The 57247-nt window shown below is 69.8% G+C and carries 52 protein-coding genes (2 of these 52 only partly in view); 17 read left to right on the forward strand and 35 right to left on the reverse strand.

Annotated features, from left to right (window positions below; genetic code table 11):
* The 13 genes from treS to AC07FN_RS03410 form a co-directional block, all read right to left on the reverse strand.
* Positions 1–1461, reverse strand: partial view of a maltose alpha-D-glucosyltransferase gene (gene treS, locus AC07FN_RS03350; RefSeq protein WP_478394131.1) — the 5' portion only. The gene continues 306 nt to the left of window position 1, outside the view; the window shows 1461 of its 1767 coding nt (coding positions 1–1461); its start codon is at positions 1459–1461; its stop codon lies beyond the left edge, outside the window.
* 111 nt (positions 1462–1572) lie between these two features.
* Complete coding sequence (locus tag AC07FN_RS03355; protein ID WP_478394132.1) at positions 1573–3537, reverse strand: maltotransferase domain-containing protein; 1965 nt, start codon at positions 3535–3537, stop codon at positions 1573–1575.
* Positions 3534–4220, reverse strand: a complete 687-nt coding sequence (locus AC07FN_RS03360) for a TMEM175 family protein (RefSeq protein WP_478394133.1) — start codon at positions 4218–4220, stop codon at positions 3534–3536. Before AC07FN_RS03360 ends, AC07FN_RS03355 begins: the two co-directional genes overlap by 4 nt.
* Positions 4221–4302: 82 nt before the next feature.
* Positions 4303–5004, reverse strand: a complete 702-nt coding sequence (locus AC07FN_RS03365) for an EthD domain-containing protein (protein ID WP_452616238.1) — start codon at positions 5002–5004, stop codon at positions 4303–4305.
* 48 nt (positions 5005–5052) lie between these two features.
* Positions 5053–5616 (reverse strand): DJ-1/PfpI family protein, encoded by a 564-nt coding sequence (locus AC07FN_RS03370; RefSeq protein ID WP_478394134.1) that lies wholly within the window; start codon positions 5614–5616, stop codon positions 5053–5055.
* An 8-nt stretch (positions 5617–5624) separates the two neighbouring features.
* Positions 5625–6062 carry a nuclear transport factor 2 family protein gene (locus AC07FN_RS03375; RefSeq protein ID WP_452616236.1) on the reverse strand — a complete coding sequence of 146 codons (438 nt, stop codon included), beginning with the start codon at positions 6060–6062 and terminating at the stop codon, positions 5625–5627.
* 53 nt (positions 6063–6115) lie between these two features.
* Entirely contained in the window at positions 6116–7795 is a 1680-nt protein-coding gene (locus AC07FN_RS03380; protein WP_478394135.1) for a thiamine pyrophosphate-binding protein, read from the reverse strand.
* 64 nt (positions 7796–7859) lie between these two features.
* Complete coding sequence (locus AC07FN_RS03385) at positions 7860–8693, reverse strand: type 1 glutamine amidotransferase domain-containing protein (protein ID WP_478394136.1); 834 nt, start codon at positions 8691–8693, stop codon at positions 7860–7862.
* A 17-nt stretch (positions 8694–8710) separates the two neighbouring features.
* Positions 8711–9019 (reverse strand): muconolactone Delta-isomerase, encoded by a 309-nt coding sequence (locus tag AC07FN_RS03390; protein ID WP_478394137.1) that lies wholly within the window; start codon positions 9017–9019, stop codon positions 8711–8713.
* Positions 9020–9047: 28 nt separating this feature from the next.
* Positions 9048–10499, reverse strand: a complete 1452-nt coding sequence (locus AC07FN_RS03395; protein WP_478394138.1) for an ankyrin repeat domain-containing protein — start codon at positions 10497–10499, stop codon at positions 9048–9050.
* Positions 10500–10528: 29 nt separating this feature from the next.
* Positions 10529–12667, reverse strand: coding sequence for an AGE family epimerase/isomerase (locus AC07FN_RS03400; RefSeq protein ID WP_478394139.1), 2139 nt, complete (start codon positions 12665–12667; stop codon positions 10529–10531).
* A 2-nt stretch (positions 12668–12669) separates the two neighbouring features.
* Positions 12670–14769: a glycogen debranching protein GlgX gene (gene glgX / locus AC07FN_RS03405; protein ID WP_478394140.1), complete on the reverse strand. Its 2100-nt coding sequence runs from the start codon at positions 14767–14769 to the stop codon at positions 12670–12672.
* Positions 14763–14951: a hypothetical protein gene (locus tag AC07FN_RS03410; RefSeq protein WP_478394141.1), complete on the reverse strand. Its 189-nt coding sequence runs from the start codon at positions 14949–14951 to the stop codon at positions 14763–14765. Before AC07FN_RS03410 ends, glgX begins: the two co-directional genes overlap by 7 nt.
* Positions 14952–15027: 76 nt before the next feature.
* On the opposite strand from AC07FN_RS03410, the gene AC07FN_RS03415 reads away from it, so the two are divergent.
* Positions 15028–15483: a response regulator transcription factor gene (locus tag AC07FN_RS03415; protein ID WP_478394142.1), complete on the forward strand. Its 456-nt coding sequence runs from the start codon at positions 15028–15030 to the stop codon at positions 15481–15483.
* Here the strand turns inward: AC07FN_RS03415 and AC07FN_RS03420 are convergent.
* Positions 15450–16367, reverse strand: a complete 918-nt coding sequence (locus AC07FN_RS03420) for a LysR family transcriptional regulator (RefSeq protein ID WP_452616227.1) — start codon at positions 16365–16367, stop codon at positions 15450–15452. The two genes, AC07FN_RS03415 and AC07FN_RS03420, sit on opposite strands and share 34 nt — an antisense overlap.
* Positions 16368–16498: 131 nt before the next feature.
* On the opposite strand from AC07FN_RS03420, the gene AC07FN_RS03425 reads away from it, so the two are divergent.
* The 3 genes from AC07FN_RS03425 (at position 16499) to AC07FN_RS03435 (ending at position 20670) form a co-directional block, all read left to right on the forward strand.
* Positions 16499–17995, forward strand: a complete 1497-nt coding sequence (locus AC07FN_RS03425) for an MFS transporter (protein ID WP_478394143.1) — start codon at positions 16499–16501, stop codon at positions 17993–17995.
* A 16-nt stretch (positions 17996–18011) separates the two neighbouring features.
* Complete coding sequence (locus AC07FN_RS03430; RefSeq protein ID WP_478394144.1) at positions 18012–18887, forward strand: aldo/keto reductase; 876 nt, start codon at positions 18012–18014, stop codon at positions 18885–18887.
* An 850-nt stretch (positions 18888–19737) separates the two neighbouring features.
* Positions 19738–20670 carry a C39 family peptidase gene (locus tag AC07FN_RS03435; protein WP_478394145.1) on the forward strand — a complete coding sequence of 311 codons (933 nt, stop codon included), beginning with the start codon at positions 19738–19740 and terminating at the stop codon, positions 20668–20670.
* Between the two features lie 146 nt (positions 20671–20816).
* Here AC07FN_RS03435 and AC07FN_RS03440 read toward each other — a convergent pair whose 3' ends face one another.
* Positions 20817–22106, reverse strand: a complete 1290-nt coding sequence (locus AC07FN_RS03440) for an ArsB/NhaD family transporter (RefSeq protein ID WP_478394146.1) — start codon at positions 22104–22106, stop codon at positions 20817–20819.
* Between the two features lie 91 nt (positions 22107–22197).
* Positions 22198–22407 carry a hypothetical protein gene (locus AC07FN_RS03445; RefSeq protein WP_478394147.1) on the reverse strand — a complete coding sequence of 70 codons (210 nt, stop codon included), beginning with the start codon at positions 22405–22407 and terminating at the stop codon, positions 22198–22200.
* A 305-nt stretch (positions 22408–22712) separates the two neighbouring features.
* Here AC07FN_RS03445 and AC07FN_RS03450 point away from each other — a divergent pair, with 305 nt between their 5' ends.
* Positions 22713–23675, forward strand: a complete 963-nt coding sequence (locus AC07FN_RS03450; RefSeq protein ID WP_478394148.1) for a HAMP domain-containing sensor histidine kinase — start codon at positions 22713–22715, stop codon at positions 23673–23675.
* A complete protein-coding gene (locus AC07FN_RS03455) occupies positions 23668–24324 on the forward strand; it encodes a response regulator (protein ID WP_478394149.1) in 657 nt (218 codons plus the stop codon). The genes AC07FN_RS03450 and AC07FN_RS03455 overlap by 8 nt, the downstream gene beginning before the upstream one ends.
* 124 nt (positions 24325–24448) lie before the next feature.
* On the opposite strand, the gene AC07FN_RS03460 is transcribed toward AC07FN_RS03455, so the two are convergent.
* Positions 24449–25228 (reverse strand): hypothetical protein, encoded by a 780-nt coding sequence (locus tag AC07FN_RS03460; protein WP_478394150.1) that lies wholly within the window; start codon positions 25226–25228, stop codon positions 24449–24451.
* On the opposite strand from AC07FN_RS03460, the gene AC07FN_RS03465 reads away from it, so the two are divergent.
* Positions 25227–25454 carry a tetratricopeptide repeat protein gene (locus AC07FN_RS03465; RefSeq protein WP_478394265.1) on the forward strand — a complete coding sequence of 76 codons (228 nt, stop codon included), beginning with the start codon at positions 25227–25229 and terminating at the stop codon, positions 25452–25454. The two genes, AC07FN_RS03460 and AC07FN_RS03465, sit on opposite strands and share 2 nt — an antisense overlap.
* A gap of 311 nt (positions 25455–25765) precedes the next feature.
* Here the strand turns inward: AC07FN_RS03465 and AC07FN_RS03470 are convergent, their stop codons facing one another.
* From AC07FN_RS03470 to AC07FN_RS03490, 5 genes are all read right to left on the reverse strand, one after another.
* Complete coding sequence (locus AC07FN_RS03470) at positions 25766–27106, reverse strand: amino acid permease (RefSeq protein WP_478394266.1); 1341 nt, start codon at positions 27104–27106, stop codon at positions 25766–25768.
* A gap of 791 nt (positions 27107–27897) precedes the next feature.
* Positions 27898–28902 carry an SWIM zinc finger family protein gene (locus AC07FN_RS03475; protein WP_478394151.1) on the reverse strand — a complete coding sequence of 335 codons (1005 nt, stop codon included), beginning with the start codon at positions 28900–28902 and terminating at the stop codon, positions 27898–27900.
* 317 nt (positions 28903–29219) lie between these two features.
* Positions 29220–31829: a DEAD/DEAH box helicase gene (locus tag AC07FN_RS03480; protein WP_478394267.1), complete on the reverse strand. Its 2610-nt coding sequence runs from the start codon at positions 31827–31829 to the stop codon at positions 29220–29222.
* Between the two features lie 286 nt (positions 31830–32115).
* Positions 32116–32928: an SGNH/GDSL hydrolase family protein gene (locus tag AC07FN_RS03485; RefSeq protein ID WP_478394152.1), complete on the reverse strand. Its 813-nt coding sequence runs from the start codon at positions 32926–32928 to the stop codon at positions 32116–32118.
* Positions 32915–33484, reverse strand: a complete 570-nt coding sequence (locus tag AC07FN_RS03490; RefSeq protein WP_478394153.1) for a PadR family transcriptional regulator — start codon at positions 33482–33484, stop codon at positions 32915–32917. Before AC07FN_RS03490 ends, AC07FN_RS03485 begins: the two co-directional genes overlap by 14 nt.
* A gap of 82 nt (positions 33485–33566) precedes the next feature.
* On the opposite strand from AC07FN_RS03490, the gene AC07FN_RS03495 reads away from it, so the two are divergent.
* Entirely contained in the window at positions 33567–33992 is a 426-nt protein-coding gene (locus AC07FN_RS03495; protein WP_478394154.1) for a nuclear transport factor 2 family protein, read from the forward strand.
* A gap of 200 nt (positions 33993–34192) precedes the next feature.
* Here the strand turns inward: AC07FN_RS03495 and AC07FN_RS03500 are convergent, their stop codons facing one another.
* A complete protein-coding gene (locus tag AC07FN_RS03500) occupies positions 34193–35161 on the reverse strand; it encodes a zinc-binding dehydrogenase (protein ID WP_478394155.1) in 969 nt (322 codons plus the stop codon).
* Between the two features lie 84 nt (positions 35162–35245).
* On the opposite strand from AC07FN_RS03500, the gene AC07FN_RS03505 reads away from it, so the two are divergent.
* Positions 35246–35872, forward strand: coding sequence for a TetR/AcrR family transcriptional regulator (locus AC07FN_RS03505; protein ID WP_478394156.1), 627 nt, complete (start codon positions 35246–35248; stop codon positions 35870–35872).
* Here AC07FN_RS03505 and AC07FN_RS03510 read toward each other — a convergent pair.
* The 6 genes from AC07FN_RS03510 to AC07FN_RS03535 form a co-directional block, all read right to left on the reverse strand.
* Complete coding sequence (locus AC07FN_RS03510; RefSeq protein ID WP_478394157.1) at positions 35846–36028, reverse strand: hypothetical protein; 183 nt, start codon at positions 36026–36028, stop codon at positions 35846–35848. The two genes, AC07FN_RS03505 and AC07FN_RS03510, sit on opposite strands and share 27 nt — an antisense overlap.
* A 141-nt stretch (positions 36029–36169) precedes the next feature.
* Positions 36170–36739, reverse strand: coding sequence for a hypothetical protein (locus AC07FN_RS03515; protein WP_478394158.1), 570 nt, complete (start codon positions 36737–36739; stop codon positions 36170–36172).
* 571 nt (positions 36740–37310) lie between these two features.
* Entirely contained in the window at positions 37311–38333 is a 1023-nt protein-coding gene (locus AC07FN_RS03520; protein ID WP_478394159.1) for an LLM class flavin-dependent oxidoreductase, read from the reverse strand.
* A gap of 329 nt (positions 38334–38662) precedes the next feature.
* Positions 38663–40090 (reverse strand): rifampin monooxygenase, encoded by a 1428-nt coding sequence (rox, locus tag AC07FN_RS03525; protein ID WP_478394160.1) that lies wholly within the window; start codon positions 40088–40090, stop codon positions 38663–38665.
* A 364-nt stretch (positions 40091–40454) separates the two neighbouring features.
* Positions 40455–40607, reverse strand: coding sequence for a hypothetical protein (locus AC07FN_RS03530; protein ID WP_478394161.1), 153 nt, complete (start codon positions 40605–40607; stop codon positions 40455–40457).
* Between the two features lie 73 nt (positions 40608–40680).
* On the reverse strand, positions 40681–41697 hold the full coding sequence (locus AC07FN_RS03535; RefSeq protein ID WP_478394162.1) for a LysR family transcriptional regulator: 1017 nt from the start codon (positions 41695–41697) through the stop codon (positions 40681–40683).
* A 63-nt stretch (positions 41698–41760) separates the two neighbouring features.
* On the opposite strand from AC07FN_RS03535, the gene AC07FN_RS03540 reads away from it, so the two are divergent.
* From AC07FN_RS03540 to AC07FN_RS03570, 7 genes are read left to right on the forward strand one after another with little or no spacing between them, the layout of a single operon-like run.
* The gene (locus AC07FN_RS03540) at positions 41761–43470 is read left to right on the forward strand and encodes an ABC transporter substrate-binding protein (RefSeq protein WP_478394163.1); all 1710 of its coding nucleotides are present in this window, start codon (positions 41761–41763) and stop codon (positions 43468–43470) included.
* A complete protein-coding gene (locus tag AC07FN_RS03545; protein ID WP_478394164.1) occupies positions 43467–44402 on the forward strand; it encodes an ABC transporter permease in 936 nt (311 codons plus the stop codon). Before AC07FN_RS03540 ends, AC07FN_RS03545 begins: the two co-directional genes overlap by 4 nt.
* Entirely contained in the window at positions 44399–45391 is a 993-nt protein-coding gene (locus AC07FN_RS03550) for an ABC transporter permease (protein WP_478394165.1), read from the forward strand. Before AC07FN_RS03545 ends, AC07FN_RS03550 begins: the two co-directional genes overlap by 4 nt.
* Complete coding sequence (locus tag AC07FN_RS03555) at positions 45388–46206, forward strand: ABC transporter ATP-binding protein (RefSeq protein WP_478394166.1); 819 nt, start codon at positions 45388–45390, stop codon at positions 46204–46206. The genes AC07FN_RS03550 and AC07FN_RS03555 overlap by 4 nt, the downstream gene beginning before the upstream one ends.
* A complete protein-coding gene (locus AC07FN_RS03560) occupies positions 46203–47177 on the forward strand; it encodes an ABC transporter ATP-binding protein (RefSeq protein ID WP_478394167.1) in 975 nt (324 codons plus the stop codon). The genes AC07FN_RS03555 and AC07FN_RS03560 overlap by 4 nt, the downstream gene beginning before the upstream one ends.
* A gap of 29 nt (positions 47178–47206) precedes the next feature.
* Positions 47207–48454, forward strand: a complete 1248-nt coding sequence (locus tag AC07FN_RS03565; RefSeq protein WP_478394168.1) for an alpha/beta fold hydrolase — start codon at positions 47207–47209, stop codon at positions 48452–48454.
* Positions 48455–48487: 33 nt separating this feature from the next.
* Positions 48488–49705 carry a M6 family metalloprotease domain-containing protein gene (locus tag AC07FN_RS03570; protein ID WP_478394169.1) on the forward strand — a complete coding sequence of 406 codons (1218 nt, stop codon included), beginning with the start codon at positions 48488–48490 and terminating at the stop codon, positions 49703–49705.
* A gap of 180 nt (positions 49706–49885) precedes the next feature.
* Here the strand turns inward: AC07FN_RS03570 and AC07FN_RS03575 are convergent, their stop codons facing one another.
* The 6 genes from AC07FN_RS03575 to AC07FN_RS03600 all read right to left on the reverse strand — a co-directional run bounded on the left by AC07FN_RS03575 (position 49886) and on the right by AC07FN_RS03600 (position 55265).
* Positions 49886–50263, reverse strand: a complete 378-nt coding sequence (locus AC07FN_RS03575; protein WP_478394170.1) for a PH domain-containing protein — start codon at positions 50261–50263, stop codon at positions 49886–49888.
* Positions 50264–50343: 80 nt separating this feature from the next.
* The gene (locus tag AC07FN_RS03580; protein ID WP_478394171.1) at positions 50344–51129 is read right to left on the reverse strand and encodes a DeoR/GlpR family DNA-binding transcription regulator; all 786 of its coding nucleotides are present in this window, start codon (positions 51127–51129) and stop codon (positions 50344–50346) included.
* Between the two features lie 191 nt (positions 51130–51320).
* Entirely contained in the window at positions 51321–52259 is a 939-nt protein-coding gene (locus AC07FN_RS03585; RefSeq protein WP_478394172.1) for a 1-phosphofructokinase family hexose kinase, read from the reverse strand.
* The gene (locus tag AC07FN_RS03590; protein ID WP_478394173.1) at positions 52256–53119 is read right to left on the reverse strand and encodes a class II fructose-bisphosphate aldolase; all 864 of its coding nucleotides are present in this window, start codon (positions 53117–53119) and stop codon (positions 52256–52258) included. The genes AC07FN_RS03585 and AC07FN_RS03590 overlap by 4 nt, the downstream gene beginning before the upstream one ends.
* A gap of 359 nt (positions 53120–53478) precedes the next feature.
* Positions 53479–54348, reverse strand: a complete 870-nt coding sequence (locus tag AC07FN_RS03595) for an ROK family protein (RefSeq protein ID WP_478394174.1) — start codon at positions 54346–54348, stop codon at positions 53479–53481.
* Between the two features lie 20 nt (positions 54349–54368).
* On the reverse strand, positions 54369–55265 hold the full coding sequence (locus AC07FN_RS03600; protein ID WP_478394175.1) for an SIS domain-containing protein: 897 nt from the start codon (positions 55263–55265) through the stop codon (positions 54369–54371).
* Positions 55266–55710: 445 nt separating this feature from the next.
* On the opposite strand from AC07FN_RS03600, the gene AC07FN_RS03605 reads away from it, so the two are divergent.
* Positions 55711–57247 carry the 5' portion of an ABC transporter substrate-binding protein gene (locus tag AC07FN_RS03605; RefSeq protein ID WP_478394176.1) on the forward strand. 74 nt of this gene lie beyond the right edge of the window, so only the first 1537 of its 1611 coding nucleotides appear in the window; its start codon is at positions 55711–55713; its stop codon lies off the right edge, out of view.

Raw genomic sequence — 57247 nt, forward strand, 5'->3', positions numbered from 1 at the left:
CTGCCTGCGGATGCGCAGCATCGTCCGCGTCCAGTTCAACAGCGATGACGGGTCGTTGAGGTGCTGCTCCACGTTCGTCGCCTGGTAGCCGTAGATCGGGTCGGCGATCAGCGGCAGGTTCAGCCGCCCGGGGTCGGAGCGCGAGAAGCCGGCGTTGCGGTCGGGGTTCCACTGCATCGGGGTGCGCACCGCGTCGCGGTCGCCGAGCCAGATGTTGTCGCCCATCCCGATCTCGTCGCCGTAGTACAGCACCGGTGAACCGGGCATCGACAGCAGCAGCGCGGTGAACAGCTCCAGCTGGTTGCGGTCGTTGCCGAGCAGCGGGGCGAGTCGCCGCCGGATGCCGATGTTGGCCTTCATCCGGGGATCCGCGGCGTACTCGGAGTACATGTAGTCGCGTTCCTCGTCGGTGACCATCTCCAGGGTCAACTCGTCGTGGTTCCGCAGGAACACGCCCCACTGCCCGCTGGCCGGGATCTGCGGCGTCTGCTGGAGGACCTCGGAGATCGGGAACCGGTTCTGCCTGCGAACGGCCATGAAGATGCGCGGCATCAGCGGGAAGTGGAACGCCATGTGGCACTCGTCGCCGCCGACCGCCGGATCGCCGAAGTACTCCAGCACGTCGGCCGGCCACTGGTTGGCCTCCGCGAGCAGGACGCGGCCCGGGTACTCCTCGTCCACGACCTGCCTGCACCGCTTGAGGAACTCGTGCGTCCGCGGCAGGTTCTCGCAGTCGGTGCCCTCCTCTTCGAAGAGGTAGGGCACCGCGTCCAGCCGGAAGCCGTCGATGCCCAGGTCCAGCCAGAACCGCAGCACGTCGAGCATGGCGTCCTGGACCGCCGGGTTCTCGTAGTTCAGGTCCGGCTGGTGGGAGAAGAACCGGTGCCAGTAGAACTGGCCGCGCACCGGGTCGTGGGTCCAGTTCGACGTCTCGGTGTCCACGAAGATGATCCGCGCGTCCGGATATCCCTCGTCGTCGTCGGCCCACACGTAGAAGTCGCCGAAGCGGCCGCCGGGGTCGCGGCGGGACTCCTGGAACCACGGGTGCACGTCGGAGGTGTGGTTGAGCACCAGGTCGGTGATGATCCTGATGCCGCGCCGGTGCGCCTCGTCCAGCAGGTGCGCGAAGTCGTCGATGGTGCCGAATTCCGGTAGCACGGCCCGGAAGTCGCTGATGTCGTAGCCGCCGTCGCGCAGCGGCGACGCGTAGAACGGCGGCAGCCACAAGCAGTCGACGCCCAGCCAGCTCAGGTAGTCCAGCCGCTCGGCGAGACCCCGGAGGTCGCCGACCCCGTCGTCGTTGGAGTCGAAGAACGACCGCACGAGCACCTCGTAGAAGACCGCGGTCTTGTACCACTCCGGGTCGTCGGGCAACGCCCCGGTGGGCGCCGCCTCGGAGCCGCTGCGCGGCAGTTCGGGTGCCCGGCCGAGCAGTCGGCCGGGCGGGGGTTCCAGCAGCATTGCTTGTCCACCTCGTCTTCGACGGCCTGCCGAGGGCGCGCGGCACCCATCGCGGTCCCCGGTGCGGGAACCGCGCGGCGGCAGGGAGGAGATCAGCGCTGAGCGGACGGCTCAGCGGACGGTGACGATGTGCGCGATGTCGCGCTCGGGTACGAATTCGACGTAGTTGGAACTGCCCCATTCCCAGGTCCGCCCGGTCACGAGGTCTTCGACGGCGAACCGCGCATCCCGGTCCAGGCCCAGCTCCGGCATGTCCAGCAGCAACGTGCCCGCCTGGCGGTCGTGGGGGTCGAGGGTGATCACGCAGATCACCAGGTCTCCGCTAGCCGGGTCGGTCTTGGAGAACGCGATGATGTTCTCGTTGTCGGTGCGGTGGAAGTGCAGCGTCCGCAGCTGCTGCAACGCCGGGTGCCGGCGGCGGATGGCGTTCAACCGCTGCAGCCACAGTTCGAGGGACCGCCCCGAGGCCCGGGCCGCGGCGAAGTCCCGCGGCCGGAGCTGGTACTTCTCCGAATCGAGGTATTCCTCCCCGCCGGGCGCGGCCGGGTGGTCCTCGAACAGCTCGAATCCGGCGTACACGCCCCAGGACGGCCCCAGCATGGCCGCCAGCGCGGCGCGGATCGCGAATGCGGCGGGCACGCTGTGCTGGAGGTACTCCGGCAGGATGTCGGGGGTGTTGACGAACAGGTTGGGACGCGCCTCGTGCAGGTGTTCCAGCAGTTCGTGGCCGAACTCCTCGAGCTCCTGCTTGGTGTCGCGCCACGTGAAGTACGTGTAGGACTGGGTGAATCCCAGCCTCGCCAGGCCGTACAGCCGGGCGCGGCGGGTGAACGCCTCGGCCAGGAACAGCACGTCCGGGTGCTCCGACTTGACGTCCGCGATCAGCCGGTGCCAGAAGTTCGGCGGCTTGGTGTGCGGGTTGTCCACGCGGAAGATCCGCACGCCGTGGTCGATCCAGTACCGGACGACGTCGAGCGCCTCCGCGTACAGCCCGTCGGGGTCGTTGTCGAAGTTCAGCGGGAAGATGTCCTCGTACTTCTTCGGCGGGTTCTCGGCGAAGGCGATCGAGCCGTCGGGCAGCCGGGTGAACCAGTCCGGGTGCTCGGTGACCCACGGGTGGTCCGGCGAAGCCTGGAAGGCCAGGTCCAGCGCGACCTCCAGGCCGAGCTCGCCGGCGCGGCGGACGAAGGCGTCGAAGTCGTCCTCGGTGCCCAGCGCCGGGTGGATCGCGTCGTGGCCGCCCTCGCTCGCCCCGATGGCCCACGGCGACCCGACGTCGCCCGGTTCGGCCCGCGTGGAGTTGTTGCGCCCCTTGCGGTTCGTCTCGCCGATGGGGTGGATCGGCGGCAGGTAGACCACGTCGAAGTCCATTCCCGCGATGCGTTCCAACTCGGCCTGCGCGGTCGGGAACGTACCGTGCGCGGCCACGCCGTCGCCGTCCACGGGCCCGGTGGAGCGCGGGAAGAACTCGTACCAGGAGCCGAACAGCGCCCGGTGCCGGTCCACCCAGATCTGGTGGGTGCTGCCCCTGGTCAGCAGCTCGCGCACCGGTTTGGCGCACATCGCCTCGTGCACGGCCGGCGACAACGCCGGCTCGACCCGGTGCGCCAGTCCCGCGTCCGGGAACCGCAAGGTCGCGGCGGCGGTGCGCAGCAGTTCCCGCGTCCCGGCGTCCCAGCCGGGGCGGCGCGCCACCCGCTCCAGCAGTCGGGCACCTATCTCCAGATCGTTGGCGAGATCGGATTCGTCCTGCCCGGCGGCCAGCTTGGCCTCCACGGCGTGCCGCCACGTGGCCCACGGGTCCGACCACGCGTCGATGCGGAACCGCCAAAGCCCTTGGGCGTCGGGCACGATCGTCGCGGCCCACAGGTCGGCGTCCACGTCGATCCGGGTCATCCGCGTCTGCCGGCCGGCCCCGTCCGGGCCGCGCCACACCACCGTCGCGGCGAGCGCGTCGTGGCCCTCTCGCCACACCGTGGCGCGGACCGAGACGTGTTCGCCGACCACCGCCTTCGCCGGGTGCTGCCCGAGCGACACGACTGGGCTCACTTCCTCGACGACCAATCGACCGCTCAACGTGGACTCCTCGTGTCTTGGGCGCGCAGGTGAACGGGCTTCTTCCCGCCCGCCGCGACCTCGACCAGGTAGAGGAGCAGCAGGAACGCGTAGAGCAGCAGGCTCACCGCGGAGCTGGCGAAACCGGCCAGCGCGGCGACGAAGTACAGGATCGGTCCGACCCGGAACCGGCGGCCCATCCGCCGGGCCTCCTCCGGCGTGATGCCCGGCCCGAGCAGCCGGTGGCGGTGCGCCGCGTAGGCCCAGATGGCGTTGAACATGACCCCGCCGAACGCCAGCACGCCGCCGTAGAGCACCGTCGCCGTCCGATCGCCGTGGTCGGCGGTGATGGCCTGGGCGAGCACCGCGGTGGCGAACGGCAGGAACACCACGTCCAGCAGCAGGAAGAGGTTGAACAGCAGGAGCAGCCGGTCGACGCGGTTGATGAAGCGGAACATGGTGTGGTGGTTCAGCCACACCTGGCCGATCAGCAGGAAGCTGATCACGTAGGACAGGTAGGACGGCCACAGCGCCGCCAGGTCACCGGCGAGGTGCTCGGACGGCTCGGGCGGGTTCAGTTCGAGGATCAGCAGCGTGATGGAGATGGCGAACACCGCGTCGCTGAACAGCTCCAGCCGGTTGGTGGACAACTCGACCGAATCCGGCGGCTTGGCCCCGGATCCGGGGAGGTTGGGCTTTCGCACGATGTCACTTCCTCGATGTCGGGACCGGGCCGGCGGGAACGCGCCTCCGCCGGCCCGGTTCATGGCCGGCTCACCCCGGGGATCAGCGGGTGCCCGGCGGGATGATCCAGTTCTCCTGGACGACCATGGAGTGGATGTAGCGCTGCTCGACGAAGGTCCGCAGGTCCTGCCGGACCACGCCGAACTGCGGCGACGCCAGCGCCTCCGCCAGCGCCTCCTGGTCGTCGAACCACAGCTGGTGCACGCAGTCCAGCGGCGCCTCGGCCACCGCGTAGGCCGCATCCCGCGTGTGGTTCTGCACGTAGCGCCGCAAGCCCGGGATGCCGAGCAGCTTCGGCGCGTGGGTGTCGAGGCTGTAGCGGCGGAAGTACTCCAGGTCCATGCCGCTGCGGCGCTTGACCAGCACCATCAGCTTCACCCGGTCGGTCGGGCCCGCCACGTACTCCTGCCCGGGCCGCAGCACGTGCGCATCGGTGTCGAGAGCCAGGGTCTGCCAGAACGCCGCCCACCGCGGCTCGTCCTCGCGCGCGCCGTTGACGTACTCCGGCGACTGCACCGCGGCCAGCTGGTCGGCCTCGCTCTCCACCCACATCTCGGCCACGCCGCTGAACAGCGGGCCACCGGGTTCGTCCACGGCGGAATCCACCCGCCGGTCCACTATGTACTGCTTGATCTGCGGGATCTTGCTCGCGTACTCGACCGCGTGCACGTCGATCCAGTAGTCCTGGAAGTCCTGCTCGCTCATACCGGGTTTCGGGCGAGCGAAGATGAGCTGTTGAATCAACCCAACACTCCTCGTCGGAATTCTCCGCGCCGTGATGGCGCGGCTGACTCACCGCTGGTTCGCCAGCATTTCGATGATTCGCCGGGCGAACACGTTGCAGTGCTCGCCGGTTCGCGCGGTGACCAGGTCACCGTCGACGACCACGTCCTGGTCCACGTAGTTGCCGTCCATGTTGCGCAGGTCGCCGAAAAGGTTGTTGTGCACCACCGCGTTTCGCCCCCGCACCAGTTCGGGGGCGGCGGCCAGCAGCCACATGCCGTGGCAGATGATCCCCTTGACCACGCCCGCCTCGGCGAACGCCCGGCGCAGGAACCGCAGCGCGGGTGGCTCCCGGTGGACGTCCTCGCTGTAGCGCAACCGATCGGCCACCATGCCGGACGGCACGATCACCGCCTGGTAGTCGGCGGCGTCGACGTCGTCGAGGTCGATCCCGCAGCGGAAGGGAACCTGGTACTCGTGCCCGTGGAAGGTCAGCTCCGGCTGTCCCCACAGCCGGCTGACGAAGTCCACCTCGATCCCGTCCTCGGGAAAGCGCCGCTGGTAGTAGGAGATCTCCGGTTCGTAGTAGTCGCTCTCGACGAGAACGGCCACCTTCGTCGTCCGGCCGGGCATCGGCCGGCTCACAGGTGACCGCGGAAGGCGTCCACCATGCACGTGGCGTCGATGTAGATGCGCCAGTTGGTGACCTTCCCGCCGCGCACGGTGAACCACTCGACGTACTGCGTCGAGAAGGTGCGCCCGGTGTCGCGGACCGTGGCCTTCTCCCGCAGCACGGCCGCGGCCTGGTCGCCGTCCACCAGCAGCTCGACGAGCTCGACCCAGTTCACCTCGGCCAGGCTGTGGAAGATCTCGAAGGAGCTCTGCACCTCCGCCAAGCCGTGGAACGTGCCGACCCACGGCAGGATCTCCGGAAGTCCCGCCACCGACGGCTTGTTGACCCACTCCACGTCGTCGTCCAACTGCGTGAACGCCCGCGCGAGGTCGCCCTCGCCCAGCGCCGCGAACCACTCGCGCACCACCTTCTCGGTGGTCTCCTCGTCGACGGTTCCGTCGTTCATCGCAAAACCTCCCTGCCCCGCAACTCGGGGTCTACTTCGGACTTGATGCCGGTTCAGCTGACGATCTTGGGAGTCAGCACCTCGATCACGAACGGCCCGTCGTAGGCGAGGGCCTGTTCGACGACCGGGCGCACCTCGTCGGGTCGTTCGATCCGGGCCCCCGGCACCCCGAACGCCTCGCCCAGGCGGACGAAGTCGATCGGCGGCCGCGCCAGGTCGAACGAGCCGGGGAAGTCGTGCACCGCGACGTCGAGTTCGTCCCAGTACTGCTCGATGTTCAGCTTCAGCAGCTCGTAGCTGCGGTTGTTGCAGATCACGAACTTCGCGCCGATGCCGTAGCGGGCCGCGGTCCACATGGCCTCGGCGGTGTAGAGCGTGCCGCCGTCGCCGGCGAAGCCGACGACCGTCCGCTCCGGGTTGGCCAGCTTCAGGCCGACCGCCCCGGGAATCCCGACACCGAGCGAACCGCCGCGGGTCTGGAAGTACTCCCCCGGCGCCTTCGGCGACAGGTACCGGAACAGCTCCGGAGACGCGGTCAACGACTCGTCGAAGTAGACCGTGTCCGCCGGGAGGCACCGGGCGAGTTCCTTCGCGAAGCGGGACACCGGCATCGGCGAGTCGTCGTGCCGCCGCTCGTCCTCCTGGAGCACCGTGGCGAGGTCGGCGACCGTGCGCTCACCGATCTCGCGCGCCCGGATGCGCGCCCGCCCGCGCTGTTCCGGTTCGAGCTCGGCGTCCACCTGTTCCGCCAGCGCCGCCAGTCCCTCGCGGACGTCGCTGACGATGCCGACGTCGACCGGGAAGTTCTTGGCTATCTCCCAGGTGTTCTGGTCGATGTGCACGATGCGGGCGGTCGGATCGAACACCTCGTGCAGTTCCGGGAACACCTCCGGGAACACGTAGGTCCCGCAGATCACCACGGCGTCGGCGCGCAGCGTGGTGCGCCGGCTGGCGGCGCCGAACATGTGGCCGAGCTGACCGCAGAACTGCGGGTGCCCCGGCGCGATGTTCACCTCCGCCCAGTCCGCTCCCCACACCTCGGCGCCGAGCAGTTCCGCCAGGCAAGCCAGTTCGGCCTGCCCGTCGGCGTAGGCGACCCCGTCGCCGGCGATGATCATCGGGCGCTCGGCACCGATCAGCATCCGCGCCGCGCGGGAGATCGCCTCCTCGTCCGGTCGGGCGCGGGTGTGCAGGAACGAGGTCGGGTGCGGGCGTTCCCTGGTCGGGGCGTCCAGCACGTCCATCGGCAGGGACACGAAAACCGGCCCCATCGGGGGCGTCGCGGCGATCTTCATCGCCCGGCGCAGCACGCGCAGCACCGAGTTCGGGTCGACCACCCTCGTCGCCCACTTGGTGACCGGGCGGGCCATGCCGACCAGGTCGGCGGCCATCTGCGAGTCCATCGCGTCGTAGCGCAGTCCCGCCTCACCGGCGAGCACCACCAGCGGGCTGTGCCCGCGATTGGCCTGGTAGAGCATCCCGATGCCGTTGCCGAGCCCGACGCCGGTGTGCAACTGCACGACGGTGGGCTTGCGGGTGGCGCGGGCGTAGCCGTCGGCGATGCCGACCGTCGCGGCTTCCTGCGGCACCAGCACGTACTCGGGGCTGCCGGCCTGCTCGATGGAGTCCAGCAGGCCCTGCTCCACCGTGCCGGGGTTGCCGAAGACGTACTGGACGCCGTCGATCCGGAGCTGTTCGACGACCGCGTCCTTGGCCAGGATCGTTGTTGTCATGATCGACCTCTCTCGCCGGGGACCGGCACCGCCCGGAGGCCGAGCGGTGCCGGTGCGGCCGTCATCAGCGGTGGAAGCCCCACTCGCGCAGGCCCTCGTCGAGGACCTCGACGAGCTTCTGCCCCGTCAGGTACGAGTCCGGCGTGGTGCGGCCGGTGATGAACGGGTAGTCCACGATCACCGAACGCTCCTTGCCGAAGTTGCCGTGGAAGGCGCCGTCCGGGGCGACCGCGTCGCGCAGGATGTACTCCAGCGGGTACGGCGGCGGGCCGATGATGAAGTCGGTCCGCATGAACCCGGTGTAGTCCTTGTAGTCCAGCTCGACGGCGTGCCCGGTGACGTGCTTGCCGCGGATGATGCTCACGCGCTCGTTGAAGTCGCGCGCGAACGCCAGGCAGGCCACGCCGTAGCACTCGGCGGCGATGGGCCGGTCGAGGGCGTGGAAGGCCAGGATCAGGTCGTGGACGCGGAAGTTGTTCACCATGTCCACCAGCGGCCCGCTACCACCGACCAGCAGCAGCGCGTCGTAGCGCTCGGCGATCTCCTCCTGCACCCGGGCCAGGTCCCGGTTGTACGCCTCCAGCTCCCGCAGGAAGTTCGGGGAGCTGTGGTAGGGCCGGTCGGGCAGCCAGTCGGCGAGGTTGACCGGGTTCTCGAGCCGGTCGGAACCGTCCAGCACCCGGACCTTCTCCGCCATCTCCGGCGTGGTCACCGCCTTGCCCAGCGGCGGGTCGACCAGCTCCGGGTCCATGCTGACCGTGATGGCCAGCGGGCGGCGGCCGGTCGGCGTGGCCAGCTCGACCTCGTAGCCCGCCTCGTCGAACGTCTCCAAGGGGCCGACGAGTTCCTCGCCCCAGTAGCCGTACTCGGAAACGACGACCAGAATCCTCTTGCTCATCTTCGTCCTCTTTCCCATCAGACGTTGTAGTGCGCCTTGACGTCCTCGCCGAAGCCCGCGTAGTCGCGCAGCGGCCACACGACTTCGAATTCGAGGTACTCGCGCATCGGCAGGCGACCGAGCGCGGTGCGGTCCAGTTCCTCGGTCGACTCCACGTCGACCACCGCGATGACCCGCTTCTGCGCGGCCACCTTCCAGATCCCGACCGTCATTCCGGAATCGACGGTCTGCTGGGCCAGGGCCGTTTCGTCGGCCTGGACGTCCCAGATCTCGTCGAGCGAGATCCGTCCCTCGTGGTTCCACTTCATCTGGACGTAGAACAGCATCCAACTACCTCGCGATGTGCGAATTCGGTCAGTACTGCTGGGATTCGGTCCGCAGATCGCGGACCAGGTCGTGGTCGGACCCGAAGACCTCGACGGCGATGTCCAGCGGACGCTTGCCGTCGTGTCCCTCCAGGTCCAGCCGCGCGCCGGCGTCGATCAGCGCGCGGGAACATTCCTCGTAGCCGTGCCAGAGGGCGTCGTGCAGCGGCGTGTAGCCGTTGGTCGCGCCCTGGAAGTCCAGCAGGATTCCCGGTACGGCGAGCAGTTCTCGGGTGATGTCGGTCCGTCCGTTGTAGACGGCCTTGTGCAGCGGCACCGCGCCGAAGACCGGCTCGACGGCGTTCGCGTCGGCGCCCGCCGCCACCAGTGCGCGGGTGATCTCGGTGTGGCCGTCGCGCGTCGCCACCAGCAGCGGCGTGTGCCCGTCGTTGAAGTCGTTGCGCTTGGGATAGCGGGCTTCCACGTCGGCGCCGGCGGCGATGAGCGCGAGCGCGCGATCGGTGTCACCGGCGGCCACCGCGTCGAGCAGCGGCTGGGCCTCCGCGTAGGCGGCGTTGTCCCGCCGCCATCGCTGGATGTGCTCGTCTGCGGCGACCAGCCGCTCCTTGCCGATGGTGTTGACGTTGATCTCGTAGTCGAGGTGCTCGGCCATGCTGAACCCGTAGTGCGTGGCCAGGTTCACCGATGCGCCGCGGTCGAGCAGGTAGCGCACGATCTCGGGTTCCTTGAACCACAACGCCTCCATCAGCGGCGTGTGCCCGGTGCCCGGCACGGTGGCGTCCACCTGCGCCCCCGCTTCCACCAGCAGCCGGACCACCTCCGGCGAACCGCCCTGGCAGGCCTTGTGCAGCGCGGTCGCTCCGGCGGCGCTGTCGGCCGCATGGACGTCGGCGCCCGCGGCCAGCAGCAGGCGCACGGTCGCGCCGTCGGCTCGCCCGGCCGCCGCCATCAGCGCGGTCAGCCCGGAGTCGACGTCGCGGTGGTCCGGGTCCGCGCCACGGGCCAGCTGTTCGCGCAGCGACTCGGCATCGCGATGACGAATCGCCTGGAACAGCAACGTGTTCCGGTGGCTCCGGAATGCCGCGCCCAGCCCCGCCGGGTCGAAGTAGACGTGCCACGAGCTGACCTTGCCCGCGCCGTTGATGACCAGCCGGTGCGCGGCACCGACCTCGACGTGGGCGCCGGTGGCGATGTGCGTGGCCTCTTCCACGATGGTGGCCATCGCGACGTCACCCTGGGCGCGCAGGTCCCGGAGCACGTAGGAGGTGACCCGCAGCTCGTCGGCGGCGGTCAGCAGCGCGGAGCGCATCGCGTCGCGGCCCAGGTGGGTGCCGACGTACGGGATGGAGCAGTTCTGCTCGTTGCAGGGGATTTCGAAGGTGATCTGTTCGTCGACCAGCCGGAGCAGGCCGGTGAGGTCGCCGCTGCCGAGGTGTTCGAAGCAGCGCCTGGCGATCTCGTAGGTCTCTTCGGTGCGCACGGTGTGCCCTTTCCGTTCTTCCGCTCGCGTCAGTCGGTTCCGCCGCCACCGGCGACGATCGCGCCGGTTCCGGTGAGCGCCCCGGCCAGGCGTTGCGGCGGGTCCACCACGACCAGGTCCTCGCCCAGGTGCAGGTGGGATTCCAGGTACAGCAGTTCGTTGATGGCGGGCCAGGACATCTCGGTGACCTCGGTGAGCACCAGCTCGATGCGTTCGGCATCGGCGGCGATGGCCGCCTCCAGCCGGGCCGCGAACTCGGCGACGTGCTCGGCGGTCAGCGCTCCGCGGCACACGATGCGCGCCCCGGTCGCGGATTCCTCGGCGAAGCAGTCGAAATCGAGGTCGCTGGGCACCAGGCGCACCTTGACCCGGATCGGCCGGTCGCGTTCCGGCAACCGCACCAGCAGGCCCTCGGAGTCGAAGTCGTGGTAGCGGTCTCCGTCGATCCACACGTCGCTGATCCGCACCCGGCCCGGCGGCAGCAGATCGGGCGCGACCCGCAGCAACCCGTCCGCGAAGGCCGCTGGCCCCGGCCGGAAGTGCAGGTCCATCGGCTTGCCGCCGACGAGCAGTCCGGTGTAGACGGCCGCGAGGTAGCACAGCTCCACCGAGTGGTAGCCCGACATCGAGTGGCTGCCCTTCCGCCGCTCGGTGCCCACCAGGTAGGGAGTGCCGTCGGCGAGCACGTTGAAGTACACGCCGCCGTCGTCGTGGTCCAGGAAGAACGCGTTGTAGAACGCCGCGGACTCCCGGGCCAGCGCGAGGTGCTCGGGCGCGCCGAGCGTGCCCGCCAGGACGAGGTAGGCCAGGATTCCCTGCTCCTGCTGCCACCACGCCTTCCGGTCGTGCCAGGCGAAACGGTGCCGCCCGGAGCCCTCGCGGGCGCGGTGTTCCACCACGTCGTACCAGCCGCCGCGCTGCCGATCGCCGCCGGCGTCGGGCATCCTGCTCCCGATCTCCTCGGCCAGCTCCAGCGCGGCCGGCGAGTCGTCGAGGTTGCGCAGCCGGATCATGTTCCAGGCGATCTTGAGGTTGTGCCCGATGACCGCCCGGTCCTGCTGCCACCCCCATTCCCGGTCCGGCGACCAGTCCTCGTGGAAGCGCTCCTGCACGAACGGGCTGTAGTCGTCCTGCGGCATCCGGCGGATGATGGTGTCCCTGGTGTCGAGCAGGAAGTCGCGCAGGTCGTCGCGTCCCGTGGCCAGGAAGGCGTTGATCAGGTAGGCGGGCGCGTGGTCGCCGACGGAGTTCCAGTTCTTGCGCGCCCGGTTTTGCCCCAGCTCCGGCGCCCGCGGGTCGAGCGCGACCGGATCGATGTGCGAGAAGTAGCCGCCGCGCTCGCGGTCGCGGTAGAACCGGTCGAACAGCGCCAGGGTCAGGTCCAGGTCGCGCAGGATGCCGGGATCGCCGGTGACGCGGAAGGTCTGCACGGGCCCGGCCAGGGCGTAGATCTGCTCGTACATGGGCACGGCGAGGTAGTCGTCGCCGAACTCCGAGGAGAAGATCTTGCGCTGTCCCCGCTCGGTGACGTCCATGCCGTGGTACCAGTAGGCGTAGCCGTCCTCGACGTTGCGGACCAGCAGGTTCTCCTGGAGGTGGGCCACGCCGCCCTCGGCGGCGTCCAGGAAGCGGTCCTCGCCGGTCAGCAGGTATGCGGTGGCCAGCCCGTACACCAGTCGCGAGATGGTGTCGGTCTCCTGCCGGTGCCCCTCGGCGTCGCCCGGCAGGTGCCTGCCGTCCAGCGTCAGGTCGGTGCGGTACCGCCGCCAGTCGTGCGCACCGTCGCCGAACTGGGCCCGCAGGTAGAAGTCGGCGATCGAGCGGGCCTGCCCCACCCACCACTCGGGGTCCTCGAAGACGTACGCGCCGTCGGCCTCCGTGGCGAAGCAGATGTGGCTCGCCTCGAAGCACCATCCGCCGGGATCCGGGTAGTAGATGCCGCGCACCAGGACGTAGCCGCCCCCGGCGAGCAGTTCGCGGGTCCGGGCGGTGGTGTCGCGGTAGGGCTCGTCGAGGTTGTGCAGGATCGACGACGCGGTGTTCGGCACCAGGTGCGCGGTGACGGTGCGCCCGTCGGACGTCGTTATGCCGAAGGAGTCCTGCACGGCGCCGGGTTCGACGTATCCCGCGACGAGGTCGGAGCGGACGAAGTCGGGATTGTCTGCCATTTCTACCTGCTCTGCTCAGGGCTGGAAAGGAGGATGACGATGCTTCGGTCGGCCACCACCAGTTCGTCACCGGCGACCGGGATCTCCGTTCCGGGAGCGAGGAAGTCGCTCGGTGGAGGTGCTGCGGTGTCCACCACCCGCAGCCAGCGCCGTCCCGGGAGCCGGGGCAGCTCGAAGCGCAGTTGCTCGTGGAACATGTTGAACATGACGTGGCAGTCCGGGTCGCCGCCGAACCCGGCCAGCGTGACGGCGAACGCCCGCGCGTTCGGGTCGTGCCACTCCGGGCAGCCGAGTTCGGTTCCGTGCCAGCTGATTTCGGGCTCGCCGCGGTCGTTGGCGCGGTCGCCGAAGAACCGCAGGCTGCGCATCGCCGGCACCCGCCGCCGCAGGTCGATCATCGCCCGGAAGAACCGCAGCAGGTCCCAGTCGGCGGCCAGCCGCGACCAGTCGAACCAGGTCCGCTCGTCGTCCAGGCAGTAGCCGTTGTTGTTGCCCCGCTGGGTCCGCCCTGCCTCGTCGCCCGCCTGGAACATCGGAGTGCCCCGGCTGAGCAGCAGGATCGCGGCCAGGTTCCGCACCTGCCTGCCGCGCAGGGCGAGCACGCCCGGATCGTCGGTGTCGCCTTCGACCCCGCAGTTCCAGCTGTAGTTCTCGTTGCTGCCGTCGCGGTTCTGCTCGCCGTTGGCTTCGTTGTGCTTCTGGTTGTAGGAGACCAGATCGCGGAGCGTGAAGCCGTCGTGCGCGGTGACGAAGTTGATGCCGTTCGTGGCCACCTTCCCCTGCGGGCCGTAGATCTCCTCGCTGCCCGCGATGCGACGGGCCACGGCCGCGACCATGCCGCCGTCACCGCGCACGAACCGTCGCACGTCGTCGCGGAACAGGCCGTTCCACTCGCACCAGCGCTGCCCGGGGAAGTTGCCGACCTGGTAGACGCCGGCGGCGTCCCACGGCTCGGCGATGATCTTGGTGTCGCGGAGCACTTCGGACAGCTCGATCTCCCACAGCACCGGCGGCTGTTCCAGCACCGCCCCGCCCACACCGCGGGCGAGTTCGCTGGCCAGGTCGAACCGGAACCCGTCCACGTGGAAGTCGACGACCCAGTGCTCCAGGCTGTCGCAGATCATCTTGGTGACCAACGGGTGGTTGGCGTTCACCGAGTTGCCGCAGCCCGTGTAATCCATGTAGTAGCCGGGGTCGTCCGGGGACAGGTGGTAGTAGGACTCGTTCGCCGTGCCGCGGAACGAGATCGCGGGCCCGTGCTCGTCGCCTTCGCTGGTGTGGTTGAAGACCACGTCGAGGATGACCTCGATCCCGTTGCGGTGCAGGGCCTTGACCATGTCGCGGAACTCGTCGGCACAGCCTTCCGGCGTGCCCGCCGACGAGTACTCCTGGTGCAGGCTGAAGAACCCGATCGGGTCGTAGCCCCAGTAGTTGCGCAGCTCCGCGCCGTCCGGGCCGGTGCGCAGCACCTCGGTGGCGTCGAAGTCGAACACCGGCAGCAGTTCCACCGCCGTGATTCCCAGATCGACCAGGTACGGGATCTTCTCGATCACACCGCGGAAGGTGCCCGGCGCCGCCGCGCCCGACGTGGGCGACTTGGTGAACCCTGCGACGTGCATCTCGTAGATGACGGTGTCCGCCAGCGGAATTCGCGGTGGGGCGTCGTCCTCCCAGTCGTACCGGCTGGTGTCCAGCACGACGCTGCGCATCGCGGTGGACGAATTGTCGCCCGGCCCGACCGCGGCGTTCCGGTCCCAGCGGGTCTTGTCGATCGCCTTGCCGTACGGGTCGATCAGCACCTTCTGCGGATCGTGCCGCGACCCGTTCTCGTGCACATCGCCCGGCCCGTCCACCCGGAACGCGTAGCGCTCACCCGGCCCGATTCCGCTGACGTGGCAGTGCCAGAAGTAGAAGCTGCGGTGCACTGCCGGATCCAGTTCCACCACCGCGGGCTCGGTTTCGCCGTCGAACAGCAGCAGCTGCACCGAAGTCGCACGCGGTGCATAGATCGAGAAGTTCACCCCCGTCTCGTCGGGCGTGGCGCCGAGCGGTTGCGCCCGGCCGCGCGCCACCCGCCGTCCGCCGAGTTCGGCACTCACCATCCGTCACTCCCGCCAACGTCGTTTTTGCTTGCGCCATCGAAGAATTCCATCGAGGCGCGGGCTTCCACCACGTCAGCAGGTACGAATTCCGCAGGTACCTCGGTGTGATCGCGATCGGCACCAAAGTGCCGATCGATGCGCACCAAAGAGCAGTTGTCGTCGCACCGGAACTGCGGAGACATTGGATTCTGCTGGGGAGAACGCGGGAATCGCCGTTCTCAGAACGGAATCGGGAGTTGCGGAATGCGCGTGGTCGTCGTGAGCGATCGGAGCCTGAGCCGGGCCGGATTGGCCGAGCTGGTGGCGGACCGGCCGGATGCGCAGGTCGTCGCGGACACCCACGACCTGGCGAGCGCCTGGGCGTACTGCCGCCGGGGGCGGGCCGATCTCGTGCTGGTCGATGCGGCCGTGGTCGAGCAGGAGACCGCGCCACCGGACGCGGCCGAACGGCACCCGTGGCAGTCGGCGGTGGAGCGCGTCGAACTGCTAAGCCCGCGCGAGTCCGACGTGTTCGCGCTGCTCGGCGCGGGACTGTCCAACCGGTCCATCGCGCGCCGGCTGGGCATCTCCGAGCGCACGGTGAAGAGCCACGTCGCCCAGGTGCTGACGAAGCTCGGCCTGGAATCCCGGTTGCAGGCCGGACTGGCCGCACAGCTCGCCGAGATCCGCGGCGGGCTGCGTCACGCCAAGCGGAGCACCTTCTCGTCGTCGTGAGTGATCACAACGCGCTCGGCGGCTTCTGCGAACGCCCGCACCCGAGCCGTTTCCCCCGCCGTGCGCCACACCAGCGCGACCTCGGAGTCCGGCATGTCGCGCAGCGGCACGAGCGCGATGTCCGGGCGCGCGTAGTACCGGGACACCGATTCGACCACGGGCGACACGCCCTGCCCGTTGGCGATCGCGGTCAGCAGCTCCTGGAAGGTGCGCACGGCCTGGCGGCGGTTGATCGGCTGGCCGCCCGGCGTCGTGGTCGGGACGTGGAACTCCCACCAGTAGTCCGGTGCCGGGCCCACCACGTCGATGACCTCCACCCGGGCCAGGTCCTCCACCGACACCGAGGATCGCCCGGCGAACGGGTGGTTGACCGGTACCGCGAGCATCCTCGGCTCCGACAGCAGCACCGGCCCCACCGTCAGGTCCGGCTCCGCCACGGGCAACCTGGTGATCAGCGCGTCCACGTCGCCGATGCGCAGCGGGCCGAGCGGGTCGGCGCAGTGCACCTCGGTCATCCGCAGCTCGCAGCCGGGGTGCTGGGTGCGGAACTCGGTCACCAGTTCGGCGGTCCACTCGTTCGCACCGGAGCCGAGGAAGCCGACCCGGAGGACGCCGTCGATACCGCGCGCGGTGGCGGAAGCCTGTTCGACCGCGCGGTCCAGCTGCCGGTAGGCGTCCTTGACGTCCTGCCAGAACTGCTTGCCCAGCGGGGTGAGTGCGACGCGGCGGCTGGTGCGGTCGAACAGCCTTCCCCCGATGCGGCGTTCCAGGGACTGGAGGTTCTGGGTGACCCGCGGCGGAGACACGTGGAGCCGTTCGGCGGTGCGCCCGAAGTGCAGTTCCTCCGCCAGCACCAGGAAGGTTTCCAGTTCGCGGAACTCCACCCCGATCACCTCCATCGTTAACCGTGCCTTAGCGAACATACCGCAGTTCGGCGTTGTTCCCCGGCCCGTTCGAGCCGATTCTCGATCACGAAAGCACGAACGAAGTCCTTAATCCGAAAGGTTGAACGTCCATGGCACCGCCCAAGTCCCCGGGCACCGCGCCGGCCGAGGCCGGGAAGCTCTCCGCCCAGCAGTGGCTGATGCTCGTCGCGGTGATGACCGGCACGTTCCTGTCCATGCTCAACGACTTCATCGTCAACGTCGCCACCCCTGCCATCCGCGACGAACTCGGTGCGAGCTTCGCCGAGGTACAGCTCATCATCGGCGGGTACATCCTGGTCTACGGCGTGGTGCTGGTGACCGGCGGGAGGCTCGGCGACATCTTCGGGCACCGCAAGATGTTCCTCCTGGGCAGCGGCCTGTTCACGCTGGCATCGCTGGCCTGCGGGCTGGCGCCCAATCCCGCGCTGCTGATCGTGTTCCGCATCGTGCAGGCGCTCGGCGCCGCCATCTTCTACCCGCAGGTGCTGTCCATCCTGCAGCTGGCGTTCACCGGTCGCGCACGCGCCAAGGCGTTCAGCGTGTTCGGTGCGACGATCGGGCTCGCCTCCATCGCGGGCCAGCTCATCGGCGGCGTGCTGATCGGTGCGAACCTGTTCGGCCTGACCTGGCGGCCGATCTTCCTGATCAACGTGCCGGTCGGGCTGATCGCCATCGCGATCGCCGCCGCCACCCTGCCGAAGCTCGCCGACACCGCCAAGGCGCGGCTGGATTCGCTGGGCGTCGGCCTGCTGACGGTCACGCTGGTGCTGCTGATCTTCCCGCTGATCCAGGGTCGCGAGCTGGGCTGGCCGTCGTGGATCATCACACTGCTGGTCCTGGCCGTCCCGGCGCTGGTCCTCTTCCTGCTGTGGGAGCGGCGGGTCGCCAGCCGCGACAACTCACCGCTGGTGCCGCCGCAGCTGTACAAGATCCGCAGCTTCAGCGCGGGAAACGCGATCGCTCTCCTGTTCTTCGCGGGCAACAGCGGCCTGTTCTTCTTGCTACCGCTGCAACTCCAGGCCGGTCTCGGTCACACCGCCCTGTACGCGGGCCTCACCTTCACCCCGCTGGCGGCGACGTTCACGATCGGTTCGCTGCTCGCCCCGAAGTTGCAGCCCAGGCTGGGCAACCACGTGCTGAGCCTCGGCTACGCCATCAACGTCCTCGGCAACGTCGCCATCCTGTTCACGGCGATCAACGCGGGCGCCGGCATGACCGGCTGGATGCTGGCACCGTCGATGGCGGTGATCGGCCTCGGCCAGGGCCTGGGGATGAGCCCGCTGGTGGCGGCGGTGCTGGTGGACGTCCCGGAGAAGGACGCGGGCGCGGCCTCCGGCGTCATCCAGACGATCATGCAGGTCGGCATGGCGTTCGGGGTCACCGTGATCGGGCTGGTGTTCTTCACCGTCCTCGGCGCCGACACCGCGCCGGCGGCCTACAGCCAGGCGTTCATCGCCGCCCTGGTCGCGCAGCCGGTCCTGGCTGTGCTGGCGTTGGCGCTCGTCCCGCTGCTGACCAGCCGGCGCGAAGCCACCGGGCACGTCCCAGCGCCGGAGAGCGCCTCCGACACCACCGCCGTGCACTGAAATCAGGAGACCCACCATGACGCAACCCACCACTTCCTCCCGGCCGGTCGAGCACAGCGGAACGTTCCGCATCGGCGACGAGCTGGCCGTCCGCCAACTCGGATTCGGCGCGATGCGCATCGTCGGCCCCGGCATCTGGGGACCGCCGGAAGACCGGGACAACTCGATCGAGGTGCTGCGCCGATCGGTGGACCTCGGCGTGAACCTGATCGACACCGCCGAGGCGTACGGCCCCGACGTGTCCGAGGAACTGATCCGCGAGGCCCTGCACCCGTACCCGGAAGAACTGGTGATCGCCACCAAGGGCGGCATCCACCGGCCGAGCGTCCGGCAGCTGACGCCGAACGGTTCGCCGGAGTTCCTGCGCCAGGGCGTGGAGGGCAGCCTGCACAAGCTCGGCGTGGAGACCATCGATGTCTACCAGCTGCACCGCATCGACCCGCAGATCCCGGTCGAGGAGTCGCTGGGGGCGTTGAAGGAGCTGCGCGACGAGGGCAAGATCCGCCACATCGGGTTGTCCGAGGTCAGCGTCGAGGAGATCGAACGCGCCCGCCGAGTGGTCGGGATCGCGACCGTGCAGAACCGCTACAACGTGGCCGACCGCGAGCACGACCAGGTGGTGGACCACTGCGAACGCGAAGGGATCGGCTTCATCCCGTGGTTCCCGCTGGCCACCGGTTCACTGGCCCGGCCCGGCGGCCCGCTGGAGGCGATCGCGCGCCGGACCGGTGCGACGCCGTCGCAGCTGGCGCTGGCCTGGCTGCTGCACCGCTCTCCCGCCATGCTCCCCATCCCGGGCACCGCGTCCCTGGAACACCTGGCGGAGAACTGCGCAGCCGCCGTCCTCCGGCTCTCCGCGGAAGACCTGAGCGCACTCGACAACATCGCGTGACGGCCCCGGTCCGGCACGGTCCAGAGGCCACCTGAACCGTCCTGATGCGGACGGCGATGAGCCCCGCGCCCCTTCCCCCCAGGCGCGGGGCTCATCGCCGTACGGCGGACGATTCCCTTGCACGGCAACACGAGTCGGCGCCGCGTCATGGTTTCGCGCGCGCATACCGTTTTCGAAGCCGGCTGCAGCGCGCGGCGCACCGGCTCACGTCCGTTGAACGACGAGGACCCTCCGCTGGCACCGCGTCACCGGAGTCAGCAACGCAGCCGAGGCGGTGGCCGAGGGCCCGCTCCGATCCGGCCGGACGGCCACGTGGCCTGGGCCACCGAGAACCCGGCCGCACCCAGGCCCGGCCCGTGGTGAGCCCGGCGCAGCCGGTGAGATCAACTCCGGGCGAACGCATGCCGGCGCTTGCAGGCCCGACCGGTCACCGCGGTCCCTGTGCCCAGGCTCACGACCGCATTTTGTCCGATCTTCGCGGGCCGGCTCGCGAGAAGCCGATCTCGGCCCGGGCGAGCCCGGGTCCGGCGTCTTCGATCCTCTCCGCGTGGCGGCTTCCCAGGCTCCTCACCAGTGCAAATGCCGCCAGCGGTGTTGATGGCACGGGATCCCGGGGCGGCCGCTTCCGGGAATTGCCGAGGAGTTATCGACCGATCAGCGCCAACCACTACGGAACGGAGTCACCCCGTGTACCAATACCGACCCGATCAGGTGACACGTTGAAGACTCGGTGACCCTTAGTTACGTTGCTAGTGGCTGTACATCACGATCCGGTCACGACGCCTCGCCCCGAGAGGCCACCGCACCCCGGCGGTGGTGCCCGGATCTTCCCCGACCCGGAAAGGCGCACGTGCACAAGCATGGCAACGCGGGCGGCCGCACCCCGAAGGCCGCAGTCCGCGCACTCGTTGACAAGTTCGGCCCGAAGGCGGGCGGTGCCGCCAGCCTCGGCAAGGTGTCCGGCAAGGTGCTCCCGGTGGTCGTCGCCGGCGGCGCGCTAGTGATGGTCGGTCAGCCGCTGCTGGCCGGCGCAGGCCCGGAGCAGGCCGCCCCGCACCCCGTGCAGATCCGGCCCGTCGACAACGAAGCTCCGCTGGCCCCGGCCGTCGTCCCGGCTCCCGCAGCCCAGGCCGCCCCCGAAGCCCCGGCCGCTCTCCCAGCCCCGGCGGCCCCTCCGGCCCCGCAGGCCCCCGCCGCTCCCCCGGCTCCAGCCGCTCTCCCGGCTCCGGCCGCCCCTGCCCCGGCGGTCTCCCCGCCGCCGGTCACCAAGTCCCTCGACGTCGACTACCAGGCGCAGAAGACCAGCTACTGGTGCGGCCCCACGGCGGCCCGCATCGCGCTGTCCAGCAAGACCGACGCGCTGCCGGACCAGGGCACGATGGCCGCCGAACTCGGCACCACCGAGAACGGCACGGACACCATCGGCCAGGTCGTCGACGGGCTCAACAAGCAGCTCGCGGGTACCGGCACCCAGTACGTCGCCCGGGACTGGAGCGAGCGCTCGCTGACGCCGGAGATGACCGAGCAGCTGTGGTCGGACACCGTTCGCAACGTCACCGACGGCAAGGCGATGGTGGCCAACATCGTCGCGGCGCCCGGCAACCAGCCGCCCGGCTACCCGTCGAACCAGACGATCTACCACTACGTGGCGATCGTCGGCTACAACGCGGCGGACAAGACGGTGCACATCTCCGACCCGGCGCGGTTCAGCGGGATCGAGGACTACTGGCTGAGCCTCGACCAGCTCGCTTCGCTGATCGAGCCCAAGGGCTACGCCGCCTGACGAACAGCACCCATCACCGAGAACCGATGAAGGCCCGCCGCTCCCCCGGCGGGCCTTCATCTGTGCTGCGCCGGGCCGGCCGACGCCCGCCGCCCCCTTGACCCGGGCGGCTGTGCCGGTGCCTCCCGTTGGCACCGGCAGACCGCCTACAGCGCGAAGTAGCGCATCCAGACGTAGAGCGTGGCCAGGGCGATGGTCACCGCGGTGACCACGAGGCCGTACTTGGTGAACTCCCAGAAGCCGATGGGATGGCCGTTGCGGGCCGCCCAGCCGATGGCGACGACGTTGGCGCTCGCGCCGATCGCGGTGGCGTTGCCGCCGAGGTCGGCCCCGAGCGCGAGCGACCACCACAGCGCCCGGCCGATCTCCGGATCGGGCACGGTGGCCACTAGTTCCTCGACGATGGGCATCGTGGTCGCCACGAACGGGATGGTGTCGATCATGCCGCCGACCACCGCGGAACCGATGATCAGCCCCACCGCGGCCAGCAGGTAGTCGTCGCCGACCAGGTCGATCGCGGCGCGGCCGAGGGTGTCGATCGCGCCGACGTCGACCAGCCCGCCCACCATCACGAACAGCCCCATGAAGAACACGAGGGTGGACCAGTCGACCTCCTGGAGGAACTGCTTGGTGGTGGTGCCCGAGACGAGCACCATGAGCCCGGCGCCGAGCAGTCCGACGAACGCGGGGTCGATGCCGATCGGGCCGTGCAGGACGAACGCGATCACGACCGCGCCCGCCACGACCAGGCAGCGCCGGAGCAGCCGGTGGTCGTGGATGGTGTCCTTGCCGTCCAGCTCCATGATCTCGGCCATGTGCTCTTCCGCGTCCAGGAACGCCTTCCGGAACAGCACCCGGCACAGCCCGATGAAGACCGCGAGCAGGACGACGGTGATGGGCGCGAGGTTGACCAGGAAGTCGGCGAACGACAGGCCCGCCCGGCTGCCGATCATGATGTTCGGCGGATCGCCGATCAAGGTGGCGGTGCCGCCGATGTTCGCGGCGAGCACCTCGGCGATCAGGAAGGGCACGACCGGGAGCCGGAGTCGTTGGCAGACCGCGAGCGTGATCGGTGCGATGAGGAGCATGACCGTCACGCTGTCGAGGAATGCCGAGACGACGGCGGTGAACAGCACCAGGATGACCATCAGCCGGAAGGACCGGCCGCGGCTCTTCTTGGCCGACCAGATGGCGAGGTAGTCGAAGACCCCGGTGTGCTTGAGCACGCTGACCGTGATCATCATGCCCAGCAGCAGGAAGATCACGTTCCAGTCGATGCCGGTCTTCTCGCTGAAGAACGCGCTGTGGGCGTCCACCGCGCCCAGCAGCACCATGACGGCGACCCCTCCGAGCGCGGCGGCGACCCGGTGGATGCGTTCGGTGGCGATCAGCACGAACGCGGTCAGGAAGACGAGGATCGTCAGGGCGGTGGTCACGGCCGCGCCTCCCCGTCATCCGCGACGGGAGCCACCCGGTCGACCGGGCCGGTGTCGGCGCGTCCCACTGTTCGCCCCGGGCTCGTGCCCGTCAGGGGTTCGGCCGCCAGGCGAGGTGCCCGATGGAGGCGGCGAGGACGAGGCCGCCCGCGAGGAGCAGGGCGTGTCCGAGCACGAGACCCGCCCCGATCGCCCCGAGCGCGATGACCAGCACGACCCGGTCGGTCGCCGGCCGGTGGCCGTGTTCCGGGCGGGTCGCCGCTGGTGGGCGGCCGGCGCGCCGTGATCCGATGGGTGCCATGGCTGGTCCTTCCCCCGAGAGCGCTCCTTCGTCTCGCGCGTGGCGGTGACGTTCTGAGGCTCTCCGACCGCCCCGCATGGACGCCATCCCGGGCGACACCCATTTCCCGGGGTGCCGATCACGCAATCCGGCCCGCCTCCACGGCCCGCCCGGTGCTTCGCGTGGGTGAGCTCCCGGATGGACAGCACCGTCGCGACGCCGACAAGCTGAGGCGCACTGGCGAGCGGAGGCGCTGGTCGAGCGCACGACGGGCGCATGAAATTGCGCGATAGTGGGCACAGCGACAGGCGAGGAGGCCGGGCATCGTGTCCCTGTTCTGGAGGCTGTTCCTGCTCAACACCGCGGTGCTGATCGCGGGCGCCGCGCTGCTCCTGTGGGGGCCGGCTACCGTCTCCACCCCGTTCTTCGTCACCGAGGCCCTGATCCTGGCCGCCGGCCTCGCGGCGATGCTGCTGGTCAACGCCGTCCTGCTGGGCGCCGGGCTGGCGCCCCTGCGGCGGCTCGCCCGAGCGATGCGCGAGATCGACCCGCTGCGCCCGGGCTCCCGCCCCGAGGTCACCGGCAACGGGGAGGTCGCCGACCTGATCAGGACCTTCAACACCATGCTCGACCGGCTCGAAGCCGAGCGCGCCACCAGCAGCGCGGTCGCCCTGTCCGCGCAGGAAGCCGAGCGCCACCGCATCGCGCAGGAACTCCACGACGAGGTGGGCCAGACCCTCACCGCGGTCCTGCTCGAACTCAAGCGGGTCGCGGACGACTCCCCGGACTCCGTCGCGACCGCGTTGCACCACGTCCAGGAGATCACGCGCGGCAGCCTGGAGGAGATCCGCCGCATCGCCCGCCGGCTGCGCCCCGGCGTCCTGGAAGAACTCGGGCTGGTCAGCGCGCTCAAGGCGCTCACCACCGAGGTCCTGCCGCACAGCGGCCTCACCGCGCGCTGCCACGTCGACAACGACCTGCCCGATCTCGGCGGCGCCGTCGAACTGGTCCTCTACCGGGTCGCGCAGGAAGGGCTCACCAACACGGTCCGCCACGCCCGCGCCACCCGCCTCGATCTCTCCTTGCTGCGCGGCCCGACCGCGGTGGAGCTGTGCGTCCGCGACAACGGCCGCGGGATCGGCAACGCCGCCGAAGGCGCAGGCATTCGCGGCATGCGGGAACGGGCGCTGCTCATCGGCGCCGAGCTCACCCTCGGCCCCTGCCCCGGGGGCGGTACCGAGGTGCGCCTGCACGTGCCCACCTCGACGAAAGCACCCGCGCATGCCTGACGCGACGAAGACCCGCATCCTGCTCGCCGACGATCACGCCCTGGTCCGCCGCGGGGTCCGGCTCATCCTCGACAACGAACCGGACCTGGTCGTCGTCGCCGAGGCGGGCGACGGCGCGGAGGCGATCGAGAAGGCCCGCACCGACGAGCCCGACCTCGCGATCCTCGACATCGCCATGCCCCGGCTCACCGGATTGCAGGCGACCGCCGAGCTTTCCCGCCGCCACCCCGATCTGCGCATCCTCATCCTGACCATGTACGACAACGAGCAGTACTTCTTCGAAGCCCTCAAGGCCGGTGCGTCCGGGTACGTGCTGAAGTCCGTCGCGGACCGCGACCTGGTCGAGGCGTGCCGCGCCGCCATGCGCGGCGAACCCTTCCTCTACCCCGGCGCGATCACGGCGCTGATCCGCAACTACCTCGACCACGCCGCCGACGAGGAGTCGAGCTCCAGGGTCATCACCCGCCGCGAGGAGGAGATCCTCAAGCTGGTCGCCGAGGGCCACTCGTCGAGGGAGATCGCCGACCTGCTCGTGATCAGCATCAAGACGGTCGAACGGCACCGCGCCAACCTGCTGCAGAAGCTCGGGCTGCGGGACCGCCTCGAACTCACCCGCTACGCCATCCGGACCGGGCTCATCGAGCCGTAGCCCGTTCCTGCGAATTTCGGCCGCCCGTTTCCGGCGTCGATGAAATGGCGATGAAATCCGGTGGCGCGAATGGATTTCCCGTCTGATCCGGGTTGACCCCGTGATCGCCGCCCGACGATCATGCTCACCGTATCCGGGCCCGGTCCGGCTGGTCACCAGCACCCGGTTGCCGCCCCGCCCGGCAGCAGCGGGCGGACCTGCTCGGCTGACGCGGCGTTGTCGAGCACGACCAGCAGTCGGGCGTCGACGGTCGCGGCGCGCCACACCGCGGCCCGCTCGTCGACGTCGTCCGGCACAGCCCGGTCCGCCACGCCGATCGTGCGCAGCAACCGGACCGGCCGAGCGCGTCCGCCGGACCGAGCGGCGAACCGGAGAACCAGGTCCGCATGGTGTACGGGTCCACGATGGCGGAGGTGATCCGCCCGGCCGCCGCCAGGTGGCCGGTTCGCGCGGCATGCTCGACCAGCTCCAGCAGCGCCACCCGGCATCCGGTCAGCCACTCCGCGGCGCTTTCGGCGTCGGTGAACGGGAATCCGCCCCGGTCGTCCGGATCCGGTTCACCGGTCAGCAGGACCCTGGTGCGGCGGGTCGCCCGCTGGTAGTGGTCCAGCACCCGTTCCAGTGCTCCCGGCTCCGGCGCGGCCTCGGCCAGCCCGCGGGCGTAGTCGGTCGCCAGGTCGTGCAGCCGGTACCGGTCGATCACCACCACGTCGAGCAGGCCGGCGTCGACGATCCGCTCCAGCAGGTGCCCGGCCTCCGGCGGTGCGGCCGTCGGCGAGCGTTGCGACGCAGTAATGGTCCGGTGCGATACCGCCCGCCGGATGCACGAGTGCGTGCTCGCCGCCGAAACCGATCCGCAGCGGACCACTCCACTGTGGACGATCCTGGCGAACGTGCACGGCATGCGCGGCGCCTACCAGCAGACGTGGGACTGCTTCGAGAAGGCCCTCGCCGGATACCGGGCGCTGGACGACAAGGAGGGCCAGACCAGGGCGCTCGGCGGGCTGGGCGCCGCGGCCAGGCCCCTGGGCCGGCACGACGAGGCCGCCGGGTACCTGACGCGGGCGCTGGGCGTCACCGAAGATCTCGGCTACGACCGCCTCCGGATCCTCATGCTGTCCAACCTCTGAATGCTCCACGGCCAGATGCGCCGGCACGACGTCGCGTTGGAACAGCTGCGCGCCGCGGCGGTGATCGCGGCCGAGCTGGACGATCCGAGCTGACCGAGAGCGCCCCGTGCCAGGTCGCCAGAGCGCGAGCGCTCCGCGGCCTGGCCCGCTGCGGTCCCCAGTAGCGCAACATCGGCGGATAGCCGTCGTCCCGCCCTGGCAGGGAGCAGAATTCGGACCTGCACCTTTTGTCCGCAAGAGACTGTTGGGTTTTCACCGCTCGAAACGCTGGAGCGGGAGCGGTCCTCGACCGCTCCCGCTCCTGCCGTTGCTCAGACCTTCTCGCCGAGCGCCTTGGTGGTGTCCACGCGCTTGCGGACGGCGAACCAGCCGATCACCAGCATCACGACCAGCACCGGCACGCACAGCAGCGTCAGCCGCCCGGCCGGGACGTCGAACCACATCAGCACCACGACCGACGCCAGGAACGCCAAGGTCGCGATCTGCGTGACCGGCGCGCCCGGCAGCCGGTAGGACGGCCGCTCCACCGCGCCGGACTTGGCCTTGCGCACGAACAGCAGGTGGCACAGCACGATCATGGACCAGGTGGTGATGATGGCGACCGCGGCGAAGTTCAGCACGATCTCGAACGCGTCACCGGGCACCACGACGTTGAGGCCGACGCCGAGCACGCACACCGCGCCGGTGAGCAGGATGCCGCCGTAGGGAACCTGGCTGCGGTTCATCAGGCCGGTGAACTTCGGCGCCGATCCGGCCGCCGACATCGACCGCAGGATCCGGCCGGTGGAGTACAGCCCGGAGTTCAGGCTGGACATCGCGGCCGTGAGCACCACGAGGTTCATCACGTCGCCGGCCCACGGGACGCCGATGCCGGAAAGCACCGTGACGAACGGGCTTTCGCCCTTCTGGTAGGCGCTGAAGGGCAGCAGCAGCGACAGCAGCACGACCGAGCCGACGTAGAAGACGGCGATCCGCCACATGATCGAGTTGATCGCCTTGGGCATGATCTTCGCGGGGTTCTCCGTCTCGCCCGCCGCGACGCCGACCAGCTCGACGGCCGAGTAGGCGAACACGATGCCCTGCACCACGAGCACCAGTGGGATCAGGCCGTTCGGCAGGATCCCGCCGTGATCGGCGATCAGGCTGAAGCCCGGCTGGTGCCCCGCGATCGGGTCGCCCAGCACCAGCAGCACGATCGCGACGCCCATGAACAGCACCAGCGCGCCGACCTTGATGATGGCGAACCAGAACTCCATCTCGCCGAAGACCTTCACCGACACCAGGTTCAGCGTGAGCACCACCGCCAGCGCGATCAGCGCCAGCACCCACTGCGGCACAGGGGCGAACAGCGACCAGTAGTGCGTGTACAGGGCGATCGCGGTGATGTCGGCGATGCCGGTGGTCGCCCAGTTCACGAAGTACATCCAGCCGGCGACGTAAGCGCCCTTCTCGCCCATGAACTCGCGCGCGTAGGACACGAACGCGCCCGAGGAAGGCCGGTACAGGATCAGCTCGCCCAGCGCGCGCACCACGAAGAACGCGAACACGCCGCACACGGCGTAGGCGATCGCCAGCGCGGGCCCGGCCGTCGCCAGCCGCCCGCCCGCGCCCATGAACAGGCCGGTGCCGATGGCGCCGCCGATCGCGATCATGTTGATGTGCCTGGCCTTGAGGGCCTTGCTGTACCCCTCGTCACCGGCGTCGACGGGCGCCTGAGCACTGCGCTCGTCGTCGCCTTGCAGGATTTGCGTCACTGATCCTCGTCTCCGATTTGAGAGCTCCGCCGGAACGCAGCGGGGTGCCCGCGCAACGAGCGATTCCCGGCAGAGCCCACGAGCCAGCTGTTCGGCGCATTCCACCAGCCGTGCAGACCCAAGTCGAGTCCACGAAACCTTCACTTCCCAAAAGGGCAACCTGCGGAGCACCTGCGATCGACGCCCGACGCGGTGGTAATGTTCGGAACTTTTTGCACCGGGCCGTTTCCGGCGATCCCGTCGGCACGGATGACGTGCCGCGAAGGCTCGATGGGGAGCCTCCGCACGCACCCGGACCTGCGTCTTCTTGGCGCGCGCCCGAATCGCGAACTTTCCTGCGATCGAACGGCTTTCGGGCCCGAACCTGGCCGCTCCGGCCGACTTGGAGACAACGTTTCAGAAACGGTAGAGCACCGAAACGTGGAGAAACAGACAGGACTCCGCCGTCGCCCCGGACATCGAGCGGATCAAGGACTGCACGCAAGACCCATGAATAGGGACATCGATCGGCGCCGAAATCCCACCGGGCACACCCTGACCGTCGACGCCAAGCCACCGACGCGAATTTGGTGCAGACCATTCGACCGAGAACCGCTGCGATCGCGCGATTTCCGGCCGCGCACGTCAACTGTCCACTGTGGCTTGTCAGGAATCGGTCGGCACGCAGCGGAGCTCGCCGACGCGCCTGGTCAGGCCTCGCCCCGGGCGCCTGCCAGCAGTTCCGCAAGCGCTTCGGCGACGTCCTGGACAGGCGGACCGGCGAGGGCCCACCCCTTCCCATCGGCGCTGAAGGGATCCCAAAGACCATCCTGGCCGAGGCGCAGCTGCACCCCGTGATCCCCGAGCGTCCACCTGTTGCGCCACACGCGCGCCTCCGGCGGTTCGCCGAGGCCGACGTCCCGCCACGCGTCGTCGATCTCCAGCTGGGCGCGGGCCGATGCTTCGCGGGGCGGCGTCCACGCATCTTCCAGCGCTGCTAGACCACTCTTCCCGGCCAGTTTCCAGGCGCGCACGGCGCGGGTGAAATCCACCGGCCGGGCAGCGGCGCGGCCCGCTCGTCCGGTCAGGTCGTCCCGGTCGGCCCGGGCGGCGAGCCGCACAGCGTCGGTCCACTGATCCGGCTCGCCCACGGGTGCACCCGCCAGCAGCGAACGCGCCCGGTCCGCCGCATCCGAGGCGAGCACGGCGATCGCGACCGCGGCGACCGGCGCCTCTTCGACGTCCGCCAGCAAAGAAGCCAGGTCCAGCGGAGCCGCCGACACCGGCCCCGGTGGGTCGGGCAAGGCCGGCGGTTGGGCCGACCACGCCTCCGCCGCAGGCGTTCCCGCCGTCGAGGCAGCAGCGCTCGCGTCCACGGCGCGGCGGGCGTTGCGCCGGTGCAACTCCTCGGTCAGCTCGTCCTCGCCCCGCCCTCGCACCAGCAGCAGCACGAACGGATCCCGGTCGAGCAGCCAGGAAACCTGGTAGGCCAAGGCGGCCGCGTGCCGGCACGGGCTGTCCCAGCCTGGGCAACCGCACTCGGGATCGAGATCGCCGTAGCCCGGGAGCAGGCGCACGTCCGCGTCGTCGGCCGCTCGGACCAGTTCGCGCGGGATGTCGCGGTCGAGCAGCGCGGCGATGTGCCCGGCGTTGCCCGCGACCTTGTCCAGGAACCGGTCCCAGCCGGCGCCGGACAGCTCGCGGAACCCGATCACCGTCGTGTGCGGGCGGTGGTGGTCGCCGTCGTGGACCGGGGCCGGAGATGCGGCCGGGGCTGACGGTGATCGCGCCCACCTGACCGGCGAACGCGTACTTGCGGCCCTTCTTGAGCTGCTCCGGGTCGAGCGCGGTGTCCTCCATCGCCTCGATCCAGGCGTTGCCCCACCAGGTGTCGGCGAACTTCTTGCCGTACCGCCTGCCCGGCGGGAACGCGGGGAAGGTGACCGCATGCCGGTGCGGATCGACCTCGTCGGCCGTGTCCTCCTCGTCCTCGTCGTCGAAGGCGATCAGGAAATCGTCGTAACCGGACACGTCAGGCGCTCCTCAATTCGACCAGCCGCCTCAGCTCCGCGTCGGAAAGCTCGCTGAGCGCGGCTTCGCCGCCGCCCAGGACCGCGTCGGCCAGCTCCTTCTTGCCCTCCAGCAGCACGGCGATGCGTTCCTCCAGCGTGCCTCCAGCGATCAGGCGGTGCACCTGGACCGGCTTGGTCTGGCCGATCCGGTACGCGCGGTCGGTCGCCTGCTCCTCGACCGCGGGGTTCCACCAGCGGTCGTAGTGCACGACGTGGTCGGCGCGGGTGAGGTTGAGACCGGTGCCGGCCGCCTTCAGCGACAACAGGAAGACCGGCACTTCACCCGCCTGGAACCGGCGCACCATCTCGTCGCGGCGGGCCACCGGGGTGCCGCCGTGCAGCAGCTGGGCGGGCACGCCGCGGTCCACTAGGTGCTTCTCCAGCAGCCTGGCCATCTGCACGTACTGGGTGAACACGAGCACCGCGCCGTCCTCGGCGAGGATGGTGTCGACCAGTTCGTCCAGCAGCTGCAACTTCTCCGAGCGAGCGGCCGAGGGACTGGCGCCCTCCTTCAGGTAGTGCGCCGGGTGGTTGCACACCTGCTTGAGGCCGACCAGCAGCTTGAGCACCAGACCGCGGCGGGCGATCTCGGTCCTGCTGTCCCGGATCTCGGCCATCACCTCCCGCACCACGCGCTCGTAGAGCGCGACCTGCTCCGGCGTGAGCGCGACGAGATGGTCGGTCTCGGTCTTCGGCGGGAGCTCGGGGGCGATTCCCGGGCCGGACTTGCGGCGCCGCAACAGGAATGGCCGCACAAGTCGGGAAAGCCGTTGCGCGGTAGGATTGTCCCGATCCTCCTCGACCGAACGCGCCCACCCGGCCCGGAAATCGCCGATCCGGCCGAGCAGACCGGGCGTGGTCCAGTCGAGGATCGCCCACAGCTCGGCGAGGTTGTTCTCCACCGGTGTACCGGTCATCGCGACCCGCGCGGACGCGGGGATCTCGCGCAACGCCTTGGCCGTACCGCTCAACCGGTTCTTGACGTGCTGCGCCTCGTCCGCGACCAGCATCCCCCAGTGGTGCCCGGCCAGGGCCGCCGCGTCGACGCGCATGGTGCCGTAGGTGGTGAGCAGGAAGCCGCCGTCGAGCCCGGCCAGCGACCGCGAGGTCCCGTGGAACCGGCGCACCGGCGTGCCCGGGGCGAACTTCTCGATCTCCCGCTCCCAGTTGCCCAGCAACGACGCGGGGCAGACGACGAGCGTCGCGCCCGCCGTCGCCGGGTCCGCCGCCCGGCGCAGGTGCAGCGCGATCAGCATGATCGTCTTGCCCAGGCCCATGTCGTCGGCGAGGCAGCCACCGAGCCCCAACGCGGTCATCCGGTGCAGCCACCGCAAACCCCGCTGCTGGTAGTCGCGCAGCGTGGCGTGCAGCGCCTCGGGTTGGCCGAGAGGTTCGGGGCCACCATCGGGATCCGCCACCTGCTCCACCAGCGCGCCCAGCCAACCGGACGCGACCGCTTCGACGCGGGCGCCTTCGTTGCTCCGCAATTTCCATTGAAATTGAAGGTCCAATTTCAATGGAAATTGCGGTGGACGCAGCTCCGCGATGCCGAGACCTTCGTATGCGCGCACCGGCGGCAGGTCCCGTTCGCGCGCCCTGCGCGCCAGCTCCGGCTCCACCAGCAGCCATTGCTCACGCAACCGCACCACCGGCCCACTTTTGGCCACGACGTCCATCTCGACGTCCTCGAGCGGCTCACCGGCGAGCGTGAGTTGCCAACTCAGCGGCAGCGGCGAGGACTCGCGCAGGAAGGCGGCGACGTCCTGAGGCCGCTCGCCAGGCGCCGATACGACGACCCGGGCGTTGAGCTCCCGGGACAGTTCCGGCGGCCACTCGATGTCGATCCCGGCCGCCGCCAACCGCGCCTCGGTCCCGCCGAGCAGGTCTTCGACGTCCTCGTCGACGAGTTCCAACTCGACCGGCTCGGCCTCGACGAGCAGGCTCTCCAGCGGCGACCAGATCCGGGCGGCGCGGCGCAACGCGAGCATGGCTTCGAACGTCGCGCGCTCGCCGAACCTGTGGCCCTCTCCCGCCCACAGCGCCTCGGCGTCCACGACCTGCGTCGGATCGGCGAGGTTCCGAAGCCGGACCACTGCCGTGAACGGGCTCGTGCCGAGCTCACCGCGGACTTCGAGGCGCAACGCGACTCGGAGCCCGGCGTCCACGCCCACGGCAACCTGCCGCGCCCACTCGCGGAGGTCTTCGTCGGCCGCCGTGCGCTCGTCGGCGGCGTAGCGCGGATCGCCTGTGAGCCACACCGCACCGGGCGTGCGCGGCATCGTGTCGGCGACCGCGTCGAGGAACCCGCGCAACAGCCGCTCGGGATCCGGCAGCACGAGCGGTTCGGCTGCCGGATCCAGCGGAATCGCTCGCGCGCTCGCCGGCATCGCGGCGGCCAGCGCGCGGAGCCGTTCGACGTCGGCGACGTCGAACGGCCCGATCCGCCAGGAATCGACCCCGTCCGGCGAGACGCCGGGCAGCACGCGGCCACGGGCGACCAGGTGCAATGCCAGCTTCGCCGCGGCGGAGTGGAAGACCGCCGATGGATGCGCCTCCCGCTCGTCGCGCATCGCCACGAGCAGTGGCAACGCCTGTGCCACTGCTATCCGACGGGCGGGCACTCGACGAGCGCCGACAGCACCGTCCTCGACCAGGGTGACCACCGGTTCGGCGGGCTCCCCCGAAGTCAGGTCCGCCGGGAGCGGACCACCGCCCGGGTCGTGGACGACGAACGCGCCCGCCCGCGGCGGATCCGCCGGATCGAACACCACCGCGCACCGCCCCAGCCGCACCCGCGCCTCCTCCCGCACCCAGCTTTCCGGACAGCGTACCGTATGTCGTACGGTTGATGGCGGCTCAGGATTCAGTGTTCACCGGCTCATCGGCGGAGACCGGGCCGAGCGTCGGACGCTTCGCCTTGCGGCCGTCGCCCGAGGAGCGGCCGAGCATGCGGCGCCCGAGCCACGGCCCGACGAAGCCCGCCACCCACCGGAGCTCCGCCTCGGCTACCCGCCACGCCGACAATTCCTGTTGCACCGGAAGGGATTTGCTCCACGCATCGTCGCCGTCCGGAAGTTCCAGGGCGTGGGCGACGGCGCCCGCCAGCCGCGTGTGACCGAGGGCGTTGAGGTGCAGCCGATCGCCACTCCACAGTCGAGGATCGGATGTCACGGCGTGGGCCGAGAGGTCCGCGACCACCGCCCCGTGGCGTTGCGCGGCCGCCCGGATCCGGTCGTTGAAGTCCCGGGTCCGCGCGTTGAGCAGCCGCCCGGCCGGCAAGCGCTGCCCGGGGTCGGGATAGGTGAAGGTGACGACGGTCGCCCCGGTGGCCGCGAAAGAGCCGAGCATGTGCTCGATGTGGCCGCACACGGCCGCGGCATCGAAGCGGGGGCGGATCAGGTCGTTCACCCCGGCCATGACGGTGACCAGATCCGGGGCCTGCGCGAGCGCCGGCGACAACTGCTCCGCGCGCACCTCGTGGGCCAGTCGCCCGCGCACCGCCAGGTTCGCGTACAGCAGGTTCGGGTTCACGGCGGCGAGCCGTTCGGCCAGGCGGTCCGCCCAGCCGCGATATCCCCGCGCATCATCGCCGTCGTTGAGCCCTTCGGTCTGGCTGTCGCCGAGCGCCACGAACCGGGCGTAGCGCGGAGTGCGGTCATCCCTGGACATCGGCACCCGCCCTGGCTCGCAGCACCGAGGCGGTCGCGTTGCACCAGTCGCGGTTCTCGCTCTCGAACCGCCGCCCCCGCAAGCACGTCAGGTAGGGACCGATCTTCGCAGCGCTCGCAAGGAATTCCGCTTCGTCGAGCTCACCGCGCATCTTGCGCAGGAGCTTGTCGAAGAGCTCGATCTTCGCCTCGGCGATCGCCGAGCGCCCTTCGAGCTGGCCGATCAGCTCGGCCGCATCGACCGAATCGGCCGCCGCGACCTTGACCAGGAGATCGTCGCGGATGAACGACGGCTTGGACGGGGCGGCGGCGAACCGCTGGAGCTCGGCCAGACCCGCGTCCGTGACCGTGAAAAGCCGCTTGTTCGGCCGGGCCTCCTGCACGATCTCGCGGCCGGAGACCAGCCCGTCCTGCTCCAGCTTCGCCAGCTCCGAGTAGAGCTGCTGCGGCAGCGCGTGCCAGAAGTTGGCCATCCCGACGTCGAACGCCTTCGCCAGCTGGTAACCGCTGAACTCGCCGTCCAGCAACGCCGCCAGCACCGCATGCCGCAAGGCCATCGCACATCACTCCCTAGCCGAGGCCGTCCAGCGCCACTATAGTCAATTTTAGGACTAATCATATCCTTGACCAAGGAGCCCCGTGGATACCATCGACCGCTTCCGCACCGCGGTGGAAGAGCGCGACGTCGACGCGCTGGAGGCGCTGTTCGCGCCCGAGCCGAGGTTCTTCAGCCCGATCAAGTTCAGCCCGTTCGAAGGGCGAGCCATGGTCCTGGGCGTCTTCGGCGTCCTCATGCGGCGCGTCTTCGACGAGTTCCGCTACGTCGGCGAGCTGCAGGGCACGGCGGAAACGGCGACGGGCGCGGCGGCGGACTCGCACGTGCTGATCTTCCGCGCGATGGTGAACGGCAAGCAGATCCACGGAATCGACCTGATCCAACTGGACGAAACCGGCCTGATCGACGAGTTCACGGTCATGGTCCGCCCCCTGAGCGCGGTAACGGCCCTAGGCGAGGCGGTACACGCAGCCCTCATCGCAGAAGGCCTGCTCCCCAACGGGAGCTGACACATTCAGCTCGCGAACCGGCCACCTCGACAGACCATGGACCACCGGGGTGCTGTCCTATGTAGAGGGCGCTCGAAAAGCCCATCGCCGCCTGGGTTGGCGGGCTTGGAACGCACGCCGGAGGCGAAGCGGGTCTGTCCTCTTCGCGTTCCCGCTCAAGCACGATCTAGCGGCGGCTGGGCCACAGGCCGCAGCGTGCTCTAGCTCCCCGAGGGCACGAGCACGATTCTGCCGAATACTTCGCCGGCATCCATTTTCCGGTGGGCCAGCACAGCTTGCTCCAACGGCAGCACCTCGTGCACGACCGTGTCCAGTTCGCCGCGACTCGCGGCGGCGAACAGCTCGGCGGTCACGGCCTGCCGGTCAGCCGCGGGCACGGTGTTGGCGCTGAAGGTGGCGAACGACAACGACTTCTGGAAAGCCGCGAACATCTCCGTGGCGAAGTCCGCCGGCGGGTCACCTGCGACTGCGCCGACGGCCACCATGCGGCCGTTCGGGTTGAGCTTGGCGAAGAACGAAGGCAGCTCCGCGCCGGCGACGATGTCGATGATGACGTCGTAGCCTTCGGGAGCGTCCTCACCCCCGCCGGCGCGGTCCAGCACGTGAGTCGCGCCGAGCTTGCGCAGACGATCGCCACGTTCGGATGACGATGTGGTGACCGCCACCGCGCCGGCACCACCACGAGCCGCGAGCTGGACCGCCATGATCCCGATGCCACCGGCCGCGCCGCGCACCAGCACCGTCTCGCCGGGAACGAAGCGGGCATGGCGAAGGCCGAAGTGGGCTACCACTCCGGAGCTCCCGAGCGTCACCGCGTCGGCGGCCGACATGGTCGCCGGGAGGGGGAGGAGCGTCGCGGCCGGGGCGATCGCTTGCTCGGCGTAGCCGCCGCCCACGCCGGTGAAGGCCCACACGCGCTGACCGACCCATGATGCGTCGACGCCATCGCCGACCGCGGCCACGGTGCCCGCTATCTCACCGCCGAGGATGTGACCGTCCTTGAAGCCGTAGGCGGCGAGAGCGCCGCTTCGGATCACGGCGTCGACGCCGCCGACGCCGATCGCCTCGGTGGCGATCAGCACCTGCCCGTCGGCGGGACTCGGGGTGGGGAGGTCGATGATCGCGAGGCCCTCGGGACTTCCGAACGCCTGCACCGCAACTGCTTTCACTGTCATCTCCGTGCTCTGGGGTCGATCGGGACTCGGCGGCGGACAGTAACGGACGCTGCCGTCCGTTTTGGCTAAAGTGAGAGCGTGCCCGATCGTTTGCCTCACATCCTGCGCTCCGATGCCCGGGACAACCGCGAACGCATCCTCGACGCGGCTCGTGCGGTGTTCGCCGCCGAAGGTCTGAACGTGCCGATGCAGGGGATCGCCCGGTGCGCCGGGGTCGGCCCCGCCACCCTGTACCGCCATTTCCCCACCAAGGAGATGCTGGCCACCGAGGCCTTCGCGGACCAGATGCGCACGTGCTACGCCATCGTCGACGAGGGGCTCGCCGACCCGGACCCGTGGCACGGCTTCTGCCTGGTGATCGAGAAGCTCTTCGAGCTGCACGCACGCGACCGGGGCTTCACCACAGCCTTCATGTCGGCCTTCCCCAACGCGATGGACTTCGCCACGGACCGCGAACGGGCGTTGAAGTCGATCGCGGAATTGACCCGCCGCGCCAAGGACGCCGGTCGCCTGCGCCCCGACGTCGTCTTGGACGACCTGATCCTCGTGCTCATGGCCAACAGCGGCATCCAGGCCGCTTCCCCGACTGCCCGCGTCGCCACTTCCCGGCGCTTCGCCGAGCTCACGATCCAGGCGTTCCAAGCCTCGTCGCCGACGCCAGATCGACAGGAGATGGCATCATCCCGACCTCCTCACCGACCGTGAACGGCACACCATTCCGCACCGGATGACGAAGACGGGCCGGACGACGATCGCCATGTCGACGGCGGCGCCTGGATTGCCGGGCGCGCTGACGTACAGCGCCGCCGGGACGGCGAGGTAGTCGATGTCGAGTGCGGCGTCCGGGCGGCCCAGGCTCACGTCTTCGCCTGTTCCGTTGTCATGCCAGGTTCCCAGCGACGTGGGGCTTTCCGGACGCTAGGCGCGTCGTCGCGGGGTTCACCACGTCTCCCCCGGATTTGCGTCAGCGTTCCGGTAAAGCCGTCAGTGCCGTTGGCTGGTTCATGCAGGCGGCATCTTTCCCGGGTACGGCACCTCGGGCCGGAGCGCTTGGAGCCGGTCGATCTCCGCGCGCGAGAGCTGGCCGTTGCAGGCCTTCTTCGCGACCGACATGGCGGCGACATCGTTTCCGACGGCCTGTGGCGCGTTCCGCGGCCGTCCACCATGGACGTTGCGCGAGTGCTGTTGCATGATGGCCCAAGCGTAGACGGCGCGCTGTTCTTTCGCGCTCCCCATGAACTGCTTGATCAACCAGATCAGGACGAAGAGGAACGCGATGGCGATGAGGAGCATCATGACCCCAGCTCCGGGACCGGCCTCGTCGCCCGGATTGGCCGGTGCGAAGAGGATGTACGCTCCCCCTGCTCCGCAGAGGACGATCATCAGCAGGGAGAACACGATCTGCGTGATCCAGTACCCGCTGCCCTTGTAGACGCGCGTTTGCTTGGCTTCGGTCATAGCGGGTACTCGCTGTTCGAGAGGGGCTGGGAGGCCGTGGTCGCGGCGGAGTCGCCGCACGACGATCTCCCGGATGGCGAGGACCGGGGCCATGTCGAGCACGATGGTGCCCACCAGGTCCGTCCCGTTGACAGCGGCGGTTCGGCGGCCGTGCTTCTGGCCAAACCACTTCCCTTCGCCGAGCGGATTTAGGCTTCGTGCGCCGAGCGCTCGTGACCAGCGGAGCGAGGACGTAGCCGCCTGGACCGCTTCGAGGGCTTGGAGCTGCGATGCGCTCCAACAATAGATCGGAAGTCTCGCCGCGGCGGCGAAAACCTCGACGTGCGCGCTTGATCACACCGCGAGCAGGAGGCCGGTAACGGCCCGCCGGCCACCTGCCGGGGAAGTGATCCCACGTGCAGGTGGCCGGCGGCGTGTCCGGAGTGCTTCAGCCGGTGACCGCGTGGTGCCCCTCGACGGCGACCGGGGTCGGCGCGACCGGCAGGTCGGCCGCCCCGCCCTGCGACCCGGTCGACGGAGTCGTGCCCGACGACGGCGGCTTCATCCGGCAGGAAGGCACGCGGCCGTGCGGACCGCTGTTCGCTGGCGCGTCTTTGACCGACTCCGTCAAGAGGGGACGTACGGGGCCGGGTGACGGCTTCGGCAGCGGGATTCGCAGCCGAAGCCGTCACCCGGCAGGTGGAGCTCAGCGCCAGCCGAGGGCGGGCGCGACGTGGGTGAGGATGCTGTCCAGCACGTGGCTGTTGTAGTCCACCCCGAGCTGGTTGGGCACGGTCAGCAGCAGCGTGTCGGCCTCCGCGATCGCCTCGTCCTCGGCCAGCTGCCGCACCAGCACGTCGGGCTCGGCGGCGTAGGTGCGGCCGAAGATGGACCGCGTGTTCTCTTCGATGTAGCCGACGTGGTCCGCGCTGCCGCTGTCGCGGCCGAAGTACGCGCGGTCCAGGTCATTGGTGAGCGCGAAGATGCTGCGCGACACCGACACGCGCGGTTCGCGCTGCCACCCGGCGTCGGCCCACGCCTTGCGGAACGCGCGGATCTGCTCGGCCTGCTGCACGTGGAACGGCGACCCGCCCTCGTCGTCCTTGAGGGTCGAGCTCATCAGGTTCATGCCGAGCTTGGCCGCCCACACCGCGGTGCTGTTAGAGGCGGCGCCCCACCAGATCCGCTCCCGCAGGCCCTCGGAGTGCGGCTCGACACGCAGCAGCCCGGGCGGGTTGGCGAACATCGGGCGCGGGTTCGGCTCGGCGAACCCCTCGCCTTCCAGCACCTTCAGCAGCACCTCTGTGTGACTGCGGGCCATCTCGGCTTCGGTCTCGCCCTCGTTCGGCCGGTAGCCGAAGTACCGCCACCCATCGATCACCTGCTCCGGCGAGCCGCGGCTGATGCCGAGCTGGAGCCTGCCCTCGGAGATCAGGTCCGCCGCCCCGGCGTCCTCCGCCATGTACATCGGGTTCTCGTACCGCATGTCGATCACGCCGGTGCCGATCTCGATGCGCGAGGTCTTGGCGCCGATCGCGGCCAGCAGCGGGAACGGGGAGCCCTGCTGCTGGGCGAAGTGGTGCACCCGGAAGAAAGCACCGTCGGCACCGAGCTCCTCGGCCGCCACGGCGAGGTCGATGGCCTGCAGCAACGAGTCGGAGGCGGTCCTGGTCTGCGAATGCGGAGTGTCGGACCAGTGCCCGAACGACAGGAATCCGATGCGCTTCATAACCGCTCCAACGCCCCGGCCCACCGGCTGATTCCTCGGCCTTCGTCACAGCACGTGCCGGACCGGGAGCTCGCATTCAGGTCGCGGAGCGGTCCAGGGCGTCGACCAGGTCCACGACGCCGACCGGCGCGGGTTCACCGGCAAGGTGCCAGTGGCGAGTGCCGGTCGACCAGGTCACGATCAGCGGAGTACCGCGACCTGGCCGATCACCGGCTGGCGCATACGGCGGCTTGACATCGGCCTTCCCGCAGCAGGCCCGCACATCGTCCACAAGAGACGCTGGGCCGTCGATGCGGGATTCTCAACGGGTTCCGATCACACCTGCGAGCTCAGCCGACTGCGGCGCCGAACCAGCGCGGCAGTCGGCTGAGCAGATCCTGCTGATCGTCGCCGACCCAGGCCACGTGGCCGTCCGGCCGCAGCAGCACGGCGGGCACGTCCAGTTCCTCGCTGGTGTCGACGACGTGGTCGACCCGGTCCGCCCAGCCCTCCACCGAGAGCAGGCCGCTCCGGTCGAGCAGCAGGCCACGGCCACCGCGCATCAGCTCGTAGAGGCGCCCCTGCTTCAGCGTCACGTCCCGCAGCCGCCGACCGAGCAGGTCATGCCCCTCGCCGAAGTCGTAGCGGATGTCGATCGCGGTCATCTTCTCGATCAGGTACCGGCACACCTCCTCGAAGTCCATCAGTTCCGACACCAGCCGGCGCACCGCCTGCGGGCCGGGCTCGGTGGACAGCAGCTCCATCTGGGCGCGCGTGTTGTCCAGCACGGCAGCGGCCACCGGGTGCCGTTCTGCCTGGTAGCTGTCCAGCAGTCCCTCCGGTGCCCAGCCGGCGAGCTCGGCGGCCAGTTTCCAGCCGAGGTTGAACGCGTCCTGGACGCCGAGGTTGAGCCCCTGCCCGCCCATCGGCGGGTGGATGTGCGCCGCATCGCCGGCCAGCAGCACCCTGCCGACCCGGTATCGCTCGGCCAGCCGGGTGGCGTTGCCGAAGCGGGACAGCCAGCGCGGCGAGTGCGCACCGAAGTCGGTTCCGACGAACACCCGCAGCTGCTGCCTGATCTCCTCGAGGGTCGGCGGAACCGAGCGATCTTCGGCCACCGCCGCGGCAGGCACGACGACGCGGTAGAAGCCGTCGCCGGCGGGCCCGGCCCCGACCAGCCGATTGGTCTTGCGGATCTCGGCCACCACTTCGGCCACCGTCTCCGGCGGCGCGGTGACCTCCAGCTCGCCCAGCAGCATGTCGGTCGTGGAGGGCTCGCCGGGGAAGGCGATACCGAGCAACTTCCGCACCGCGCTGCGGCCACCGTCACAGCCGACGAGGTAGCGCGCACGCAACCGCGTGCCGTCGGCCAGCTCGGCGGTCACCCCGTGGTCGTCCTGGCTGAGCCCGACCAGTTCGCAGCCGCGCCGGATCTCGGTGCCGACCTCCTCGGCGTGCTCGACCAGCAGGCGATCGGTGATGGTCTGCGGGATGCCGAGGACGTACGAATGCGCGGTGTCCAACCTGTCCGGCGACGGCTTGGCGATACCGGCGAAGAAACCATGGAGCGGATACTCCTGGCCGTGCGCGAGAAACCGCTCCAGCAGGCCGCGCTGGTCCATGATCTCGATGCTGCGCACGTGCATGCCGAGCCCGCGGACGTGCTCGGCCGGCTCCGCCTCCTTCTCCAGCACGAGCACGCGCACACCGTGCAGCCGCAGCTCACCGGCCAGCATCGAGCCGGTCGGCCCGCCACCGGCAATGATCACGTCGTACATGAATCCCCGATTCAGCAAGGTTGCGTTCGGCCAGCGCCCGCACAATTCCGCAGGTTCTGGCTCCGGCCGGAGATTCTGCGGCACCACCTGGGTCTTGCCGCAAGCCCCCCGGTGCGCTATATGTTGAAGTGGGAGGGAATGCATTCCCTATTTTGGCGTCCGATGTGGACGAAAAAGATCACCTTGAAGTCGCGTCGCTCTCCCGGAGTGGTCGCCGCGCTGCATGCGCCGAAGATGTCGATCCGATGCAGTCGTCCAGGCCCGCTCCAGGCCACCGAATCTCCGAGCGACACTTCAGATCCGTCCGCAGAATTCACGCACCCACCGAACTCGCGATGCGCCTGGAAATGACTGCCCGCAGGTGTCACGTCACTTCAGGCAGCCCCACGAGACCGGTCTCGTGCACGGCCACCGGGAGGGTGCGGTAGTCCGCTACCAACTCGACATCGAAGCCGTCCGCCGCCTGGGCCTGGACTTCCTCCAAGCACTGCACCGGTGAGTCCTGGGCGCGCGACACTCGGAGAAGTGTTCTCGGTGGATCATCTGCAGCAGTCGGGCCCGCGTTGGATCTCGGCTGCAGAACTCCTCCGTCAGGCTTCGGCAACGAGCTCGGACTCGGCTTCCGGCAATGGCCGAGGGGTGGTTTCCGCGCCGGTCTCACCGGAGCGGTGGCGAGCGTGCCAGCGCGTGTAGACCGGATTGCGGGCGCAGGCCGACTCGTGGGCCTCGGCCACGTGCCTGCCGATGAAGTCAGCGGATTCGGCCAGCGGGCCGTCGCGATGCCAGGCCACCAGGTGCCGGTACCAGATCGGATTGCCCGCGATGGGACGTATCGCGAGGCCCGGAACCTCGTCGAACGTGGCCTGGCAGAGGCTGACCGCGTGGCCGTGGCGCACGATGTCCACGAGCAATCGGCCCTCCGCCACGTACGGCATGCGCACTCGCCTGCCGGTGCCGAGCACGACTCTCGCCCAATACTCCGGAGTGCGGTCGTCAGGACGCGGCCCCGCCCAATCCTCGCGCACCAGATCGGCGAGCTCGACCTCGTCCTGGTCCGCCAGGGGATGTGCGGCGGGCAGCATCGCGAAAACCGGCTCGGTGGCGACCGGATGCAGCACGACCCCGCCTTGGGGCGGCAGCTCGTATCCGGGGTTGTCGCCGACCACCGCCGCTTCCAGGCGGCCCGCGGCGACATCGTCGACCAGCGGTATCGGGGAGTACTGCTCGCGGGAGGTGATCTCGGCCTGCGGGTGCAACGTCCGGGCGGCTTCGATCAGACCGCCGAGCAGCGGCGCGTTGACCGACCCGAGGCGAATCCGGCGGGGCGGCATCGCCTCCGAGCGGGCAGCCAGCGCGGCGGTGTTCATCAGCTCGTCGAGGGTGGGCAACACCGCCCTCGCACGGGAGAGGACCAGTTCACCGAGCGCGGTGGGCGACACCCCGCTGGTGCGGCGATCGAACAGCCGCCCGCCGAGCATGGTCTCGATTCGCCGCAACTGGGCGCTCAGGCCGGGCTGGGTCAGGTGCAGCGCGGCGGCTGCGCGGGTCAGACTGCCCGTTTCCGCGATCGTGCAAACAACGCGCAGATGGCGAACTTCCAGCTCCATAGCGCGATGTTATGGGCAGCTGAGAGCTCCCCACCACCATCCGCCGTCAGCACTCTTCCTTGCATGTCACATCGCAGTGAGCAGTCAGTGGGCAAACGGCGCGCTGGACTGGCGGCGAGCCTGGCGCTGGCGTTCGCCGCCGCAGCCGGTTGCGGCGCAGCGGCGGACGGCGGTAGCGGGCCGGCCGGCGAAGCCGTCCGGGGCGGCACGCTGCACGTGCTCTCCAGCATCGGCATCGAACATCTCGACCCGGCCCGGAACTACCCCACGCACTCGCAGAACGTGGGCAGGCTGATCTACCGGACGCTGACCACGTACGCCGCAGCACCCGGTCAGAACGGCGGGACGATCGTGCCCGACCTGGCCACCGACACCGGCCGTCCCGGTGACGGCGGCAGGACCTGGACCTTCACGCTCAAGGACGGCGTGCGGTTCGAGGACGGCCGCCCGATCACCAGCGGGGACATCAAGTACGGGGTGCAGCGGTCGTTCGCGCCCGAACTGCCCGAGGGACCACCGTACGCCAGGACCTGGCTGGTCGGCGGCGAGTCGTACCACGGCCCGTACCGGGACGGCGGCGGTCTGGATTCGATCGAGACCCCGGACGACAAGACGATCGTGTTCAAGCTCAACCGCCCGGTGGCCGATTTCGGTTCGGCGATGTCGTTGCCGTTGTTCGCCCCGGTGCCGGCGGACGAGGACACGGGCGTTGGTTATTACGCGCGGCCCTTCTCCTCCGGCCCGTACCGGATCGAGCGGTTCGAACCCAAGAAGCGGCTGGAGTTGGCGCGCAACCCGCATTGGGATCCGTCCACCGACCAGGTGCGCAAGGGGCTCCCCGACAAGATCGTGATCGAGCTGGGCCTGGATGCCGCAGTGGTCGACCAGCGGCTGATCGCCGCCCAGGGCGAGGACGCCGATGCGATCGCGATGGAACCGATCGGCCCGTCCTCGGTAGGACGGGTGATGACGGATCCGAGGCTGCACAGCCGACTCGTGACGGGCGAGTCGATCAACACGCGCTACCTGGCGATCAACACCTCCCGCAAGCCGCTGGACAACGTGCTCGTCCGCCGGGCGATCGCCTACGCGCTCGACAAGGATGCGTTGCGCACCACCAGGGGAGGCCCGATCGCCGGGGAACTCGCCACCACCCTGCTACCACCGTCGATACCCGGCCATGTCCCGGAAGATCCGTTTCCAAGCCCGGATGGCAGGGGCGACCCGGTCAAGGCCAAGGCGTTGCTCGCCGAGGCGGGCACCGCACCGGGCATCACGATCACCCTCGACGTCCCGGCCACCGCCGTTGGCCGGGCTCAGGGCGAGAGCGTGCAGGCAGCCCTCGGCCGAGCCGGGATCGAGGTGAAGATCAACGAGATCAGCTCGTCGGCCTACTACAGCGTGGTGGGCAACACCACCGAGCAGCACGACCTGGTGATCGACGGCTGGACGCCCGATTGGCCGGGTGCCTCGACCTACCTGCCGACGGTGCTGGACGGACGGCTGATCACCGGCGTGGGAAACAACAACCGCGCCCAGTACAACTCCGCGCCGGTCAACGCGAAGTTCGACGAGATCGCCGCGATGACCGATCCGGCGAGAGCAGCGGCCGCCTACGGCGAACTGGCTAAGGAGATCATGCAGGACGTCCCGGTTGTGCCGTTCTTGTGGGACCGCTCGCCGATCCTGGTGGGAGGCAACGTCGCCGGCGCGTACGGGCACATCGCCTACGTCGGCAGGATCGACCTCGCGTCGGTGGGGCTGCGCAAATGACCGCCCCGCCGATGCCGGCACCCGCGACGGCGCTCCCCGCGCGGACGGATGCCCCCGCGCTGCGCAGGCTGTGCGCGCAGTGGTCAACGGTGGCCGCACTCGCGGTAGTAGCCGCACTGGTGCTCGTGGCGCTCGCCGCTCCACTGGTCACCGGGCTCGCCGGCACGTCGCCGACCTCGTTCGACACCGGGACCCTCGACCCCGTGCTCGGCGGGTTGCCACGCGGCGCGTTCGGCGGGATCAGTGCCGAGCACTGGCTGGGCGTCGAGCCGATCACCGGCCGGGACATCCTGGCTCGCATCGTCTACGGTGCGCGGGTCTCCCTGCTCATCGCCCTGCTCGCCACGGCTGTCTCGGTGGTGCTGGGCAGCGCGCTGGGCTTGGCGGCGGGCTTCTTCGGCGGGCTGGTCGACGCCGCGATCGGCCGGGTGATGGACCTGCTGATGTCGTTTCCCAGCCTGATCTTCATGATCGCGCTGATCTCCGCGGCACCGGACGCCGATCGGGAGGCGCTGCTGGTGGTAGTGCTCGGTTTCTTCGGCTGGCCGTACGTGGGGCGGATCGTTCGCGGACAGGCCGCGGTGTTGGCCCGCAGCGAGTTCGTCTCGGCGGCCCGGGCGCTCGGCGCCTCCCGCCGGGCGCTGCTGGTGCGGGAGGTCCTGCCCAACCTGAGCGGCCCGATCCTGGTCGTCGCGACCACGTCGGTCCCGAGCTACGTCGCCACCGAGGCGGGGCTCTCCTTCCTCGGGGTGGGGGTTCGGCCACCGACGCCGTCGTGGGGGCAGATGATCGCTGCCGCGGTGCCGTGGTACGCCGCCGACCCGCTGTACTTCCTGATTCCCGGCGCCTTCCTGTTCATCACCGTGCTGGCGTTCAACGTGCTCGGCGACGCCGTGCGCGACGTGTTCGATCCCAGGAGCGGGCAACCATGATCGTTTTCCTGATCCGCAGGCTTGCGGCGGCGGCCGCGATCCTGCTGGTGGTCTGCGGGCTCACCTTCGCGGTGTTCCACCTCATGCCCGCCGACCCGGCGCAGAGTGCCTGCGGCAAGGCGTGCAGCCCCGAGCGGATCGCCGAGATCCGCTCGACGCTCGGCATCGACCGGCCCGCGCCCGAGCAGTTCGCGAACTACCTCGGCGGGATCGTCGCGGGCCGGACGTACGGCACCGGCGAGCAGGTCATCACCTGCCCCTTCCCCTGCTTGGGCTTCAGCTTCCAGACGAACCAGCCGGTCTGGGAGATGCTCACCGACCGGCTTCCGGTCAGCATCTCGATCGCGGTGGGGGCCGCGGTGCTGTGGCTGTACGTCGGCGTCGCCGCGGGGGTGATCTCCGCTCTGCGCCGTGGCAGCGCTTGGGACCGGATGGCGATGATCGCCGCGCTCGGCGGGATCTCGCTGCCGATCTACCTGACCGCGCTGGTGCTGCAATACGTTCTGGTGGTCACGCTGCAAGTGCTGCCTTACCCGCAGGAGGTCGCCTTCACCGAAGATCCGATCGGCTGGGCCGAGTCGATGCTCATGCCGTGGATCGCACTGGCGATGCTCTACGCCGGGATCTACGCGCGGGTGACGCGCGGCGAGATGCTCGAAAGCCTCGGGCAGAACTACGTGCGCACGGCGCGGGCCAAGGGCTTGGCCGAGCCGGTCGTCCTGCGGCGGCACGCGATGCGTCCAGCGCTGATGCCGATCGTGACGATTTTCGGGATGGATCTGGGTGCGCTGCTGGGCGGAGCGCTGATCACCGAGTCGGTGTTCGGCCTGCCCGGTGTCGGCAAACTCGCGGCCGACGCGATCACCAGCGCCGACCAGCCGGTCATCCTCGGCGTGACGCTGTTCGCGGCGCCGTTCGTGATCACCGCCAACCTCGCCGTCGATCTGCTCTACGCGCTGCTCGATCCGAGAGTGAGGGTCGCCGGATGAACCTGTTGTCCGTACGCGGTCTGACCGTCGACTTCGCATCCGGGGTGCGCGCGGTGGACGGCCTCGACCTCGACCTGACGGCCGGGCAGGTGCTCGGCGTGGTCGGGGAATCGGGCAGCGGCAAGTCGGTCACCAGTCTGGCTGTCATGGGGCTGCTGCCCGACGCCGAGATCACCGGCGAGATCCACTTCGACGGGCGGGATCTTGCCGCTGCGGGCCCGTGGGCCCGACGTCGGCTGCGCAGGTTGCGCGGTGACCGGATAGCGATGATCTTCCAAGATCCGCTGTCCTGCCTGAACCCGTACTACCCGGTGGCTTTCCAAATCGCCGAGGCCTACCGGGCGCACCGCCCGGTAGGGCGCCGCGAGGCGCATCGCGTGGCGGTGCGCATGCTGGATCGGGTGGGCATCCCGCAGCCCGAGCGGTGGGCCCGGGCCTATCCGCACGAGTTCTCCGGTGGCATGCGGCAACGCGTCATGATCGCGATGGCGTTGTGCCTGGAACCCGACCTGCTCATCGCCGATGAGCCGACCACCGCGCTCGATGTGACCGTGCAGGCTCAGATCCTGGACCTGCTGCGCGATCTGCGCGAACGATCCGGCACCGCGATCATGCTCATCACCCACGACATGGGGGTGGTCGCCGGGCTCGCAGACGACGTCGTGGTGATGCACGGCGGACGCGAGGTGGAACGGGGCCCGGTCCGAAAGGTGTTCTACCAGCCGGAGAACGCCTACACCCGTGGCTTGCTCGACTGCGTACCCCGCGTCGAGGGACCTCTCCCGCACCGGCTGCCCACAGTGGAGGCTCCGTGAAACCGCCGTTGCTGGAAGCGCAGAACCTGGTGAAGCGGTACCCGGTGCGGCATCGCCTGACCCGGCAGCGGATCGGCTACGTGTCCGCTGTGGACGGAATCTCGCTGCACGTGGCCCAGGGCGAGACGTTGGGCGTGGTGGGCGAGTCCGGCTGCGGCAAGTCGACGGTGGGGCGGCTGCTCACCCGGCTGGACACGCCGACGAGCGGGACCGTGCGGTTCGCCGGCCGGGAACTCGCGCCACTGGGCGAGGCCGCGTTGCGACCGGTCCGCAGGGAACTTCAAATGATCTTCCAGGACCCGTTCTCATCGCTGAATCCGCGGCAGACGGTCCGGCGGATCCTGACCGCACCGTTCCAGTACCAGGGACTGGCGCCGAACGAACCGGTCGAGCAACTGCTCGAGCGGGTGGGGCTGCGGCCGGAACACGCATCCCGCTTCCCGCACGAGTTCTCCGGAGGCCAGGCCCAGCGGATCGGCATCGCGCGGGCACTGGCGTTGCGGCCCCGGCTGGTGGTCTGCGACGAGCCGGTCTCGGCGCTGGACGTCTCGGTGCAGGCGCAGATCCTCAACCTGCTGAAGGATCTGCAGGACGAATTCGGGCTGAGCTACGTGTTCATCGCGCACGACCTCGGCGTGGTGCGCCAGATCAGCACCCGAATCGCGGTCATGTACCTCGGCACCGTGGTCGAGACGGCCGATCGCGACACGCTGTTCTCCCGGGCGGCCCACCCCTACACCCGCGCGCTGCTGTCCGCCGTGCCGCTGCCCGACCCTGATGCGGAGCGCTCCCGCGAGCGGATCGTGCTCCACGGCGACCTGCCCAGCCCGTTGGCTCCGCCCAGCGGCTGTCCCTTCCGCACGCGATGTCCCAAGGCCGCGCAGCGCTGCGAGCAGGAGCGTCCCGCGCTGCGCACGATCACGCCCGGCCACCAGGTGGCCTGCCACTTCCCCGAAGAAAGGACCCCATGAACCGCACGTACCGCCTTCCTGGTGTCGCAGTGACCGATCACCTGTTTCCAGTGCCGCTGGATCACGCCGATCCGGGCGGCCCGTCGATCGAGGTTTTCGCCCGCGAGATGGTCGACCCGGTTCGCGCAGGAGAGCGGCTGCCCTGGCTGTTGTACCTGCAGGGCGGACCAGGTGGTAAGTCCCCGCGGCCGCTGAGCGCGTCCGAAGGATGGCTCGGCCACGCCCTCAAGACCCACCGCGTGTTGCTCCTGGACCAGCGGGGCACCGGCCGCAGCAGTCCGGTGACCGCCCGTGCGGCCGCGCGGTACGGATCAGCCGCCGATCTGGCGGCCCACCTCTGCCACTTCCGCGCGGACTCGATCGTCGCGGACGCGGAGCTGATCCGGCGGCGACTGTGCGGGGACGAACCCTGGGAAACGCTGGGGCAGAGCTACGGCGGCTTCATCACGCTGACCTACCTCTCCCGAGCTCCCGAGGGACTGCGCGCTTGTTACGTCACCGGTGGCCTGCCAGGTTTGAACGCCACCGCCGACGAGGTCTACGCGCGCACCTATCCCCGGGTTCGGGACAAGGTCTCCGCCTATTACGCCCGCTATCCAGGAGATCGCGACCTGGTGCGCCGGATTGCCGACCTGCTCGCGCGCAACGTGGTCCTGCTGCCGGACGGGGACCGGCTGACCGTGCAACGGCTTCGCACCCTGGGGCTCGTCTTCGGCATGGGCGACGGGTTCGAGCGCGTGCACTGGTTGCTCGACGAGGCGTTCGGTCCGGACGGGGACCTCTCCGCGACGTTCCGCTACCAGGTGATGAACCTGACCGGCTTCGTGGACAACCCGCTGTTCGCCGCGCTGCAGGAATCGGCCTACGCCCAGGGCGACGAGCCGACCTCGTGGGCGGCTCACCACGCCATGGCGGACTTCCCGGAATTCGACCCGGACGCCGATCCGCTGCTGTTCACCGGCGAGATGTTCTACCCCTGGATGTTCGACGAGATCGCGGGACTGCGCCCCTTCGCGGGAGCGCTCCAGTTGCTCGCCGATCGCACCGGCTGGCCCCCGCTCTACGACCCGCCACGACTGGCCTCCAACGAAGTGCCGGTGGCCGCGGTGATCTACCACGACGACATGTACGTGGACGCTGAACTCTCGCTCGGCACAGCTCGCGCGGTGGGCGGGTTGCGCGCGTGGGTCACCAACGAGTGGGAGCACAACGGCGTCACCGCGTCCGGTGATCGCGTACTGGCCCGACTGATGGAAATGGCCGCCGGACGGGTCTGAGGACCCGATTCCACCGTAATTTTGGAGGCTTCGTTGCCAACCCCAACACGAGCGTTGCTGCCGCTCGCCGCTTCGCTGACCCTGCTCGCCGCCGCCACCACGACCGCAGTCGCCGCCGCACCGACCCCGCAACCAGCTCGCGCAACTGACCCCCAGCAGTGCGCTCTGCCCGGCCAGACCGGCTGGACAGACGAGGGGCACAACACCGATCCGGTCCAGTTCCTCAAGCCCAGCGGCCGAATCCGCACCCTCATGCTCTTCGCGGACTTTCCCGACGCCCCGGCCGACGGGCCGACATCGACCTACGCCGATCACCTGAAGCCGGCCGCGGAATGGCTGGACCAAGCGTCCTACGGCGAGGTCGGACTGGACATCACCCCGCTGGACCGCTGGCTGCGGATGCCGCGGGAGTCCACCACGTACGGTTTCGACCGCGGCATCACGTTCGAAGAGCACGAGCAGTACGTCCGGGATGCCATCACCGCTGCCGACCCGCACGTGGACTTCTCGTCGTACGACCTGGTCTACATCGTCCCCCCGAAAACCGCTGCGGCGGTGACGTTCTCGCCGACCTACCTGTTCGCGCCCGCCACCCCCGGCGTCGTCGCCGATGGCACCAGGATCAAGTGGGCGGTCACCTTCGGTCAGGACATGTGGCACTGGGGCTACGAGGTCGCACCCCACGAAACCGGGCACACGTTCGGGCTTCCCGATCTGTACTCCTTCACCGGTCCCGACATCCACCGCCACGCGGGAGGGTGGGACGTCATGGGCGACATCAGCGGTGCCGCACCGCACCCGCTGGGCTGGCACTCCTGGAAGCTCGGCTGGAGCCACGACGAGCAGGTCGTCTGCCTACCCGGTCCGGGCGAGGTCACCGCCCGGCTGACCGCCGTCGAGCAGCCCGGCGGAAACAAGATCGCGGTCGTGCGCACCGGACCGACCACCGCATTCGTCGCCGAATCCCGACGCGCCACAGGCCTCGATGCCGCCTCCTGCTCGTCCGGCGTGCTGATCTACCGGGTCGACACGGCGATCCAGACCGGTCAGGGGCCGGTCCAGGTGTTGGACGCGCAACCCAGCACCACGCCGGAAAACGGCTGCAAGCCGCTGGATGACGGGGCATTCCTCCCCGGGCAGTCATTCACGGACCCGCAATCGGGTGTTCGGATCGAGGTGCTTGACAGCGGCGACACCGGCGACACCGTGCGGGTCAGCCGCGCTGAGACCGACGCACGGTTGGGCTATTGATGTGTCCGGGTGCGCAGCTGGGACTCCCGGTCACGGCTGCGCACCCACGACGAAATCGGTGCCCTGCCGCGAGGTGTTGGCCCTGATCAGCACCGGCGAGATCGCCCGAACTCTTCGGTGCCCAGGAACGCCTTGCTGGACCCGGAATGCTCCCAGCGCAGCTCGGCGGCCGGCAACTGATCAGCGTGCCACGTAGGCGCTCAGGAGGGCCTGGACCTCGTAGACGTCGACGCCCTTGCCGAACTGCTTCGTGATCGGCTCGGCCGTGCCGGAGAGCCAGATCTTCAGCTCCGCGTCGAGGTCGAAGGTGCCGGCGGTCTCGACGGAGAAGTGGGTGATGCTGCGGTACGGGATCGAGTGGTACTCGACCTTCCGGCCGGTCATGCCCTGCTTGTCGACGAGGACCAGGCGCCGGTCCGTGAAGAGGAACGAGTCCCGGATCAACTGGTACGCGGCGTGGATCTCCTCCCCCTGCGCCAGCAAGCGCCCGAACTCCTGCGCTGCCGCACGGGGGTCGACCCGCGAAGCGTTGCCCATTATCCCGTCGAAAAGCCCCATGCTCGCACTCCCCTGCGAAGATCGGATGCCCTTCGACCACACTAACGAAAACGCCGGGCGCCCGACGCCGCCCCTCCGGCTCACACCGCTTTGACCGGTACTCCCGCGGCGTCGAAGCGCTGGATGAGTTCGGCGGGCGCGTTCGAGTCGGTCAGCAGCATGTCGATCGACTCCACCGGGCAGATGTGGGCGAAGGCGCTGCGGTCGAGCTTGGAGCTGTCGGCGACGACGACCACGCGGTCGGCGCGTTCGGTCATGAGGCGGTTGATGCTGGCTTCGGCCTCGTTGTGCGCGAACGCGCCGCGCGACGGGTCGACGGCGTCCACGCCGAGGAACACGATGTCGAGGGTGATCTCCTGGAGGAGGTGGGTGCCGAGCGGCCCGGTGAGTTCGAACGACTGCGGTCGCGCCACGCCTCCCGTCACCACGATCTTCACCTGGGGCCTGACGACGAGCTCGTTGGCGATGTTCAGGGCATTGGTGACGATGGTCAGCGACGTGCGTTCGCCGGAGTCGCCGATATCGGCGCGCGACACGAGGCTGCGCGCGATTTCGGTGGTGGTCGTACCCCCGTTGACCCCGACCACCGCACCCGGCGCGACCATCGCCGCAGCCGCTCGGGCGATGCGCCCCTTCTCACGCGCGTTCCGGGCGGCCTTGTAGCGCAGCGGCAGGTCGTAGGAGATGTTCTGGGCGACGGCTCCGCCGCGCGTGCGGGTCAGCAGCTGCTGCTCCGCGAGGTGATCGAGATCGCGGCGAACCGTGGCCGCGGAAGCGTTGAGCACTTCGGCGATCTCGTCCACTGTGACCTTGCCTCGTTCCCCGAGCAGGTCGAGCAACGCGGACAGTCGCGCATGCCGGTCCACCGGTGTCCCCCATCCTTCGGCCGAACGCAGAATCGATCACTCCACGCCCAGTATCGCTCATAAACGCTCACCGGGTGACAGGTGTTCCGCGCAGGCCCGGCGCGAACGGCCCGTCGATCCGGCATCCAGCAGGTCGTGCTGCGCCGGATCCCGAGGCCCCTTTTCCCGTCCGCCGAGTCATTTTCAAGCAACTACCCGCGCGTCCCGTCGGCGGCCCGCGGTTCGATCGTGATGTTGTCGGCGATGTCCCGGAGCACGCGGCGGTCGAGCGTGCCCGCGACCGGCGCCGCTGCCGCGGCTGCCGACCACGCAACGGCATTGCGCAGGCGCTCGGGCCAGGTCTCCCGGCGCATGATGCCGGCGGCGAACGCCGCCACCGCCGCGTCACCGGCTCCCGTCGGGTTGCCGCTCACCGCGAAGGGCGGCGCTGCGCGCCAGACCCCCTCATCTGTGACCGCGAGCAATCCGTCCGGGCCGAGGGAGACGACCACGGCTGCCGCGCCGCGGTCGCGCAGCTGCTGAGCTCCGCTGAGCGGGTCGTCATGTCCTGTCGTTTCGCGGAGTTCGGCGGCATTGGGCTTGACGAGGTCCGCGCCGGCTTCAGCCGCCGCCAGCAGCGCGGGGCCCGTGGCGTCGACCACCGCGGGCACCGAGCGGGTGTGGGCGTCCCGGACCAGCTCGGCGTAGCTGCTCGCCGCGCACCCGGGCGGCAGGCTTCCCGAGCACACGAGGACCGAAGCGGTGGTCAGCCGCTCGGCGACGAGGGCCCTGAGCCGCTGCCAGTCCTCGCCGCCCAGGTGGCCGCCGGGCTCGTTGAACAGCGTCGCCTCGCCGGCGTCCGCTTCGGCGATCACCGCGACGGTCTTGCGGGTGGGAGCGGACACCGGCAGCAGCGCGTGCTCGATCCCGGCAGCGGTGAGGTCGTCGCGGATCACGTCGCCGAGGACGCCCCCGACAGGGGCGGCAACGAGCGTCGGGACGCCCTGGCCGTGCAGGACCCTGCTGACGTTGAGACCTTTGCCCCCGGCGCGTTCGTGGACGCTGCGGACGCGGTGCGATTCCCCGGGGAGGACGTGCTCCACCCGGTAGCTGACGTCCAGCGCGGGGTTCGGGGTGACGGTGATGATCATCCGGTCGCATCCTGGGGCGAGCCGGTGCCGAGCCGCAAGACCCCGAGCAGGCGCGCGGTTTCCGCCGCGAGGGCGTCCTTGCCCGCGGTGAGGTACTTGCGCGGATCGACCAGGGCCGGGCTGCCCGCCAGGACCTGCCGCACCGACTCCGTGAACGTCTTGTTCAGGTGCGTGGAGATGTTGATCTTGGTCATGCCGCTGCGGATGGCGGAGCCGAGGTCCTCGTCGGACACGCCAGAAGAACCGTGCAGCACGAGGGGAACGCTCAGCGCGTCGTCGAGCCGCTTGATGAGCTCGAAGTCGAGCGAGGCGTCCCGCGTCACCATCGTGTGCGAGGTGCCGACCGCGACGGCCAACGCGTCCACGCCGGTGGCGGCGACGTAGTCGGCGGCCTCGCGCGGATCGGTGCGGGCCCCCGGCGCGTGGACGCCGTCCTTGCCGCCGACCTCGCCCAGCTCGGCCTCGATCCAGAGCCCGGCGTCGTGGCACCTGGTCACGACTGCGCGCGTGCGGGCCACGTTCTCCTCGTAGCTCTGCTTCGAGGCGTCGAACATCACCGAGCCGAACCCGAGCTCGATGGCCTCGGCGACCAGATCTTCGGACTCGGCGTGGTCCAGGTGCACGGCCACCGGCACCTCGGCCCTGCGGGCGCGGGCGAGCGTCGCGCACGCGATCGGCTCCAGCGCGCCGTGGTAGCGCGCGCAGTTCTCGCTGATCTGCAACACCACCGGGGCCCCCGCGCGCTCGGCGCCGGTCACCAGGGCATCCGCGTGTTCGAGCCCGATGACGTTGAACGCACCGACCCCGAGACCGGTGCGGACGGCGGCGTCGACGACGCTGCCGGTGCCGACCAAAGGCATGGCTGCTACCTCTTTTCAGTGTGGTTGATGACCGGTTTGCCGCGCGCGAACACGGCGTCGACGAGGAAGTCGTCCGTGAGCACGACGAGGTCGGCTGGGCGGCCAGGAGCCAGCGAGCCGGCTTCGCCTTCGAGCCCGCCGGACCCTTTCCCCAGTCCCGTCCTGGAACGCGGCTCCCCCGCCGCCGTGCACGTGCATGTCGACGAAACCCGGCACCAGCCACCGATTCCGCAGGTCGACGTCGACGGGCTTCGGCGCCCGCCCGGCCCCGGTGGAGGCGATCCGGCCGTCGCGCACCTCCACCCAGCCGGGGTCGAGGACGGCGGAGTCAGCCGTGACGACCTTGCCGCCGCCGAGAATCATGTCGTCCCCACCAGTTCGGCGGCGAGCAGCGCCGCGCCCAGGCTGCCCGCGCGATCGCCGAGCGCGGCGGGCACGATCCGCGGCGTGCGCTGGAGGTTCCAGTCCTCTTCCACGCGACGGGTGAGCGGGTCGAACAGCATCGGCCCGGCCTGAGACAGGCCACCGCCCACCACGACGACTTCCGGCGCCAGCAAGGCGGTGAGCCAGATCAGCGCGCCGCCCAGCGCATTGACCGCCTCGTCCCAGACGGCGGTGGCGACCGGGTCCCCTGCGGCGACCCGCCTCGCCACGTCCGCCGCGCCCGCCGCCGGAGTCCCGGTCCGGTCCTGGTAGCGCCGGCTGATCGCGCCCGCGGACGCGACCTCCTCCAGGCGAATCCGAGCCGAGATGGGGACCTGCCCGATCTCCCCCGCGTATCCGCCTGCGGCGTGGACCCGACCGGATTGCACGTGCGCCGCCGAGATTCCGGTGCCGACCGGGAGGAACACGGCGTCGCTCGCCTCCCGGGCGGCACCGAGCCGGTGTTCCGCCAGCGCCCCGGCCCGGACGTCGTGCCCGAAGGCGACCGGCAGCCCGATCCGCTCCGCGAGCAACGAGGCGAACGGCACGTCCAACCACCCCAGGTTCCCCGAGAACACCGCGACGCCCCGGGATTCGTCGACGATCCCCGGCACGACGAAGCCCACGGCCGCCGGCGCGGCGCGCTCGGAAAGGTCGGCGACGAGCGAGGACGTCAGGTCCAGCACCCGCTGGACCGTGTCGGGCGACGGCGGCGGCGTGGCGTGGCGGCGCTGTGCCAGCACCGTCCCCGATGCGTCGACCAGCACCGCTTTCGTCTCGGTCCCGCCCACGTCGACACCGACCACGGGGCCTCCGGCGTTGTCCGTCACATGTCGTCCAGGACGATCGACCGGGTCAGGTTGCGCGGGTTGTCCGGGTCCAGCTCGCGCTTCACCGCCGCGGCCACCGCGACGCGCTGGGCGAGCACCAGGTGCGCCATCGGGTCGCGCTGCCCGCTGTCGACGAAGTCCGCTCCGGCCGAGGCGACCTCGGCGGCGAGCCCGGTCGGGGTCTCGCCGAACATCCAGGTCACCCGGCCGGGTTCGGCGATGCTGATGGGGCCGTGCCGGTACTCCATGGCCGGGTACGCCTCCGACCACAGGCCCGCGGCTTCCCGAACCTTCAGCGCCGCCTCGTGCGCCAGCCCGACCGTCCAGCCCTTCCCGAGGAAGGTGATCTGCTCGCTGGCCGGGAGCGCGCCGAGCTCGGCGCCCAGCATGGCGCGGGCATCCGCGACGGCCCCGGTCAGATCCGCTCCGAGCGAAGTGCGGAGCAGGGCCAGCGCGGTCGTCGCGAACCGCGTCTGCACCACGGACTGCTCGTCGGCGAACTCCAGCGCGACCAGCTCGTCGCAGGCCTCCGCGATGGGCGCGGTGGGGACGGCGGTGATCCCGACCGTGGGCACCGTTGCGCTCAGCCGCCGCAGGAGTTCGAGCACCTCCGTGGTGGTTCCCGAGCGGCTGATCACCACCACGCGGTCGTAGGGCCGGCCGATGGGCATCTCGGACGCGGGGAACGCGTCCGTCACGCCCTCGCCGGCGGCTTCCCGCAGCGTCGCGTACGCCATGGCCATGAACCAGGAGGTGCCGCACCCGGCCACGGCCACCCGCTCACCGCGGGCCGGCAGCACGCCGGCCACCTCCCGGGCCAGCTCCGCGGCGCGCAGCCAGCATTCCGGCTGGCTGTCGATCTCGCCGTCCACGAGATATCCGCCAGACGTCATCAAGTCCTCCAAAACCTGTCGTTTCCGCGGCGAGCTGGTTCCCCGGTGCGCCGCCGAACGACGGCGCAGCGGGAGGCCGGGCACTGCCGGACCGCCACGCGGAGTCCGTCGCAGCGCGCCACGCCGTCAGCCTAGATGCCCGAATTTGATCGAACAAGAGACCAAACAATCAATATCAATCAGCCTATCGCCCCGATCATCGCTGCCGCAGGAGCCGCCGACTTGCGGTGACGACCACCGCGAAGAAGCCGTGCGTAGCGCCCCAACCACGCGACGTCACCGGATCAAGCGCGTTGACCAGTGCTTTCCAGGCAATGCGGACCGAGGTAGTGACAGGCGCCACCGGCCGCGTTAATAATGACCGAACTTGCATGAAGTTGCTCGATAACTCGGACTTACGAGCACGCATGCGCAAGCTGGTTATCTGAGTTAGGGAGAGCCACACATGCCCCAGAAGCTCCGGAGACGGCTGGTGCTCGCCGCCGGGATGTGCCTGGCACTGCTGACGGGCTGCGGCATGCCCGACGCCGACGCCGGGCGAGTGCTGCGGGTCGCGCAGTACCCGGACCCGCCGGAGCTCAACTCGCAGCAGCAATCGGGCAGCCAGGTCTACATGGGACTGTGCGAGCCGCTGACCGGCCTCGGTTTCGCCAGGGCCGGCGACCTCCGGATGCGCGGCGCGGAAAGCGTGCGCACCTCCGACGGTCGGGTGTGGACGATCGCGCTGCGCCCCGGCCGCACGTTCCACAACGGCGAACCGATCACCGCGCAGACCTACGCGGACACCTGGAACGCGGTCTCCTACGGCCCCAACGCGTACAAGGCGAGTTCCACCTTCAGCGTCATCGACGGCTTCGACGAGGTCAACGAGGACCCGCCGCAGCGCGACACGCTGCGCGGGCTGGCAGTGCTCGGGCCGCTGACCTTGCAGGTCACGCTCAAGCAGCCCAACTACGACTTCCCGAAGATCATCGCCTCCTACAGCGCGTGCCCGATCCCGAAGGAGGGCCTGGCCGACCCCACCGCCTACTCGCAGACGCCGATCGGCAACGGCCCGTACCGCTTCGTCCGCTGGGACCGCAACGAGAAGATCGTGCTGCAGCGCTGGCACGACTACCAGGGCGAGGTACCGCCCGGTGCGGCCGAGGAGATCCAGTTCAAGATCTACCAGTCGCAGGACACCGCCTACCGCGACGTGCAGGCCGGGCAGCTCGACGTGCTGCGCAACCTGCCCGGCGGCCTGCTCAACGACGCCCGCACCCAGCTCGGCGACTCCGGCCTGTTCGCGATCCCGCAGCAGCGGCAGATCACCCAGATGCTGGTGCCCGAGTACGTCGAGTCGCTGCGCGATCCGCGGCTGCGCAAGGCGATCTCGCTGTCGATCGACCGCGACGCGGTGGCCGGGGCGCTGCTGCGCGGCACGGCGACCCCCGCCCGTTCCCTGCTGGTCGAGGCGGTCGGCGCGCCCTACCGGGCGGACGCCTGCGCGGCCTGCCGGTACGACCCGGACGAGGCTCGCCGCCTCGTCGCGGAAGCCGGCGGATTCCGGGAACCGGTGGTCATCTGGTACTCCAACACCGGGGGCGGTGGCGGCACCGAGATGTCGCAGATCGCGCTGGCCGTCTCCAACGCGCTGCGGCAGGAGCTGGGCGCCGAGGTCAAGCTGAAGCCGGTGCTGCCCGCCCAGCTCACGCAGGCGCAGATCAGCGGCGAGCTGACCGGCCCGGCGCTGAGCCTCTGGGGCGACATCTACCCCAGCCCCGACCAGTACCTGGGCATGTTCCGCAAGGGCGGCGACGGCAACGAGTACACCCGCTACGACAACCCGCGCGCCAACGAACTGATCAACCAGGCGCTGGGCACCGGCGACGAGCTGGAAGCAGCGCGGCTCTGGCAGCGCGCCGAGGACCTGATCCTCGACGACATGCCCGCGATTCCGCTCTACTACCCGGCCATCTACGCCGCGCACGCGCCGTGCGCCA

This window comes from Saccharopolyspora sp. NPDC045941, from assembly GCF_056431445.1.

What these genes read in the sequence shown, in the direction of transcription:
- AC07FN_RS03480 (WP_478394267.1), bottom strand. Translation starts at nt 31,829, where the DNA reads ATGCGCGACGAGCGGGAGGCGCATCCATCGGCGGTCTTCCACTCCGCC.
- AC07FN_RS03490 (WP_478394153.1), bottom strand. Translation starts at nt 33,484, where the DNA reads ATGGCCTTGCGGCATGCGGTGCTGGCGGCGTTGCTGGACGGCGAGTTC.
- glgX (WP_478394140.1), bottom strand. Translation starts at nt 14,769, where the DNA reads ATGGTGAGTGCCGAACTCGGCGGACGGCGGGTGGCGCGCGGCCGGGCG.
- AC07FN_RS03445 (WP_478394147.1), bottom strand. Translation starts at nt 22,407, where the DNA reads ATGGCACCCATCGGATCACGGCGCGCCGGCCGCCCACCAGCGGCGACC.
- AC07FN_RS03520 (WP_478394159.1), bottom strand. Translation starts at nt 38,333, where the DNA reads ATGAAGCGCATCGGATTCCTGTCGTTCGGGCACTGGTCCGACACTCCG.
- AC07FN_RS03550 (WP_478394165.1), top strand. Translation starts at nt 44,399, where the DNA reads ATGATCGTTTTCCTGATCCGCAGGCTTGCGGCGGCGGCCGCGATCCTG.
- AC07FN_RS03375 (WP_452616236.1), bottom strand. Translation starts at nt 6,062, where the DNA reads ATGAACGACGGAACCGTCGACGAGGAGACCACCGAGAAGGTGGTGCGC.
- AC07FN_RS03370 (WP_478394134.1), bottom strand. Translation starts at nt 5,616, where the DNA reads ATGCCCGGCCGGACGACGAAGGTGGCCGTTCTCGTCGAGAGCGACTAC.
- AC07FN_RS03460 (WP_478394150.1), bottom strand. Translation starts at nt 25,228, where the DNA reads ATGCCGTGCACGTTCGCCAGGATCGTCCACAGTGGAGTGGTCCGCTGC.
- AC07FN_RS03465 (WP_478394265.1), top strand. Translation starts at nt 25,227, where the DNA reads ATGCGCGGCGCCTACCAGCAGACGTGGGACTGCTTCGAGAAGGCCCTC.
- AC07FN_RS03555 (WP_478394166.1), top strand. Translation starts at nt 45,388, where the DNA reads ATGAACCTGTTGTCCGTACGCGGTCTGACCGTCGACTTCGCATCCGGG.
- AC07FN_RS03485 (WP_478394152.1), bottom strand. Translation starts at nt 32,928, where the DNA reads ATGTCCAGGGATGACCGCACTCCGCGCTACGCCCGGTTCGTGGCGCTC.
- AC07FN_RS03385 (WP_478394136.1), bottom strand. Translation starts at nt 8,693, where the DNA reads ATGAGCAAGAGGATTCTGGTCGTCGTTTCCGAGTACGGCTACTGGGGC.
- AC07FN_RS03540 (WP_478394163.1), top strand. Translation starts at nt 41,761, where the DNA reads ATGTCACATCGCAGTGAGCAGTCAGTGGGCAAACGGCGCGCTGGACTG.
- rox (WP_478394160.1), bottom strand. Translation starts at nt 40,090, where the DNA reads ATGTACGACGTGATCATTGCCGGTGGCGGGCCGACCGGCTCGATGCTG.
- AC07FN_RS03470 (WP_478394266.1), bottom strand. Translation starts at nt 27,106, where the DNA reads ATGATCGCGATCGGCGGCGCCATCGGCACCGGCCTGTTCATGGGCGCG.
- AC07FN_RS03585 (WP_478394172.1), bottom strand. Translation starts at nt 52,259, where the DNA reads ATGATCATCACCGTCACCCCGAACCCCGCGCTGGACGTCAGCTACCGG.
- AC07FN_RS03455 (WP_478394149.1), top strand. Translation starts at nt 23,668, where the DNA reads ATGCCTGACGCGACGAAGACCCGCATCCTGCTCGCCGACGATCACGCC.
- AC07FN_RS03390 (WP_478394137.1), bottom strand. Translation starts at nt 9,019, where the DNA reads ATGCTGTTCTACGTCCAGATGAAGTGGAACCACGAGGGACGGATCTCG.
- AC07FN_RS03430 (WP_478394144.1), top strand. Translation starts at nt 18,012, where the DNA reads ATGACGCAACCCACCACTTCCTCCCGGCCGGTCGAGCACAGCGGAACG.
- AC07FN_RS03425 (WP_478394143.1), top strand. Translation starts at nt 16,499, where the DNA reads ATGGCACCGCCCAAGTCCCCGGGCACCGCGCCGGCCGAGGCCGGGAAG.
- AC07FN_RS03410 (WP_478394141.1), bottom strand. Translation starts at nt 14,951, where the DNA reads ATGTCTCCGCAGTTCCGGTGCGACGACAACTGCTCTTTGGTGCGCATC.
- AC07FN_RS03575 (WP_478394170.1), bottom strand. Translation starts at nt 50,263, where the DNA reads ATGGGGCTTTTCGACGGGATAATGGGCAACGCTTCGCGGGTCGACCCC.
- AC07FN_RS03380 (WP_478394135.1), bottom strand. Translation starts at nt 7,795, where the DNA reads ATGACAACAACGATCCTGGCCAAGGACGCGGTCGTCGAACAGCTCCGG.
- AC07FN_RS03590 (WP_478394173.1), bottom strand. Translation starts at nt 53,119, where the DNA reads ATGCCTTTGGTCGGCACCGGCAGCGTCGTCGACGCCGCCGTCCGCACC.
- AC07FN_RS03535 (WP_478394162.1), bottom strand. Translation starts at nt 41,697, where the DNA reads ATGGAGCTGGAAGTTCGCCATCTGCGCGTTGTTTGCACGATCGCGGAA.
- AC07FN_RS03400 (WP_478394139.1), bottom strand. Translation starts at nt 12,667, where the DNA reads ATGGCAGACAATCCCGACTTCGTCCGCTCCGACCTCGTCGCGGGATAC.
- AC07FN_RS03600 (WP_478394175.1), bottom strand. Translation starts at nt 55,265, where the DNA reads ATGACGTCTGGCGGATATCTCGTGGACGGCGAGATCGACAGCCAGCCG.
- AC07FN_RS03545 (WP_478394164.1), top strand. Translation starts at nt 43,467, where the DNA reads ATGACCGCCCCGCCGATGCCGGCACCCGCGACGGCGCTCCCCGCGCGG.